50 protein-coding genes and 2 pseudogenes (1 of these 52 cut by a window edge) are annotated in these 57,082 nt (G+C 60.0%); 20 read left to right on the top strand and 32 right to left on the bottom strand.

Translation table 11 applies throughout. The features are described from left to right. The first annotated feature begins 534 nt into the window (after positions 1-534). The 3 genes from proV to proX are packed head-to-tail and all read left to right on the top strand — an operon-like array spanning position 535 to position 3,907. Positions 535-1,731, top strand: a complete 1,197-nt coding sequence (proV, locus tag CF137_RS15905; protein ID WP_139720231.1) for a glycine betaine/L-proline ABC transporter ATP-binding protein ProV — start codon at positions 535-537, stop codon at positions 1,729-1,731. Continuing rightward, entirely contained in the window at positions 1,728-2,876 is a 1,149-nt protein-coding gene (gene proW, locus CF137_RS15910; protein ID WP_139720234.1) for a glycine betaine/L-proline ABC transporter permease ProW, read from the top strand. Before proV ends, proW begins: the two co-directional genes overlap by 4 nt. After that, a complete protein-coding gene (proX, locus tag CF137_RS15915; RefSeq protein WP_139720236.1) occupies positions 2,873-3,907 on the top strand; it encodes a glycine betaine/L-proline ABC transporter substrate-binding protein ProX in 1,035 nt (344 codons plus the stop codon). Before proW ends, proX begins: the two co-directional genes overlap by 4 nt. A 109-nt stretch (positions 3,908-4,016) precedes the next feature. Here proX and CF137_RS15920 read toward each other — a convergent pair whose 3' ends face one another. The 3 genes from CF137_RS15920 to CF137_RS15930 are packed head-to-tail and all read right to left on the bottom strand — an operon-like array spanning position 4,017 to position 8,339. Further along, positions 4,017-4,835 (bottom strand): phosphoadenylyl-sulfate reductase, encoded by an 819-nt coding sequence (locus tag CF137_RS15920; protein WP_139720237.1) that lies wholly within the window; start codon positions 4,833-4,835, stop codon positions 4,017-4,019. Beyond that, complete coding sequence (gene cysI / locus CF137_RS15925; protein WP_139720238.1) at positions 4,825-6,549, bottom strand: assimilatory sulfite reductase (NADPH) hemoprotein subunit; 1,725 nt, start codon at positions 6,547-6,549, stop codon at positions 4,825-4,827. The genes CF137_RS15920 and cysI overlap by 11 nt, the downstream gene beginning before the upstream one ends. Further along, the gene (locus CF137_RS15930; RefSeq protein ID WP_162515962.1) at positions 6,549-8,339 is read right to left on the bottom strand and encodes an assimilatory sulfite reductase (NADPH) flavoprotein subunit; all 1,791 of its coding nucleotides are present in this window, start codon (positions 8,337-8,339) and stop codon (positions 6,549-6,551) included. Before CF137_RS15930 ends, cysI begins: the two co-directional genes overlap by 1 nt. Positions 8,340-8,528: 189 nt before the next feature. On the opposite strand from CF137_RS15930, the gene CF137_RS15935 reads away from it, so the two are divergent. Continuing rightward, positions 8,529-9,335 (top strand): PhzF family phenazine biosynthesis protein, encoded by an 807-nt coding sequence (locus tag CF137_RS15935; protein WP_139720243.1) that lies wholly within the window; start codon positions 8,529-8,531, stop codon positions 9,333-9,335. Positions 9,336-9,443: 108 nt separating this feature from the next. On the opposite strand, the gene lysS is transcribed toward CF137_RS15935, so the two are convergent. Beyond that, a complete protein-coding gene (gene lysS / locus CF137_RS15940) occupies positions 9,444-10,979 on the bottom strand; it encodes a lysine--tRNA ligase (protein WP_101320933.1) in 1,536 nt (511 codons plus the stop codon). Between the two features lie 16 nt (positions 10,980-10,995). Further along, a protein-coding gene (gene prfB / locus CF137_RS15945) for a peptide chain release factor 2 (RefSeq protein ID WP_098970334.1) occupies positions 10,996-12,094 on the bottom strand; the annotation gives its coding sequence in 2 pieces (ribosomal slippage) (positions 10,996-12,018 and positions 12,020-12,094; 1,098 coding nt in all). A gap of 255 nt (positions 12,095-12,349) precedes the next feature. Between prfB and CF137_RS15950 the strand changes: the two genes are divergently transcribed. Continuing rightward, on the top strand, positions 12,350-14,221 hold the full coding sequence (locus CF137_RS15950) for a methyl-accepting chemotaxis protein (protein WP_101320935.1): 1,872 nt from the start codon (positions 12,350-12,352) through the stop codon (positions 14,219-14,221). A 240-nt stretch (positions 14,222-14,461) separates the two neighbouring features. Here CF137_RS15950 and gltS read toward each other — a convergent pair whose 3' ends face one another. Beyond that, positions 14,462-15,661 carry a sodium/glutamate symporter gene (gene gltS / locus CF137_RS15955; RefSeq protein WP_042022793.1) on the bottom strand — a complete coding sequence of 400 codons (1,200 nt, stop codon included), beginning with the start codon at positions 15,659-15,661 and terminating at the stop codon, positions 14,462-14,464. Positions 15,662-16,104: 443 nt separating this feature from the next. On the opposite strand from gltS, the gene ansA reads away from it, so the two are divergent. Beyond that, a complete protein-coding gene (gene ansA, locus CF137_RS15960; protein WP_101325578.1) occupies positions 16,105-17,112 on the top strand; it encodes an asparaginase in 1,008 nt (335 codons plus the stop codon). Positions 17,113-17,423: 311 nt separating this feature from the next. Here the strand turns inward: ansA and CF137_RS15965 are convergent, their stop codons facing one another. Then, positions 17,424-17,732 carry a YeaC family protein gene (locus CF137_RS15965; protein WP_139720246.1) on the bottom strand — a complete coding sequence of 103 codons (309 nt, stop codon included), beginning with the start codon at positions 17,730-17,732 and terminating at the stop codon, positions 17,424-17,426. A 455-nt stretch (positions 17,733-18,187) separates the two neighbouring features. Between CF137_RS15965 and CF137_RS15970 the strand changes: the two genes are divergently transcribed. After that, a complete protein-coding gene (locus CF137_RS15970) occupies positions 18,188-18,988 on the top strand; it encodes a DUF2989 domain-containing protein (protein ID WP_139720248.1) in 801 nt (266 codons plus the stop codon). 4 nt (positions 18,989-18,992) lie between these two features. Next, positions 18,993-19,559, top strand: coding sequence for an NUDIX domain-containing protein (locus CF137_RS15975; protein WP_162515963.1), 567 nt, complete (start codon positions 18,993-18,995; stop codon positions 19,557-19,559). A 103-nt stretch (positions 19,560-19,662) separates the two neighbouring features. On the opposite strand, the gene lipA is transcribed toward CF137_RS15975, so the two are convergent. The 14 genes from lipA to leuS all read right to left on the bottom strand — a co-directional run bounded on the left by lipA (position 19,663) and on the right by leuS (position 34,414). Beyond that, positions 19,663-20,628, bottom strand: a complete 966-nt coding sequence (lipA, locus tag CF137_RS15980; RefSeq protein WP_101325574.1) for a lipoyl synthase — start codon at positions 20,626-20,628, stop codon at positions 19,663-19,665. 98 nt (positions 20,629-20,726) lie between these two features. Then, positions 20,727-21,404, bottom strand: coding sequence for a lipoyl(octanoyl) transferase LipB (gene lipB / locus CF137_RS15985; RefSeq protein WP_139720250.1), 678 nt, complete (start codon positions 21,402-21,404; stop codon positions 20,727-20,729). A 51-nt stretch (positions 21,405-21,455) separates the two neighbouring features. Continuing rightward, the gene (gene ybeD, locus CF137_RS15990) at positions 21,456-21,719 is read right to left on the bottom strand and encodes a DUF493 family protein YbeD (RefSeq protein ID WP_042022802.1); all 264 of its coding nucleotides are present in this window, start codon (positions 21,717-21,719) and stop codon (positions 21,456-21,458) included. A 294-nt stretch (positions 21,720-22,013) separates the two neighbouring features. Continuing rightward, positions 22,014-23,210: a D-alanyl-D-alanine carboxypeptidase family protein gene (locus CF137_RS15995; protein ID WP_042022803.1), complete on the bottom strand. Its 1,197-nt coding sequence runs from the start codon at positions 23,208-23,210 to the stop codon at positions 22,014-22,016. Positions 23,211-23,397: 187 nt separating this feature from the next. Beyond that, entirely contained in the window at positions 23,398-24,381 is a 984-nt protein-coding gene (locus CF137_RS16000) for a septal ring lytic transglycosylase RlpA family protein (RefSeq protein ID WP_139720253.1), read from the bottom strand. Next, positions 24,323-25,321, bottom strand: a complete 999-nt coding sequence (gene mltB, locus CF137_RS16005) for a lytic murein transglycosylase B (protein ID WP_101347828.1) — start codon at positions 25,319-25,321, stop codon at positions 24,323-24,325. Before mltB ends, CF137_RS16000 begins: the two co-directional genes overlap by 59 nt. Beyond that, positions 25,321-26,424 (bottom strand): rod shape-determining protein RodA, encoded by a 1,104-nt coding sequence (gene rodA / locus CF137_RS16010; protein ID WP_101325569.1) that lies wholly within the window; start codon positions 26,422-26,424, stop codon positions 25,321-25,323. Before rodA ends, mltB begins: the two co-directional genes overlap by 1 nt. 113 nt (positions 26,425-26,537) lie before the next feature. Then, the gene (mrdA, locus tag CF137_RS16015; RefSeq protein ID WP_101325568.1) at positions 26,538-28,460 is read right to left on the bottom strand and encodes a penicillin-binding protein 2; all 1,923 of its coding nucleotides are present in this window, start codon (positions 28,458-28,460) and stop codon (positions 26,538-26,540) included. Between the two features lie 55 nt (positions 28,461-28,515). Further along, positions 28,516-28,983, bottom strand: coding sequence for a 23S rRNA (pseudouridine(1915)-N(3))-methyltransferase RlmH (gene rlmH, locus CF137_RS16020; protein ID WP_042022810.1), 468 nt, complete (start codon positions 28,981-28,983; stop codon positions 28,516-28,518). 20 nt (positions 28,984-29,003) lie between these two features. Continuing rightward, positions 29,004-29,345, bottom strand: coding sequence for a ribosome silencing factor (gene rsfS / locus CF137_RS16025; protein ID WP_042022811.1), 342 nt, complete (start codon positions 29,343-29,345; stop codon positions 29,004-29,006). Between the two features lie 104 nt (positions 29,346-29,449). Then, positions 29,450-30,100, bottom strand: a complete 651-nt coding sequence (nadD, locus tag CF137_RS16030; protein WP_139690775.1) for a nicotinate-nucleotide adenylyltransferase — start codon at positions 30,098-30,100, stop codon at positions 29,450-29,452. Between the two features lie 14 nt (positions 30,101-30,114). Further along, positions 30,115-31,152 carry a DNA polymerase III subunit delta gene (holA, locus tag CF137_RS16035; protein WP_139720255.1) on the bottom strand — a complete coding sequence of 346 codons (1,038 nt, stop codon included), beginning with the start codon at positions 31,150-31,152 and terminating at the stop codon, positions 30,115-30,117. 88 nt (positions 31,153-31,240) lie between these two features. Continuing rightward, positions 31,241-31,723, bottom strand: coding sequence for an LPS-assembly lipoprotein LptE (locus CF137_RS16040; protein ID WP_042022816.1), 483 nt, complete (start codon positions 31,721-31,723; stop codon positions 31,241-31,243). 114 nt (positions 31,724-31,837) lie between these two features. Beyond that, positions 31,838-34,414, bottom strand: coding sequence for a leucine--tRNA ligase (gene leuS / locus CF137_RS16045; protein WP_139720257.1), 2,577 nt, complete (start codon positions 34,412-34,414; stop codon positions 31,838-31,840). A gap of 145 nt (positions 34,415-34,559) precedes the next feature. Between leuS and CF137_RS16050 the strand changes: the two genes are divergently transcribed. After that, a complete protein-coding gene (locus CF137_RS16050; RefSeq protein WP_101325565.1) occupies positions 34,560-35,066 on the top strand; it encodes a zinc ribbon-containing protein in 507 nt (168 codons plus the stop codon). Positions 35,067-35,213: 147 nt separating this feature from the next. On the opposite strand, the gene CF137_RS16055 is transcribed toward CF137_RS16050, so the two are convergent. The 3 genes from CF137_RS16055 to fldB all read right to left on the bottom strand — a co-directional run bounded on the left by CF137_RS16055 (position 35,214) and on the right by fldB (position 38,676). Then, a complete protein-coding gene (locus CF137_RS16055; RefSeq protein WP_139720260.1) occupies positions 35,214-36,554 on the bottom strand; it encodes a TldD/PmbA family protein in 1,341 nt (446 codons plus the stop codon). Continuing rightward, positions 36,554-37,954 (bottom strand): TldD/PmbA family protein, encoded by a 1,401-nt coding sequence (locus tag CF137_RS16060; protein ID WP_139720262.1) that lies wholly within the window; start codon positions 37,952-37,954, stop codon positions 36,554-36,556. Before CF137_RS16060 ends, CF137_RS16055 begins: the two co-directional genes overlap by 1 nt. Before the next feature lie 203 nt (positions 37,955-38,157). Beyond that, positions 38,158-38,676 carry a flavodoxin FldB gene (gene fldB / locus CF137_RS16065; RefSeq protein WP_139720265.1) on the bottom strand — a complete coding sequence of 173 codons (519 nt, stop codon included), beginning with the start codon at positions 38,674-38,676 and terminating at the stop codon, positions 38,158-38,160. A 249-nt stretch (positions 38,677-38,925) separates the two neighbouring features. Between fldB and xerD the strand changes: the two genes are divergently transcribed. Then, positions 38,926-39,825, top strand: coding sequence for a site-specific tyrosine recombinase XerD (xerD, locus tag CF137_RS16070; protein ID WP_139720267.1), 900 nt, complete (start codon positions 38,926-38,928; stop codon positions 39,823-39,825). A gap of 75 nt (positions 39,826-39,900) precedes the next feature. On the opposite strand, the gene mscL is transcribed toward xerD, so the two are convergent. Beyond that, a complete protein-coding gene (mscL, locus tag CF137_RS16075) occupies positions 39,901-40,308 on the bottom strand; it encodes a large-conductance mechanosensitive channel protein MscL (protein WP_042022829.1) in 408 nt (135 codons plus the stop codon). 317 nt (positions 40,309-40,625) lie between these two features. Here mscL and CF137_RS16080 point away from each other — a divergent pair, with 317 nt between their 5' ends. From CF137_RS16080 to nqrE, 5 genes are all read left to right on the top strand, one after another. Further along, complete coding sequence (locus CF137_RS16080; protein WP_101321126.1) at positions 40,626-41,276, top strand: disulfide isomerase DsbC N-terminal domain-containing protein; 651 nt, start codon at positions 40,626-40,628, stop codon at positions 41,274-41,276. Beyond that, entirely contained in the window at positions 41,236-42,972 is a 1,737-nt protein-coding gene (recJ, locus tag CF137_RS16085) for a single-stranded-DNA-specific exonuclease RecJ (RefSeq protein WP_139720270.1), read from the top strand. The genes CF137_RS16080 and recJ overlap by 41 nt, the downstream gene beginning before the upstream one ends. A 156-nt stretch (positions 42,973-43,128) precedes the next feature. Further along, positions 43,129-44,310, top strand: a complete 1,182-nt coding sequence (locus CF137_RS16090; protein WP_139720273.1) for a MerR family transcriptional regulator — start codon at positions 43,129-43,131, stop codon at positions 44,308-44,310. 261 nt (positions 44,311-44,571) lie between these two features. After that, a complete protein-coding gene (locus CF137_RS16095; RefSeq protein WP_162515961.1) occupies positions 44,572-44,964 on the top strand; it encodes a hypothetical protein in 393 nt (130 codons plus the stop codon). A 200-nt stretch (positions 44,965-45,164) separates the two neighbouring features. Continuing rightward, a complete protein-coding gene (nqrE, locus tag CF137_RS16100) occupies positions 45,165-45,764 on the top strand; it encodes an NADH:ubiquinone reductase (Na(+)-transporting) subunit E (RefSeq protein ID WP_139720275.1) in 600 nt (199 codons plus the stop codon). A gap of 67 nt (positions 45,765-45,831) precedes the next feature. Here nqrE and lnt read toward each other — a convergent pair whose 3' ends face one another. From lnt to miaB, 6 genes and pseudogenes are all read right to left on the bottom strand, one after another. Continuing rightward, the gene (gene lnt, locus CF137_RS16105; RefSeq protein WP_139720277.1) at positions 45,832-47,376 is read right to left on the bottom strand and encodes an apolipoprotein N-acyltransferase; all 1,545 of its coding nucleotides are present in this window, start codon (positions 47,374-47,376) and stop codon (positions 45,832-45,834) included. Positions 47,377-47,524: 148 nt separating this feature from the next. After that, complete coding sequence (gene corC, locus CF137_RS16110) at positions 47,525-48,409, bottom strand: CNNM family magnesium/cobalt transport protein CorC (RefSeq protein ID WP_042022837.1); 885 nt, start codon at positions 48,407-48,409, stop codon at positions 47,525-47,527. Between the two features lie 107 nt (positions 48,410-48,516). Then, positions 48,517-48,606 (bottom strand): annotated as a pseudogene (locus CF137_RS16115) (rRNA maturation RNase YbeY); the annotation flags it as partial. A gap of 9 nt (positions 48,607-48,615) precedes the next feature. Continuing rightward, entirely contained in the window at positions 48,616-49,086 is a 471-nt protein-coding gene (gene ybeY / locus CF137_RS16120) for an rRNA maturation RNase YbeY (protein ID WP_139720279.1), read from the bottom strand. Next, entirely contained in the window at positions 49,083-50,126 is a 1,044-nt protein-coding gene (locus CF137_RS16125; RefSeq protein ID WP_139720280.1) for a PhoH family protein, read from the bottom strand. The genes ybeY and CF137_RS16125 overlap by 4 nt, the downstream gene beginning before the upstream one ends. A 138-nt stretch (positions 50,127-50,264) precedes the next feature. Next, positions 50,265-51,692 (bottom strand): annotated as a pseudogene (miaB, locus tag CF137_RS16130) (tRNA (N6-isopentenyl adenosine(37)-C2)-methylthiotransferase MiaB); the annotation flags it as partial. Between the two features lie 265 nt (positions 51,693-51,957). On the opposite strand from miaB, the gene CF137_RS16135 reads away from it, so the two are divergent. From CF137_RS16135 to CF137_RS16145, 3 genes are all read left to right on the top strand, one after another. Beyond that, complete coding sequence (locus CF137_RS16135) at positions 51,958-53,121, top strand: FAD-dependent oxidoreductase (protein ID WP_139720282.1); 1,164 nt, start codon at positions 51,958-51,960, stop codon at positions 53,119-53,121. A 157-nt stretch (positions 53,122-53,278) separates the two neighbouring features. Beyond that, a complete protein-coding gene (locus CF137_RS16140) occupies positions 53,279-53,974 on the top strand; it encodes an excalibur calcium-binding domain-containing protein (protein ID WP_139720283.1) in 696 nt (231 codons plus the stop codon). Between the two features lie 199 nt (positions 53,975-54,173). Then, positions 54,174-55,112 (top strand): sensor domain-containing diguanylate cyclase, encoded by a 939-nt coding sequence (locus CF137_RS16145; protein WP_139720285.1) that lies wholly within the window; start codon positions 54,174-54,176, stop codon positions 55,110-55,112. An 86-nt stretch (positions 55,113-55,198) separates the two neighbouring features. Here the strand turns inward: CF137_RS16145 and CF137_RS16150 are convergent, their stop codons facing one another. After that, the gene (locus tag CF137_RS16150; RefSeq protein WP_139720287.1) at positions 55,199-56,107 is read right to left on the bottom strand and encodes a LysR family transcriptional regulator; all 909 of its coding nucleotides are present in this window, start codon (positions 56,105-56,107) and stop codon (positions 55,199-55,201) included. A gap of 116 nt (positions 56,108-56,223) precedes the next feature. Here CF137_RS16150 and CF137_RS16155 point away from each other — a divergent pair, with 116 nt between their 5' ends. Both CF137_RS16155 and CF137_RS16160 read left to right on the top strand, forming a co-directional pair. Further along, a complete protein-coding gene (locus CF137_RS16155) occupies positions 56,224-56,469 on the top strand; it encodes a hypothetical protein (RefSeq protein ID WP_139720289.1) in 246 nt (81 codons plus the stop codon). Positions 56,470-56,513: 44 nt separating this feature from the next. Next, positions 56,514-57,082, top strand: the 5' portion of a protein-coding gene (locus CF137_RS16160) for an HAD-IA family hydrolase (protein ID WP_139720291.1). 79 nt of this gene lie beyond the right edge of the window; 569 of the gene's 648 nt are visible here — the first part of the coding sequence; the start codon lies at positions 56,514-56,516; its stop codon lies off the right edge, out of view.

Genomic DNA, 57,082 nt, shown 5'->3' on the forward strand with positions numbered 1-57,082 from the left:
TGTCTGCATGAGGCGCTGGGGCACCCCATGCAACACGTAATTGGGACATAGCCTTTTTTCGCACTGGCGGTTTGCCAGAAGCAACCTGTCCAGCAGGTCGATTGTCCAAGGTGGCTGCTGGGATCTCGGCGAGGCGTTTGATCACTGCTTCAGCCTCTCTTCTTGTCTCCTAATTGCTCCCCATTCTGACAATTAGATGATTAGAGTTGTAATTATTTGTTGGTGAAAACTATCAGAGTGGAGTGCCTCTATCCAGCAGGCGCTTATCTGGCTGATTTAGCTGTTTTTTATTATTTTTAAATGATTTTTACAACATTTTCTCGCTAACTATTGCGGTCGTTATGGCTAAAACTCGACCATATCTGTTTTTAATTGCTTTAAATAACCGATTAAAATCAATTGTTTATCGGCACCCTTGTTTTGGGGGACTCTTGTGGTTCTTTTGTTTTGACTGTTAATTGCTTAGTGTAGAAAGTAATTGGTTCGCGTTCGGCAGGTTAATCACCAAGATGTCGACCATGAAAAAAGGACAGTATGACAGTCAAACTCGAAGTCAAATCACTCTATAAAATCTTCGGAGAACATCCGGAAAAGGTGTTCAAATTGCTGGCGAAAGGGCACGACCGCTCCAGCATTCTGCAGAAAACCGGACAGACTCTGGGTGTGCAAGGGGTCGATCTGGCCATCCATGAAGGGGAGATCTTCGTGGTGATGGGCTTGTCCGGTTCGGGCAAATCGACGCTGGTGCGGCTCTTCAACCGCCTTATCGAACCGACTCGTGGTCAGGTGCTGATCGACGGCGAAGATATCGCCGCCATATCGGAGAGCGAACTGCGTCAGGTGCGGCGCAAGAAGATCAGCATGGTGTTTCAATCCTTTGCTCTGATGCCGCACCTGAGCGTGCTGGAAAATACCGCCTTCGGGCTGGAGCTGGCCGGTGTGCCGCTGGCGGAGCGCCAGGAAAGTGCTCGTCAGGCACTCAATCAGGTGGGTCTGGGCCAGTGGATCTATGCCTTCCCCGATGCCCTCTCCGGTGGCATGAAGCAGCGGGTCGGATTGGCCCGTGCGCTCGCCAATGACCCCGATATCCTGCTGATGGACGAGGCCTTCTCCGCGCTGGATCCGCTGATCCGCACCGAGATGCAGGACGAGCTGCTCAAGCTGCAGGCCAGCCATCAGCGCACCATAGTGTTTATCTCCCACGATCTGGATGAGGCGATGCGCATCGGCGATCGCATCGCCATCATGCAGGATGGTCAGGTGGTGCAGGTCGGCACCCCGGACGAGATCCTGAGCCAGCCCGCCAACGACTATGTGCGCGCCTTTTTCCGCGGGGTGGATCTCGCCAACGTCTTCAGTGCCCGCGATATCGTCAGTCGCAAGCAGATGCCGCTTATCAAGAAACACACCACCGACGGGCCGGGCAACGCCCTGCGTCAGCTCAAGGAGCTGGAGCGGGAATTTGGCTATGTGGTGGATCGCAGTCGCCGTTTCATCGGCGTCGTCTCGGTCGAGTCGCTCAGCGAGGCCGTTCGTGGCAAGGGGAGTCTTGAGCAGGCGTTGCTGGCGGATATCCAGCCGATCCTGGCCGACACCTCCCTCAATGAACTGATCAGTCAGGTGGCCGCCGCACCCTGTCAGGTGCCCGTGGTCGAGGAGGATGGCACCTATCTGGGGCTTATCTCCAAGGCCAATCTGCTCAACACCCTGGACAGGAGTACCCCGGTATGAAGCCGAACAATCCCCACTCTTTACTGATCGGTTTGCTGGCGCTTCTGCTGCTGGCGAGCCCCTCCCTGCGGGCTGACGAAGCGGATGCTGATCCTTGGGGTGCTGCGGCCACCACGGTTGCCGCCGATCCCTGGGGCAGTACCGCCACCGAGGCGGCCGACTGGCAAAGCCAGATTGCTGCCGTGGATACCCCGGCCGCCGTCAACTGGCTGGATCCCTTCCAGCAGGCGCTGGTGCCGCTGGATGTCTGGGTGGAGAGCGGTATCGGCTGGCTGGTGGAGAACCTGCGCCCTCTATTCCAGCTGATCCGTGCGCCGGTGGAGGTGACCCTCAATGCCATGACCCATCTGCTGCAGACGGTGCCATCCACCCTGATGATGGGGCTGTTGACCCTGATTGCCTGGCAACTGGTCAACGGCCGGATGGCGCTTGGTACCCTAGCCGCACTGGTCGGGATCGGGCTGATCGGTGCCTGGTCTGATGCCATGGTGACCCTGTCGCTGGTGCTGACCTCCCTCGTCTTCTGCATCCTGATCGGTTTGCCGGTGGGCATTTTGCTGGCCCGCAGTGAACGGCTCTCCGACTGGACCCGGCCGCTGCTGGATGCGATGCAAACCACTCCGGCCTTCGTCTACCTCATACCCATCGTCATGCTGTTTGGCATCGGTAACGTGCCCGGCGTGGTGGTGACCGTGATCTTCGCCCTGCCGCCGATGATCCGCCTCACCATGCTGGGGATCAGACAGGTGCCTGCGGATCTGGTGGAGGCCGCTCACTCCTTTGGCGCCAGCCCCTCCCAGCTGTTGTTCAAGGTGCAGTTGCCACTCGCCATGCCCACCATCATGGCCGGGGTCAACCAGACCCTGATGCTGGCGCTCTCCATGGTGGTGATCGCCTCGATGATCGCGGTCGGTGGCTTGGGTCAGATGGTGCTGCGTGGCATCGGGCGTCTCGATATGGGGCTCGCCTCCATTGGTGGCCTCGGCATCGTACTGCTGGCCATCGTGCTCGACCGTCTGACCCAGGCGATGGGCCAACCGGATCGCAACCGGGTTGGCCACTGGTATCAGCGTGGCCCCGCTTCCTTGCTGCTGCGCCTCACTGGCCGCAGCAAATCCACCGATTACAAAGGAGTAAATGGATGAACCTCATCACCACAACGCGCACCCGTCATTGCTTGCTGTTGAGCGCCCTGTTGTTAAGTTCCTCGCTGCTGAGCCCACTTGCCATGGCCAGTATCGAGTTGCCGGGGGAGGGGATCCGCGTTCAACCCTTGCAGAGCTCCCTGCCGGAGGAGACCTTCCAGACCCTGCTGGTCAGCAAGCTGATGGGGCGTCTGGGTTATGACGTCCAGCCGGTGCAGGAGGTGGATTACAACGTGGCCTATGCCTCGGTGGCGCAGGGGGATGGCACCTTCCTCACCTTTAACTGGATCCCGCTGCAGGACAACAAGTACCAGCATGCGGGGGGAGACAAGGTGTTTTTCCGTCAGGGCACCTATGCATCGGGCGCCGCTCAGGGCTATCTCATCGACAAGCAGACCGCCACCCGATATGGCATCACCAATCTGGGTCAGCTCAAGGATCCCAAGTTGGCGGCGTTGTTTGACGGCGATGGGGATGGCAAGGCCGATCTGGTGGGCTGCAACCCGGGCTGGGGCTGCGAAGAGGCGATCAACCATCATCTGGATGAGTTCGGGCTGACCGCCACCATTACCCACAAGCAGGGCAACTATGCGGCGCTGATCGCCGATACCCGTGCCCGCCTCCAGAGCGGCAAGCCGGTGCTCTACTACACCTGGACCCCCTACTGGCTGAGCAGCGAGCTGGTACCGGGGCGGGATGTGGTGTGGCTTGAGGTGCCTGCTGGCGCCAAAGATGCCGACAGCACCCGCCTGCCCAACGGTAAGAACTACGGCTTTGCCGTCAACACCATACATATCGTGGCCAACAAGGCCTTCACGGATGCCAACCCGGCGGCTGCCACGTTGTTTTCCATCGTCAAGCTGCCGCTGAATGACATCAACATCCAGAACGGGCTGATGAACAAGGGCCAGAACACCCAGGCGGATATCGAGCGCCATGTGATGGCCTGGCTCAAAGGGCACGAAGCTCAGGTCAACGACTGGTTGACTCAGGCGCGGGTTGCCGCCGAGCGGGCTAAAGCGGCAGGTTAAGCCTCTTTGCCCATTGGTCACGTTGGAAGGACTGCAAAGCAGCCCAAGCAAAACGCCCGGCAGTTGCCGGGCGTTTTTTTATGGTCAGGATCCGGCCTTGCCAGCGGGCTCAGATGCCGGAGCCGCTCTGCTCGCCAGGCTCTTTGCCACCCTCCTCGTGCAGGCCGCACTCGCGCTTGAGGCCGAAGAAGCGGGTCTGCTCCTCGCTCATGCCCGGCTCCCACTTGGTGGTGGTGTGGACATCGCCGACCGACAGATAACCCTGCTCCCACAACGGGTGATAGGGGAGGTCGAACTCCTTGAAGTAGTAGAAGACGTCCTTGTTGCTCCAGTCGATCACCGGCAGGAACTTGAAGCGGCCGCGCTGGATGCCGAGCACCGGCAGCTTGCCACGGCTACCGGATTGCTCGCGGCGCAGGCCGGAGAACCAGGTCTGGGCGCCGAGCTCGCGCAGGGCTCTGTCCATCGGCTCCACCTTGTTGAGCTGGTTGTAGCGGGTGATCCCCTCCACGCCCTGCTCCCATAAGAGACCAAATCGCGCCTCCTGCCAGGCTGGTGACAACTCGGCCCTGTATATCTTCAGGTTGAGGGCGAGGCGCTCGGTCAGCTCATCGATAAAACGGTAGGTTTCGGGGAAGAGATAGCCGGTATCGGTCAGCACCACCGGCACGTCGGCCCGCTCGCGGCTCACCAGATGGAGCATCAGCGCAGCCTGAATGCCGAAGCTCGACGACAGCAGATGCTCCCCCGGCAGATTGGCCAGTGCCCAGCACACCCGCTCGGGGGCGATCATGGTATCCAGCTCCCGGTTGAGGGGCGCCAGCGCCTCGGTCTGCTCTTCACGGCTCAGGGAGAGCAGGGTGGAGAGGTCGAGCCTGCCATCGGCGGTCAGTGTCAGCCGTCCGCCATCAGTCAGTTCAGGCTGCATAGAAATCCCTCGCAGAATCGATAACGGGGGCAATCACCCCAACCCTGACCACGAAGTCGCCAAAGCATTCGCTCTGATTGCGCTCGTTGGCCCAGCGGCCGATCAGCGCGTCGAGCTCGGCCAGGATCTGCGGTTCTGTGATGTTCTCCTGATAGAGGCGCGGAATGCGGGTGCCCTCCAGGTTGCCCCCCAGATGGAGGTTGTAGCGGCCTGGCGCCTTGCCCACCAGCCCCACTTCCGCCAGCATGGCGCGGCCGCAGCCGTTGGGGCAGCCGGTGACTCGGAAGACGATGGCGTCATTCGCCAGTGCGTGCTTGGCCAACAGCCCTTCGAGGTCGGTGACAAAGGCGGGCAGCATGCGCTCCGCTTCAGCCATCGCCAGCGGGCAGGTGGGCAGGGCCACACAGGCCATCGACTGCTTGCGTTGCTCGCTCACGCCATCATCCAGCAGGCCGTATTGGCGCGCGAGTGCTTCGATGCGGGCCTTCTCGCTGGCTGGCACCCCGGCGATGATCAGGTTCTGGTTGGCTGTCAGGCGAAAATCCCCCTGATGCACTTTGGCAATTTCCAGCATGCCGCTCTTGAGCGGCTTTCCCGGGAAGTCCAGCAGGCGGCCATTCTCGATAAACAGGGTGAGGTGGTGCTTGCCGTCTATCCCTTCCACCCAGCCGAAGCGATCGCCACGGCTGGTAAATTCATAGGGGCGCACTTCGCCAAACTGGATGCCAGCGCGGCTCTCCACCTCGGTCTTGAAGGCCTCGACGCCAACGCGCTCGAGGGTGTACTTGGTCTTGGCGTTCTTGCGGTTGACCCGGTTGCCCCAGTCGCGTTGGGTGCTGACCACGGCGGCCGCCACCTCCAGCACGTGGGAGAGCGGAATAAAGCCAAAATCGCTCGCCTTGCGCGGGTAGGTGCTGGTGTCGCCGTGGGTCATGGCAAGCCCGCCACCCACCAGCACGTTGAAGCCCACCAGCTTGCCATGCTCGGCAATGGCCACGAAGTTGAGATCGTTGGCGTGGATATCCACGTCGTTGTGAGGCGGGATCACCACAGTGGTCTTGAATTTGCGCGGCAGGTAGTTGGAACCCAGGATCGGCTCCTCGTCCTGTCCCAGTTTTTCACCGTCCAGCCAGATCTCCACGTAGGCGCGGGTCTTGGGCAGCAGGTGTTCGGAGATCTTCTTGGCCCACTCGTAGGCCTCCTGATGCAGCTCGGACTCCACCGGATTGCTGGTGCACAGCACGTTGCGGTTCACATCGCCCGCGGTGGCGATGGAATCGATGCCGGTGCTGTTGAGGGTCTGGTGCATCAGCTTGATGTCGCGCTTGAGCACCCCGTGGAATTGGAAGGTCTGGCGGGTGGTCAGGCGGATGCTGCCGTAGAGGCTGTGCTCCTCGGCGAACTTGTCGATGATCTGCCACTGGGCCGGGGTGATGATCCCCCCCGGCAAGCGGGCGCGCAGCATGACGTTGTGCAGCGGCTCCAGCTTCTGGGCGGCGCGCTCCGGGCGGATGTCGCGGTCATCCTGCTGATACATGCCGTGAAAGCGGATCAGCTGGAAGTTGTCGCCGTTGAAGCCGCCGGTGAGCGGGTCCTGCAGATCCTGTTCTATGGTGCCGCGCAGGAAATTGCTCTCGCGCTTGAGGCGCTCGTTGTCGGCCAGCGGCCCTTCGACCGGTCCCGCTTTTTGGTGAGAGAGAGGTTGTTTGCTCATCAATAGACATCCCTTTGATAACGTTTGGCACGACGCAATTCGCTCAAATACTCTTCTGCTTCCTCACGGCTCTTGTGGCCGTGTTCGGCAATCACATCCAGCAGGGCCTCCTGCACATCCTTGGCCATCTTGTTGGCGTCACCACACACATAGAAGTGAGCACCTGCTTCCAACCACTGATAGAGCTCCTGACCCGCTTCGCGCAGGCGGTCCTGCACATAAATCTTGTTGGCCTGATCCCGGCTGAAGGCCAGCGAGATCTTCGACAGCAGCCCCGATTTTACATAACGCTGCCACTCCACCTGATAGAGGAAATCCTGGGTAAAGTGGGGGTTGCCGAAGAAGAGCCAGTTGTTGCCCTCGGCACCCTGATCTTCCCGCTCCTGCATAAAGGCGCGGAACGGGGCTATGCCGGTGCCCGGGCCCACCATGATGACGGGGGTGTCGGGATTGGCGGGCAGGCGGAAGTTGTCGTTGTGCTCGACAAACACCCGCACCTCGCCATCCTCAATCAGCCGGTCCGCCAGATAGGAAGAAGCGGCGCCAGAGCGTACTGTGCCGTCTTCTTGCTGGTAGCGCACTACCCCTACGGTCAGGTGCACCTCCTCTTCCACCTCGCTCTGGGCAGAGGCGATGGAGTAGAGGCGCGGAGTGAGGGGGCGTAGCAGGCCAACTAGCTGCTCGGCTTTGAGTACTGTCGGGAAGCGTTTGAGCACATCCACTATCTGGGCTGAGGCCACCAGCCCATTGACCTGGACCTTGTCGCCCGCCAGATCTTTCAGCGCTGCGTTGTCCGATATGTCAGCGAGTCCTGTGATAAAGCCGCCGTGCAGCCGGGTCAGTTCGAAGTGACCGGAGAGTGCGGCGCGCAAGGTGCCGTGGGCAGTGGCTTCATCGCCAGAGAGGCCGGTCAGGGCCAGCACTTCGCCCACCAGTTCGGCATCGTTGTCGAACCAGACGCCGAGGGCATCCCCCGGTTGATAGGTGATGCCGGAGTCGGCCAGATTGATCTCGATATGGCGGATATCCTTGGTGGAATCCCGGCCGGTGATCTTCTGATTGACCGACAGACGGGCAGGGAAGGGGTTCTCCTTGCTGTACTGGCTGTGGCCAACCGCCTGCTGCACCGCGCTTGCCACATTGTTGCTGGCTGCGCCGGTGGTGAGGGTGGCGGCAATGGCGTTGAGGGCCTGCTCGCCCCAGCTCTTGGCGGCATCCTGATAATCCACATCGAGGCTGGCGGGCTCATAAATCCGCTCGGCCCCAGCGGTGGCGAGGAAGTTGTCAAAATCCTTGCCGGTCTGGCAGAAAAATTCGTAGGAGCTGTCACCCAGCCCCAGCACCGCGAACTTGAGCCCGTCCAGCTTGCCAATCTTGCCTTTTTTAAGCTGCTCGAACAGATCGACGGCGCTCTCCGGCGGTTCACCCTCCCCGTAAGTGCTCACTACCACCAGCAGGTGGTTCTCTTTCTTGAGCTGCTTGGGTTTGTAGTCGGCCATCGACGCGAGGGTGACGGGTAGGCCACGGGCCTCGGCCTGCGCCTTGATGGCGCTGGCGACACCCTTGGCGTTGCCGGTCTGGGAGCCGTAGAGAATGGTCAGGCTGCTACTGGGCGCAGCCACGGCAGCGCTGGCGGCAACGCTCTGCTGACCGCTCTGGGAGAGGCCGTAGAGATAGCCGCTCACCCAGGCCAGTTGCTGGGTATTGAGGGTCGAGAGTACCTGACCCAGCTGACGTTGCTGTTCGTCAGAGAGGGGGGAGAGGTTGAATGGGGAATCCTTCAATTGCATCACACGCGTCTTCCATGGTCTGATTTTTGGCCAGATTAAAGGGCGTGTTGGCTAACAACAAAGAATAAAAATGTCTTCTTTATTCTATTAATGCATTAAAGGAGCTGAGATACGCCTGCTCCCGCAGCAAAAGAGGAGCGTGGTATAAAGGGCGTTAAATGAGAGCCACTTGATAACACAGGAAGTGCCATGTCGAATATCCGATTGTTTCATGTCAATGCGTTCAGCCAGCAGCCCTTTGGTGGCAATCCCGCGGTGGTCGTACTGGGACCCGCCCTGCCGGATGCCAGCCAGCTGGCGATGGCGGCCGAGTTCAACCTCTCCGAGACGGCCTTTCTGGTACAACTTGGCAGGGCCCATTACCAGTTGCGCTGGTTCACGCCGACAGTCGAGGTTGATCTCTGCGGTCATGGCACCTTGGCAGCTGCCCATGTGTTGTGGCAGACAGGGGCGGTAGCCGCACACGAGACGATCCGCTTCGAGACCCGCAGTGGTGAGCTGTTGGCCCGTCGCGAAGGGGAGTTGATTTGGCTTGATTTTCCACGTATCGCGTTGACGCCACTGAAGCTGGATCCCGCCTATGCTGCCGCGATCGGTTGCCAGCCACGACAGACCCTGGCGGCTGGCGCCAAGTTCTTGCTGGAGCTGGCAAGTGAAGAGGAGATCCGCGCGCTTTCGCCTGATTTCCATGCCCTGCGCGCCCTGCCGGGACGGGGGCTGATCGTCACCGCCCCGTCGAGCCGGGCGGATGATGATTTCGTCTCCCGCTATTTTGCCCCCTGGGTGGGCGTCGATGAGGATCCGGTCACCGGCTCCAACCACAGTGCTCTCATGCCCTTCTGGGCTGAACGGCTCGGCAGGCAGCAGTTGCGGGCCCGTCAGGTTTCATCCAGAGGGGGTGAGCTCAGGTTGGAGCTGCGGGGCGAGCGGGTATTGATGGCGGGTCAGGGGTTGACCCTGTGGCAGGGGGAGTGGTTGCTGCCCCTCGCCAAATAACACGGCACGTGACACATGCCATAAAAAAACGCCCTGCAGTTGCGGGGCGTTTTTATTGACTATCACGCTCGGGATTGACCGAGGGGATACGGCTTACTTCTGCGGATCTTACTTTTGTGGACGTAAGGCCGGGAACAGAATGACGTCGCGGATGGTGTGGCTGTTGGTGAACAGCATCACCAGACGGTCGATACCGATACCCTGACCGGCAGTCGGCGGCAGGCCGTGTTCCAGCGCGGTGACGAAGTCGGCGTCGTAGAACATGGCTTCGTCGTCGCCCGCTTCTTTCTGATCAACCTGATCCTGGAAGCGCTTGGCCTGGTCTTCTGCATCGTTCAGCTCGGAGAAGCCGTTGGCCAGCTCGCGGCCACCGATGAAGAATTCGAAGCGGTCAGTCACGTCCGGGTTCACGTCGTTGCGGCGAGCCAGCGGAGAAACGGCTGCCGGGTACTCGGTGATGAAGGTCGGTTGCAGCAGCATGTGCTCCACGGTCTCTTCAAAGATCGCGGTGATCACGTGGCCCAGTTCCCAGCCTTTCATCAGTTCGATGTGCAGACGCTTGGCAACGGCCTTGGCGCTCTCCAGGGTAGTGAGGTCTTCCCGGGTCACGCCGTCGGCGTACTTCAGGATGGAGTCAACCATGGTGAGGCGCTGGAACGGCTGACCGAAATCGATGGTCAGACCCTCTTCGCCCTCTTTGGCGTAACGGATCTGGGTGTCGCCCAGAATATCTTGCGCCAGGGTGCGCAGCAGATCTTCGGTCAGGTCCATCAGATCGATGTAGTCGGCGTACGCCATGTAGAACTCGATCATGGTGAACTCGGGGTTGTGACGCACCGAGATACCTTCGTTACGGAAGTTACGGTTGATCTCGTACACGCGCTCGAAACCACCGACCACCAGACGCTTCAGGTAGAGTTCCGGTGCGATACGCAGGTACATGTCGATGTCCAGCGCATTGTGGTGAGTGACGAACGGACGCGCGGAGGCACCACCCGGAATGACTTGCATCATCGGGGTTTCCACTTCCATGAACTGCTTGTCGTTGAAGAACTTGCGGATCCCGGCAACCACTTTGGTGCGGATCACGAAGGTCTTGCGGGACTCTTCGTTGGCAATCAGATCCAGGTAACGCTGACGGCAGCGTGCTTCCTGGTCGGTCAGGCCTTTGTGCTTTTCGGGCAGCGGACGCAGCGCTTTGGTCAGCAGGCGGATATCGGAAACGTGAACGGAGAGCTCACCGGTCTGGGTCTTGAACAGGGTGCCTTCGACACCGACGATGTCCCCCAGATCCCACTTCTTGAACTGCTCGTTGTAGAAACCTTCCGGCAGGTCGTCACGGGTGACGTAGACCTGGATCTTGCCGGCCATGTCCTGCAGGGTGGCGAAAGAAGCCTTGCCCATGATCCGGCGGGTCATGATGCGACCGGCAATCTTCACCCGTTTACCCAGGCTCGTCAGCTCCTCGGCGTTTTTGTCGTCAAACTCGGCATGGAGTTCGCCAGAGAGGCTGTCACGACGAAAATCGTTGGGGAAAGGATTACCCTGGGCGCGCAGGGCGGCCAGTTTGGAACGACGCTCGGTCATCTCGTTGTTGAATTCGAGTGCTTGGTCGACTACCGGAGTAATGGTTTGTTCAGACATGGTGATTCCTGCTTGTTTACAGACCTGATTTCAGGCTGGCTTCGATAAACTTGTCCAAGTCACCGTCGAGTACCGCTTGGGTATTACGGGTTTCGACGCCGGTGCGCAAATCCTTGATACGGGAGTCATCCAGCACATATGAACGGATTTGGCTGCCCCAACCGATATCAGACTTGGTCTCTTCCAGGGCTTGTTTCTCAGCGTTCTGTTTCTGAATTTCCAGCTCGTAGAGCTTGGCTTTCAGCTGCTTCATACACTGGTCTTTGTTTTTGTGCTGGGAACGGTCGTTCTGGCACTGCACGACGGTATTGGTCGGCACGTGGGTAATACGCACGGCAGACTCGGTACGGTTAACGTGCTGACCACCGGCACCGGAGGCGCGATAAACGTCAATGCGCAGGTCTGCCGGGTTGATCTCGATATCGATATCATCATCGATCTCGGGATAGACGAACACGGAGCAGAACGAGGTGTGACGACGGCCGCCAGAATCGAACGGAGACTTGCGAACCAGACGGTGCACGCCGGTTTCAGTGCGCAGCCAGCCGAACGCATATTCGCCGGTGAACTTGATGGTGGCGGACTTGATGCCGGCCACGTCGCCGTCTGACAGTTCGATCAGCTCCGGCTTGTAACCGTGGGCATCGCCCCAGCGCAGGAACATGCGCAGTACCATGTTGGCCCAATCCTGAGCTTCGGTACCACCGGATCCAGACTGGATATCGATATAGCAATCAGAGCCGTCGTGCTGGCCGGAGAACATGCGGCGGAACTCGAGATCTACCAGCTTGGTTTCCAGCTGTTCGGCTTCGGCGATGGCTTCGTTGAAGGTATCTTCATCTTCCCCTTCGACGGCCAGGCTCACCAGCATCTCGACATCATCGACGCCCTGGGTCAGGGTGTCGATGGTGCTGACCACGTTTTCCAGGGTGACGCGCTCTTTGCCCAGTGCCTGTGCACGCTCGGGCTCATTCCAGACGTCCGGCTGTTCCAGCTCGGCGTTGACCTCTTCTAGACGCTCTTTCTTGGCATCATAGTCAAAGGTACCCCCTAAGAAGCTCGGTCCGTTCAGACAGCTCCTTAAGTTTATTTAATACGGGATTAACTTCGAACATCGTGAAAACTCTCAGGGTCGATGTGACTTAAAAACAGGATATTCTAGCCAATTGTGGAAGGAATAAACAGGGTTGCCTGAGCTTGTGCGGTTTGCGCTGTCAATTTCTGGTGCATTTTTCTGCAGCTCGACAGAAAATATTGCCCGCAGACCCATTCTCAGGTTCAGTTTTTACCTGCCGGGTCGCTAATGACTACGTAGTGTTGTGCACCTTTAGGGATAAACCCGCTCCTCATCTATATAAGAAGAAATTATGATGAACAATCTCTCACTCAAGCAGAAGATACTGTTGTCAGTGGTGATCGCCCTGTCGTTGGTGATCTCGTTACTCTCCTGGCAGAGCTATAGCAGCCAGAAAGCACTGCTGCTGCAAGGCAGCCAGGAGCAAGTCCAGCGCTTGGGCAGCCAGCAGGCAGCCAGTGTCAGTGACTGGCTCTCTGCCCGTCGTGACGTCATTCAGGCGCTCGGCAACAAGACCAGTGGCGAGCCCCTCAATGCCCTGCAACAGGCCCAGGTTTCTGGCCGCTTCCAGCTCACCTACTTCGGTGAGGGCAGTGGCAAGATGAATGACTCCGATCCCTCCATCAATCGCGATGGTTACGACCCGCGCTCCCGTGGCTGGTATCAGGAGGCGATGGGCAAGGGTGGTCTGATCGTCACCAAACCCTATCTCGACGTGGCCTACAACATCATGGTGGTGACTCTTGCCCAGCCCGCTCAGGGCGGGGTGGTCGGTGGTGACCTCTCCATTGCGTCTCTGGTGGATGACGTGACCAAGATGAAGCTGCCTGCCGATGGTTTTGCCATCATGATGCACAAGGATGGCACCGTCATCGCCTATAAAGATGCGGCCAAGGCGATGAAACCGGCAACCGAGATCGACAACGATCTGACCAATGCGCTGATCGAGCAGAGCAAGTCGAGCAAGGATCTGGTTCCGGCCTACTTCGACAGCGAAGGGCGCGACAAGCTGCTGTGGGCGGTCGATATTCCGGACACTGACTGGGAGCTGTTGCTGGTGCTGGACAAGGCCGTGCTCGAAGCGCCGCTCTCTTCCCTGCTGATGACCCAGCTGGGGATGGCGTTGCTGGCACTGGTGGGCAGCATTCTTGCCATCTCCTGGCTGGTCAGCATGCTGCTTGGCCCGCTGAGCAAGGTTTCCCAGGCGCTGGCGCGCATCGCTGACGGTAACGGCGATCTGACCCAGCGCATCAAGACCGAAGCCAACGATGAAGTGGGCCAGCTGGCCAACAGTTTCAACCGTTTCGTCGGCAGTCAGCACCAGCTGATCGGCAATATCCGCAAGCTGGCCAACGAGCTGAACGCCGATGCCGAGCGCAGTCTGGTGACCAACCAGGCTGCGGTGGATGAGCTGCAACGTCAGCAGCAGGAGGTGACCATGGTCGCGACCGCGGTCACCGAGATGGCGAGCGCCACCATGGAGATCGCCGGCAACGCCGAGAACACCGCCGCTGCCGCCCAGCAATCAGCCCAGAGCAGTGAGCAGGGCAAGATGCTGGTCAACAAGACCCGTCAGTCCATCAATGGCCTGGCTGCAGAGGTGGGACAGGCGACCGAAGTGATCGGCGAGCTGAGCCGCCACGCACAGGCCATCACCAGCATCCTCTCTACCATTCAGGGGATTGCCGAGCAGACCAACCTGCTGGCGTTGAACGCCGCCATTGAAGCGGCCCGTGCCGGTGAGCAGGGTCGTGGTTTTGCTGTGGTGGCGGACGAGGTGCGGGTGTTGTCGCGCCGTACTCAGGACTCCACCCAGCAGATCCAGTCCACCATCGAGACCCTGCAACAGACCACCGCCCGTGCGGTGAGCCTGATGCAGACCAGTCAGGGGCTGGCGGACAACAGCGTGCAGGATGCGGATCAGGCCGTACGGGCGCTGGAAGAGATCACCAGCGCCATCTCTCTCATCTCCGACATGGCGGGCCAGATCGCCACGGCCGCCGAGGAGCAGACCCAGGTGACCGGCGAGATCACTCAGAACACCACCGCCATCAAGGATGTGAGTGACGAGATCACCGCCGCCGCCATGCGCGACCTGGATCAGGCCCACAGCCTTAAAGGCCGTGCCACCGATCTGAACCAGCAGGTGTCGACCTTTATCCTGTAAGGCGCCACCCTCGGCCTTTTCTGGCTGCATAAACAAGCCCCGCCCTCTTTCGAGTGCGGGGCTTTTTGTTATCCGGGGGAATGTGGGCATTGGGGGGGCGCGCAGTCTGGTTTGCTCGCCGGTCATCTTGGTGCCGGATAAGTGACTCAGCCTTGCCAACGTCGGCAGGCGAGAAGAGCGCCCAAACAAAGAGCCCACCGCAAGGTGGGCTCTGATCATATACGTCTGACCGGAAGGGGATTACAGGAACGGCATCGCCATAAACAGCTTGATCACCATGGCGTTGATGATGTCGATGAAGAAGGCGCCAACCATGGGCACCACCAGGAACGCCAGATGGGAGGGGCCAAAGCGCTGGGTGATGGCCTGCATGTTGGCAATGGCGGTTGGCGTTGCGCCAAGACCAAAGCCGCAGTGGCCCGCTGCCAGCACGGCGGCATCGTAGTTGCTGCCCATCACCCGGAAGGTGACGAAGATGGCGTAGAGCGCCATCGCCACTGTCTGGGCGGCTAGCAAGATAAAAATGGGCAGGGCCAGACTGGCCAGATCCCACAGTTTCAGGCTCATCAGCGCCATGGCGAGGAATAGCGACAGGCTGACGTTGCCAAGCAGAGAAACCTCGCGGTCACTTACTTCATGCCAGTTGAACAGGGTCAGCAGGTTGCGCAGCAGCACGCCGACAAACAGCACACAGACGAAGATCGGCAGCTCCAGCATCCCGCCCTTGAGGGAGGCGGAGAGCAGTTCACCCCCCTTGAGGCTGATGGCGATCAGCGCCAGGGTCTCGATCAGGCTGAAAGTGGTGAGGGGACGCTCCATATCGGGCATCTCGAAGCCCTTGGGGGCTTCATCCTTGTTGTGCTCTTCACCGGGCACTTGCACCTTTTTCACCAGGTGGCGGGCTACCGGGCCACCGATCAAACCGCCCAACACCAGACCGAAGGTGGCACAGGCGATGGCGAGCTCCGCCGCGGATTGCACTCCGTACTTTTCGGAGAAGGTAGCGCTCCAGGCTGCGCCGGTACCGTGACCGCCGGAGAGGGTGATAGACCCAGCCAGCAGTCCCATGTGGGGATCCAGCCCGAGCAGAGTCGCCAGACCCACACCCAGACTGTTCTGTACGATCAGCAGACCGGTGACCACCAGCAGGAAGGTTGCGACCGCTTTGCCACCGCGTTTCAGGCTGGCGAGATCGGCGGAGAGACCGATAGAGGCGAAAAATGCCAGCATCAGCGGGGTTTGCAGGCTGGTATCAAATTGCAGCTCCATCTGCAGGGTGGAGCGCAGCAACAACAGCACCAGCGCGACCACCAGGCCGCCGGCAACCGGTTTGGGGATGTTAAAGGTACGCAGCAGCCCGACCCGGGTGACCAGCACCCGGCCAAGCAGCAATACCAGAGTGGCAGCGACCAGCGTCGCGTAGGAATCAAGTTGTAACATTAAGTACTCCCATGTTGATTGGCTGTGCCTTTCGTTGATGAAGACTCACAGATTCAGCCGGGATAAATAGTGTGGCTCAAGCGCCAACAAAGAGGGGGAGAGTTCTCCCTGCCCCATGAAGATAGGGCCTGTGCGGGCCTGAAATACTCAGGCATCCAGATGAGATTTATGAAAAATCGAGCGGATAGTAGCAAAAAGCATCGTTTAATTCCATCTTTGTCGTATTAATGCTCGTTTTAGTGGTTTATTGTGACATTTAACACTATGGGGGTAGAGGGCAGAAAAGCCGAAAAGGGTGCATGGAACGGCTGTCATTTGGGGCATCAGTCTCTATAATCCGCCAGTTTCCGCGGCACGCAGAGGATATGACGGGAGGTGACATGGTTGTTCACCCCGACATGGCTCATGTGCCAGCGGTGTTCACTTCATCAAGAGGAGAGGGTGTGAAGAAGTCTATCTACATTGCCTACACAGGCGGCACCATTGGGATGCAGCGCTCCGATCACGGCTACGTGCCGATGGCGGGCTTTATGGAAGACTGTCTGGCGCGGATGCCCGAGTTCCACCGCCCCGAGATGCCGGATTACCATATCCACGAATATGCGCCCCTCATCGACTCCTCCGACATGACCCCGGCGGACTGGCAGCGTATCGCCGAGGACATCAAGCGCAACTACGACAAATACGACGGTTTTGTGATCCTGCACGGCACCGACACCATGTCGTTCACCGCCTCGGCGCTCTCCTTCATGCTCGAAGACCTGCACAAGCCGGTCATCATCACCGGTTCCCAGATCCCGCTGGCCGAGCTGCGCTCCGACGGTCAGCAGAACCTGCTTAACGCCCTCTACATCGCGGCTAACTACCCGATCCACGAGGTGACGCTGTTCTTCAACAACCAGCTCTATCGCGGCAACCGCAGCAAGAAGGTGCATGCCGACGGCTTCCACGCCTTCGACTCCCCCAACTATCCGCCGCTGCTCAATGCCGGGATCGCCATCTCGCTGGAAGCGGGTGAGCTGGGCGTGCCGTCCGAGCGGCCGCTGGTGCTGCACGACATCACCCCCCAGCCTATCGGCGTGGTGACCCTCTATCCGGGCATCTCCAGCGAGGTGATCGCCAACATCCTGCAACAGCCGGTGAAAGCGCTGATCCTGCTGTCGTTCGGGGTGGGCAATGCGCCGCAGAACCCGGCCATGCTGGCGCTGCTCTCCGAGGCGTCGGCCCGCGGCGTCATCATCGTCAACCTGAGCCAGTGCCTGCACGGCAAGGTCAACATGGGCGGCTATGCCACCGGCAACGCGCTCTCCCGTGCCGGGGTTATCTCGGGCTTTGACATGACTGCCGAAGCGGCGCTTACCAAGCTGCACTTCCTGCTGAGCCAGGACTTGCCCTCCCACCAGATTCGCGAGCTGATGCAGCAGTCCCTGCGCGGGGAGCTGACCCCCTGACTGGTTTCCCCCTCACCCTAACCCTCTCCCGGCGGGAGAGGGGATAGATCGAGGTGCTGTTGGCAGCGAGGCTTGTCATGGAGATCGCCGACCGGTGACCCGCTTACTGTCCGCAGGCTGCGAGCCTGCTCCCTTCTCCCCTGGAGGGAGAAGGGCTGGGGATGAGGGGGATGAGTCACCCAGCAGCGAGAGGAAAAAAAGAGGGGAGCCATTATGGCTCCCCTCTTTGCTATTTATCGTGCTCTTTATCGAACTATGTATCGCACTATCGCTGTTCGACTGGCCGCCGCGAGACGGGATGGCGAGTGGTCTCAGTGATTGAGATTGACCCGCACTATCTCCTCTTCAACCGGCTGGGGTTCATCACGAAACAGCCGTTTTAGCTCGCTCTTGCTCTTCATCACTATCTCGCCGTCGCGACCGATGTTCATGTGCTCGGGGTTGTCGAGGTGCATCGCCTGCCAGGCCATCACAGCTTGCAGGGAGGTGGCCTTCTGCTCGTCGGTGAGGGGCTTGCCATCGGGCCACTTGCCCAGCTCGACCGCGGTCTTGAGCCGCTTGTACACCTCTTGTGGCATCTGCCTGATCGCTTGTTGAAACTCACTCTGTTGCAATGACATCCGGCCTCTCCTTTATCATTGTTCCTTGAACCCGGGTCTGGCTGGCTGAGCATCAGCCATCTGTGCCATCAGCGGTCCTCAAACTCGTGGTCATTCCCTGTCTGTCTTGGTGCCGAATCTTGTGGTGATGCAGGCGAACCGAGGTTGTACGAAACGGCTATCCCGTTGGTCGAAACAAACCGGCTCAGGGTTGTAGACAGCATGGTGGCAGCCTGCACCCGGGGTTCTTGCCATGTCGGCAAGTGATGATGGCGGGCTACCCGGAGACCTTTTATGCAATCTTGTCGCCGTAAACACAAATTCGTCGAATGCAGATCAGTGTCGGGGTGTATATTTCGTTATATTATTCTGCAATAGCGACGTGATATAGCGCGCTAATTGTAATGAATCTGTAATCAGCTTGCTAGCTTTCGACGGTCTCACCAGACGCTGACTCTACCTACAAGATGTGACCCATGGCCCATTTCTCTCTGCGACAGACGCTCATCATGATATCAGTCGGTCTTGCCGTGACGGGCTGCAATGACGACCGCATCCACAATATTTGTGGTAACAACCCCGAGCTTTGTCAGGATCTGGTGGACGATGGTTGGTGCCGCTATGAGCGTACCGATGTCATTCGTAGCCGCTTCTACCTGAAAGAGGAGGGCACGGATCGACGCAAGTATGAGCTGATGCGCGGCCTTGAGCGCTATCTCAAGTGTGCCGAACGCTCCACCAATATCGAGTACAAGGCGGCGAAGGAGCAAAAGAGCCCCCGGGTGGAGGGCATGCTGGCCGCAGGTGATCAGCTGGCCCAGCTCGATGCGGCGACTCGTAATTCGCAAGATCCTTATCTGCTGCTCTGGCACTGGACCAACAACACCAACGCGTTGGCTCACCAGCAGTTTATGGCGCTGGAAGGTACCAAGGTCGTTGATGAGCCTGAGCTGCAACTGGCGCTCGCGGGGTCTTATGCCAAGAGCGATGCCACCAAAGCCATTGCCATCCTGCATTACGGTCTCTCTCTTTATCGCGAGGGCGATAAGGTCAACAGCCGCCTGCTCACCTCCCTCAGTACCCTCTATATGGGGCAAAAGCAGTATGGGCTGGCCTATCTGTGGGGCAAGGTGAGCGAGTCGTTTCAGGATGCGCCCGAGGTGTCAGCCAAGCGCTTTGCTATTTATCACTCACTGAGCAAAACGGAGCAGGATGGTTACGACGTGCGGGCTGCCGAGATCGTCGAGCAGCTCAAGCGTGGCAGCTATCGACCCTGAGGCAATGATGACCACACTCTCTTCGGCCAGTTGTTGGCCTGACCCTTTCTCTCTCTCTTTTATGCATGGTGAGGTGCTTACTGATGGTCGCACCCTGGAGCGCCTGACTGTGCGTGCCGTGGTGCGGCGTGATGACGAGTTGCTGCTGGTTCACTCCCGGGTTAATGGCGATTTGATGTTCCCGGGCGGTGGTATCGAGCAGGGCGAAAGCCATGCCGCCGCGCTGGCCCGCGAGCTGCTGGAAGAGTGCGGTGCCGAGTTGCTGGAAGTTGGCGCGCTGCTTGGCGAGACCCGCGAGTATCGCGCTGCTCGCGAGCCGGGCTTCGATGCCTACTGTATCCGCTCGCTCTACTATTTGTGCCGGATTGGCGAGCAGCTGGTAGCTCCCCAGCCACAGCCCTACGAGATCCGCCTCGGCTTTGTGCCAGGCTGGTTTGTGCTCGACGAAGCGTTGCAGACCAACAAGACCCAGCTGGCGGGGCCCTGTCCCCAGTGGACCGCCCGTGAGACCCGGGTGTTGGCCCAACTGCAACGCTGGCATCAGCAGGGGATCTTCGACAACGGCAGCTGACTGCATCAAGCTGCAACAGTCAGAGATACCAACAAAAAGAGCGCCAATAGGCGCTCTTTTTGTTGCTGTCGAGGAGGTTACTTGACCTCTCTTTTATGCGAGGTTATTTGACCTCTTCACCCTTGGCTTGCAGATCCGCATGGTAGGAGGAGCGCACAAAGGGGCCGCAGGCTGCGTGGGTAAAGCCCAGCGCCATGGCGACATCTTTCAGCTCGTCAAACTCTGCGGGCGGCACGTAGCGCTTGACCGGCAGGTGGTGGCGGCTCGGCTGCAGATACTGGCCCAGGGTCAGCATGTTGACGCCGTGCTCGCGCAGATCGGTGAGTACCTGAACGATCTCTTCGTTGGTCTCGCCCAGACCCATCATGACACCGGATTTGGTCGGCACATGGGGGTGCATCTCTTTGATGCGACGCAGCAGCTCCAGCGACCACTTGTAGTCGGCACCCGGACGGGCGACGCGATACATGCGCGGGGCGGTTTCCAGGTTGTGGTTGAACACATCCGGTGGCGTTTCGCGGAACACTTCCAGCGCCTGCTCCATCCGGCCACGGAAGTCCGGGGTGAGGATCTCGATGCGGGTCTGCGGGCTGTGCTCGCGGATCTGCTTGATGCAGTCGGCAAAGTGCTGGGCACCGCCATCGCGCAGGTCGTCGCGGTCTACCGAGGTGATCACCACATATTTCAGCCCCATCTCCTTGATGGTGAGCGCCAGCTTCTGTGGCTCGTCCGGATCAAGGGCCAGCGGGCGCCCGTGGGCCACGTCGCAGAAGGGACAACGACGGGTGCAGATAGCGCCCATGATCATGAAGGTGGCCGTGCCATGATTGAAGCACTCCGCCAGATTGGGGCAGGAGGCCTCTTCACATACCGAGTGCAGCTTGTTTTTGCGCAGGGTGCTCTTGATGTGCTCGATCTTCTGGCTGGAGGGGGGCAGCTTGATCCGCATCCAGTCCGGCTTGCGCAGAATTTCTTCGCTTGGATCCGGCATGAATTTCACCGGGATCAGGGCCATCTTGTCGCCATCGCGCAGCTTGACGCCCGGCTCCATACGAACGGGTTTGCTCATGATTCACTCTCGGTGTTTGTTATTGTTTGATTGATAGCTGTCGGGTCACTTGCATATCCCCATCGCTGCGCGACATCGCCGGGCAGCAGCGGGTTTGCTTATGATGCCGCTTCGGTATTGGTTATTGCGTCATAGCCAATCAGCTTGGCCAGTTCGGCTACCAGAATGGCTTGTGCCTCGGCCACGCTTTGGGGGCCGCCCAGGGCGCTGGTCTGGGTCATGGCCATGCCCGCATAGCCGCACGGGTTGATGTGCAGGAAGGGGGTCATGTCCATGTTGATGTTGAGAGCCAGCCCGTGGAACGAGCAGCCCTTGCGGATCCGCAGCCCGAGCGAGGCCAGTTTGGCCTCCATGCCGTGTTCCTGCTTCACATAGACCCCGGGGGCGTCTGCCTTGGCATATGCCTTGATATGGCTGTTGGCAAGGGTGCTGATAATGGCGGTTTCCAGTGCTGTCACCAGCTCGCGGACCGAGAATTTACAGCGACGCACATCCACCAGTACGTAGAGCACCAGCTGGCCCGGGCCATGATAGGTAATTTGACCGCCGCGATCGCTCTGCACCACCGGAATGTTGCCCGGATTGAGCAGGTGTTCGGCCTTACCAGCCTGACCCTGGGTGTAGACGGGATCGTGCTCGACCACCCAGAACTCGTCCGGGGTATCGCTGGTGCGGTGGTCGGTGAAGTCTTTCATGGCGTCCCATACCGGTTGGTAGGGGCGGCGGCCCAGATGTCTGACGATCAGTTGGGACTGGACGGGGATCCGGGATGGCATGGCTTCCTCAGCACAAAAACAGTCGCCCCGCAAAACGGGGCGAGAGAGAAGTTACAGTACGTATTTGACCAGCTCGATATCGCCGAGCGCTTTGTACATGGCTTCGATATGTTCTTTGTTCTGGGCCGTTACCGTCACGCGTACCGAGTGGTAAGTACCTTTGGCACTGGGCTGAACGGTCGGGCTATAGGTGCCGGGAGCGTGCTGTTGCAGCACTTCTACCACTCTATGGGGCAGCGCAGGGTCGGCAATGCCGAGCACCTTGAACGGGAATTTGCAGGGAAACTCCAGCAGTTCATCAAATTTGGTATTCATTTACTCACCTTTTTCGTCATCAACGGGATGACTTCATCTTGGATAGCTAGTGGCCTATGACTCGCAAAAGCCGCCATTTCAAGTCTGTATGGACACGGCTCATCTCTATATGGGCACTGCCCGGACCGGGATCAAGGCCAGCATCAGTCAGACCAGAAATGGAAGTGCTGCTTTTTACCACAAATCAGGGGAGGGCGGAACCGGCAGTTTGCAGGGTTATTCACAGTGCAGGTATGACAAAGGCAGCAGCGGCGCCTGTTGGCGCCGCTGCTAGGTGACAATATTGCGCCGTGATTACTTGAACCAGCTGGTGACCAGCAGTACCAGGTAATCCCACAGACGGCTCACCAGACCACCTTCCTGCACCTCTTCCAGGGCAACCAGCGGAACCTGTTTGATCTCTTTGTCACCCTGCTTCAGGAACACGGTACCGACGCGCTGCCCCTTGGCCAGCGGCGCTTTCAGCTCGCTATCGAGCTGGAAGTCCGCTTTCAGGTTGTTGCCCTGACCACGGGTAACCAGTACGGACACATCCTGATCAACCCCCAGTTTCACCTCAGACTTGTCGCCCATCCAGATCTTCTGGGTGACCAGCTCGGTACCGGCTTTGTACGGGGTCAGGCTTTGGAAGAAGCGGAAACCGTAGGTGAGCAGCTTCTTGCTCTCGGCCGCACGGGACCCTTCACTGCTGGCCCCGAATACCACGGCGATCAGGCGCATGCCTTCGTTATTGGTGGCAGAAGAGACCAGGTTGTAGCCGACCTGGCTGACGTGGCCGGTCTTGATGCCATCCACTTGCAGGGATTGATCCCACAGCAGGCGGTTGCGGTTGTGCTGGGTGATGCCGTTGAACACGAAGGATTTCTGGGAGTAGACCTTGTACTCCTCCGGCAGGTCGCGGATCAGCGCCTGACCCAGACGGGCCATATCGTGAGCGGTACTGTAGTGGCCTTCCGCATCCAGACCGTGCGGGTTCATGAAGTGGCTGTCGTTCATGCCGAGCTTGGCGGCCCAGCTGTTCATCAGGCTGGCGAAGGAGTCGGTGCTGCCCGCCAGGAATTCTGCCATGGCGACGCAGGCGTCGTTGCCGGACTGGATGATGATGCCCTTGTTGAGGTCATCGACGGAGACCTGCTTGCCCACCTCGATAAACATCTTGGAGGAGTCGGAGTAGTTCTTGGACCAGGCGTTCTGGCTGATGGTCACCATGTCGGTGCGCTTGATGTTCCCCTTCAGCAGCTCCTGGCCGATGATGTAGGAGGTCATCATCTTGGTCAGACTGGCGGGCGGCAGACGCTCTTCTGCGTTCTGCTCGGCCAGTACCTGACCCGAGTAGTAGTCGATCAGAATATGAGCCTTGGCGGAGATCTCCGGCGCGGCGGGTACCACCATAGGCATGGCATTCGGGGTCGGTGTCGGCACCGGCGTATTGGCCTGGGCGGTAACGCTGACCAGCGAGGCCAGAAGAACTGAACGGGCAAATTTGGACATCTTGAAATTCCTGCGAGCCAGATGGGGATAAAATGCGGGCCTAACTATACCAGATGCGCCCGCAGGTTATAGCCCGACATGGCGATTAGAACTGGTTTTTTATCCATCACTCCCTGTCATCACGCCACAAAACGACGTGATGACAGTGAGTAAGTGGTTAGTCACCCTCGCTGCAAAAGGGGGATGATCAGGGAACGATAAAGGCCTGTTCCAGCCCGCCCTGACGTACTTTTTCCAGCACACTGGCCTGCTGGTCGGCGGCGACCGGGCCAATCAGTACCCGGAAAATGGCGCCATGGGCATCGACCCGATAGGGCACGCCGTAGCGCTGGGTCATCACCTTGCCCATCGCCTCGGCCCGTTCCTGTGAGCCGCTGGCCAGCACCTGGATCATCTTGCCATCGCCGTTGCTGGTGGGCGCTGCGGCCTTGGCTGCCGCTGGTTTGACAGGCGCCGCTTTGGCAGGCTTGGCAGCTGGCGCCTTGACGGGGGCCGGGTCGGCGGCGGGAGTGGCCATCGCCAGCGCGGTCGGTTCACCCAGGAAGCCATCTTGCGACATAGTGTTGGGCGCCGCAGCGGCCGGAGTGGTCGGGGTCATCTCGATGGGCTTCATCGGCTCCATGATCACCATCTGATCCGGGGTGTCGTTGATCAGCTCCAGCCGGACTCGCGCTTCACCGCTATCGACCATCTCCAGCTGCTTGGCGGCAGCGTAGGAGAGATCGATCAGGCGAGGGCTGTTGAACGGGCCGCGATCGTTGACCCGCACGATCGTCTCCAGCCCGTTGTCCAGATTGGTGACCCGCACATAGCTCGGGATGGGCAGGTTGCGGTGGGCGGCGCTGAACAGCTTGCTGTCCAGCACATCGCCGTTGGCGGTATTCTGGCCGTCCAGATCCGGCGACAGCCAGCTGGCGGTGCCCTCTTCGCTGTAGTGCTTGATATCGCGCCACACCTCGTTTTTCTGCTTGCCGATCCAGTAGTCCCGGTTGCCGCTGGCACTCAGGGGCTCGGGGCGCGGAATGGCACCGGTGGCTTGCGGGATCTCGATGACGGGCGGCTTGCTGACCGGTGCTTGCGGTTCGACGGGGGCGGTCTGTTCCGGCTGGCTGCTACAGGCGGCCAGCAACAAGCTCAGGCTGAGCGGGAGGAGTTTGTGACGAAGATGCATACGCTTCCTGAATGGCTTGGCTAAGTTGATACACCGCCATCGCATAGAGTGGGCTGCGATTGTAGCGGGTGATCACATAAAAGTTATGCCGTGCGACCCAGTATTCCGGTCCATCGGCTTGGGCAAACGCCAGTAACTTGACCGGCGTCTGTGGGGCCAGCGGCGTGGCGAGCTCAATCCCTGCCGCCGCCAGTTCTGACCACTGTTGTGTGAGCTCAGGCTCGGATCTCAGTAGCGGTTCTACTGCCATCAGCCCGATCTGGGCCGGTTCCACCACGGATTCCCCCCAGCGCCACTGGTGGCTGGCAAAATAGTTGGCCACGCTGCCGATGGCATCGACCGGGTTGGCAAACAGATCCCGCTTGCCATTGCCATCGAAATCAACGGCGTAGTGGCGATAACTGGATGGCATGAACTGGCCCATCCCCATGGCCCCGGCATAGGAGCCCTTGAGGCGATCCAGCGCCCATCCCTCCTCTTTTGCCAGCAGCACCAGTTGGGCAAACTCCTTGGCAAAGAAGTCGCTGCGCTCTGGGTAGTGAAACCCCAGGGTGTAGAGGCTATCGAGTACCGGATGACGGCCCATCTGACGACCATAGAAGGTCTCTACCCCGATGATGGCCACTATGATTGACGCCGGTACCTGATAGGTCTGCTCGGCCCGCGTCAGGGTGGCAGCATGCTGCCGCCAGAACTGCAACCCATCCCGGATGCGATCCGGGGTGACGAACAGCGGCCGGTAGCGATGCCAGGGTTTGGCTTCCCACGGCTTGCTGATGGTGTCGAGCACCTCCTGGCGCAGCTGGGCGCGGGCGACTGCGGCTTGCAACTCGGCCAGTGGCACCTGTTGCTGCTCAGCGAGCAGCGCCAGCCGATCCGGCGCCACGGCGGCGGTTGCCAGCGAGGCAAACAGGGCGAGCGACAATCCGACCCGTCTCATCAGGCCAGCAGCCTTCTGTGGGTCTGAATGGACATCAGGATACCGAAGCCGGCCATCAGGGTCACCATGGAGGTGCCACCATAGCTCACCAGCGGCAGGGGCACCCCTACCACTGGCAGAATGCCACTCACCATCCCCATGTTGACGAACACATAGACGAAGAAGGTGAGGGTGATGGCACCCCCCAGCAGCCGCTCGAAGCTGCTCTGGGCCTGCATCGAGATATAGAGGCAGCGGCTGATGACGTAGAGATAAAGCACCAGCAACAGGGCGACCCCCACCAGACCAAACTCCTCGCTAAATACCGCGAAGATAAAGTCGGTGTGGCGTTCGGGCAGGAACTCCAGTTGGGACTGGGTGCCTTGCAGCCACCCCTTGCCGAACACGCCGCCGGAGCCGATGGCGATTTTGGATTGAATGATGTGATAGCCACGGCCAAGCGGGTCTTTCTCCGGGTCGATCAACATCATCACCCGCTGGCGCTGGTAGTCGTGCATCAGGAAGAACCAGAGTACCGGCATAAAGGCCAGGATCAGCATGACCGCAAGCCCGATCAGCCACCAGCTGAGCCCCGCCAGGAAGATGACGAAGAAGCCGGAGGCGGCCACCAGAATGGAGGTGCCGAGATCGGGCTGGGCGGCGATCAGCAGGGTGGGCAGCAGCACCATGATGAGGGCGATCACCACATGGCTGAACTTGGGGGGCAGCGAGTGGCGGCTGAGCCAGGCGGCCACCATGATCGGCATGGAGAGCTTCATTACCTCGGAGGGCTGGAACTTCATAAAGCCGAGATCGAGCCAGCGCTGGGCCCCCTTGCCGATATGGCCGAACACATCCACCGCAATCAGCATCAGCACTACCACCGCGAACAGTGGCACCGACCAGCGGGCATACAGCGACGGTGGCAACTGGGCCATGGCAATCATCAGGGCAAAGGCGATGCCGCCCCGTACCAGCTGGCGCACGATGGAGTCGAGATCCTGACCGGAGGCGGAGTAGAGCACCACCATGGAGAGCGTCATCACGGCCAGCAGGCCGAGAAACAGCGGCAGATCGATATGCATCTTGTACCAGATGCTTTGCTGCCGAGCGGAATTACTCATGGGAAATAACCTTGTGCTGAATTGACGGCACCCCTTGGTGACGCAAAATCGGGTCAGCCTGCTGCGGCCGATGGACATCTGATTGATGTCCGCAGCCTTGCTGGCGGGCGGCGTTACTCACTGGGGCTGACCTCGCTCGGCTGGGACGGCGTGGTCGGCGTCGGTGCCGGTGGCAGTTGCGGATCCGGGGGGAGCAAGTAGGCATCCAGCATGGCGCGCGCCACCGGCGCTGCATTTTTACTGCCGCCGCCGGCGTTTTCGAGTACCAGTGCGATCACCGCTTTAGGCGCATCAAAGGGAGCAAAGGCGACGAACAGGGCGTTGTCACGGTGCTCTACCTTCATGTTCTTGGCGTTGTAGACCTGATTCTCTTTCATGTTGACCACCTGCGCAGTGCCCGACTTGCCACCCGAGGCATAGGGGGTGTTGGCAAAGGCGTGGCGGCCACTCCCTTCCTTGCCCTGGTTCACCCGCCACATCCCCTCTTTGGCAACCTGCCAATAGCTGTCGCTTTTGGCTTTGAGGGCGATATTGGGGTTGATAGGGGCATTCACTACCTCCGCCAGTGAGGCAGTGCTCTTGAGCAGGTGGGGCGTCACATCGTGACCGTTCTGAGTCAGGATGCTGATCGCCTTGGCCAGCTGGATCGGCGTCGCGCTCCAGTAGCCCTGACCGATACCGATGGAGATGGTGTCCCCCTGATACCAGGGCTGGCGCCAGCGGGCCATTTTCCAGTCACGGGACGGCATCACCCCCTTGGTCTCTTCATAGAGGTCGACCCCACTGTACTGACCAAAACCGAACTTGGTCATGTAGCTGTGGATCTTGTCGATGCCGACCCGATAGGCGAGATCGTAGAAGTAGGTATCCGCCGAGACCTCGATGGCGCGATAGACATCAAGCCAGCCGTGGCCCCAGCGGCGCCAGTCGCGGAACTTCTTGGTGGTGCCGGGAATGGAGAAGCTCGGGCCACCGAAGTAACGATAGTTGGGGGTGATGGCCCCCTCGTTGAGCCCCATCACCGACATCATGGGTTTGACGGTGGAAGCGGGGGCATAGATGCCCTGCGTGGTGCGGTTCACCAAGGGACGAGCCGGATCGTTGAGCAGTCCCGAGTAGTTGACACTGGAGATACCGGTGACGAACAGGTTGGGGTCGTAGCTCGGGCTCGACTCCATGGCGATGATGGCGCCGGTTTGCGGGTTCATCATCACGATGGCACCGCGCTGGCCCGCCAGCATTTGCTGGGCTTTCAGCTGCATCCGGATGTCGATATTGAGGTAGATATCCTTGCCGGGAGTGGGCGGCTGGAACTTGAGGGTGCGGACCACCCGGCCGCGGTTGTTCACCTCGACCTCCTGATAGCCAGCGACCCCGTGTAGCTGCTCCTCGTAAAACTTCTCGACCCCCTGTTTGCCGATATCCTTGGTGGCAGCGTAGTTGGCCAGCTTCTCCTCTTTGTCGAGGCGCTCCACATCCCGGGTGTTGATCTTGGCCACATAGCCCAGCGCGTGGGTGAGGGTGTCACCAAAGGGATAGTAGCGCTTGAGGTTGGCCTCGATGCTGGCGCCCGGATAGTTGTGCTGGTTGACCGAAAAGAGGGCCACCTGATACTCGGTCAGTTTCTCGAACAAGGGGACTGGCTTGAAGCGGCGCTGACGCTTCACTTCGGCCAGAAATTTCTCTTTGGTCCCCTCCGGCAGCCCCAGCAGGGTGATCAGCTGGTCGGCGGTGAGCTCGAGATCTTTGGTCTCTTCCGGCACAATTTCCAGACTGTAGACCGGACGGTTTTCTGCCAATAGCACGCCGTTGGCGTCATAGATGAGCCCGCGAGGGGGCGCCACCGGCACTACCCGGATGCGGTTGGAGTTGGAACGGGTCTGGTAGGTGTCAAAAGATTCAACCTGCAGATAATAGAGATTACCCAGCAGCACCAGCATCAGCACGACGATGCCGATGTAGGCTACCAGGGTGCGCCGGAAGAACAGATTGCCCTCGGCACTGTGATCGCGCATCTCGATGCGATTCTTCAACATGCCGTTACCTTCTGGTTGACGAGATCATGAGCAGTGAGACTCTGGCGATTCATGCTCACTCTCTGTGATACGGATGATTGGTGGTGATACTCCATGCCCGATAGAGGCTCTCGGCCACCAGCACCCGCACCAGCGGATGGGGCAGGGTGAGTGGCGACAGCGACCAGCTCTGCTCGGCGGCAGCCTTGCAGTCGGGGGACAAGCCCTCCGGCCCGCCGACCAGCAGGGCGACATCACGGCCATCCAGCTTCCAGGCTTCCAGTTGGGCGGCCAGCTGCTCGGTAGTCCAGGGTTTACCCGGAATATCCAGGGTCACGATACGCGAGCGCCCCGCGGCTGCCAGCATGGCTTCCCCTTCCTTCTGCAGGATGCGGGGAATGTCGGCATTTTTGCCCCGTTTGCCGGCGCCGATCTCGACGAGTTCAAATGGCATGTCTTTCGGGAAGCGGCGGCGATACTCTTGGAAGCCATGCTCTACCCAGGCAGGCATCTTGGTGCCCACCGCAATCAACTGGATCTTCATCGTCGTTACACTTGTGCTCTTTATTGCATGTTCACGTGAGCGGCACCGCTCCACAATTTTTCCAGCTGGTAGAAGTCACGAGGTTCATCCTGCATCACATGCACGATCACCGACCCCATATCTACCAATGCCCATTCACCGCTCACTTGTCCCTCTACGCTCAGCAGATCCAGACCCGCGTGGCGGGCCTCGCTGGCCAGATGGTGGGCAATGGCGCTGACGTGACGACTGGAGTTGCCGGAACAGACGATCATGGCATCAGTAATGGTGGATGTGCCGCGTACATCGAGGGTGATGATGTCGCGGCCTTTCATGTCATCGATCTTGTCGATGATAAAGGCATGCAGTTCTTGGCCTTGCAATGAGTCTCTCCTCTATTCCGGCGCGCTGTTACTTACGTCAGGGCGGCGGATTATATCATGGTCACTCCCGTTTCCCATCGGCTGGGGCGGGATTACGGCAGGGGCTAGCGGCGATTGGCGCGGTAGAGCCCCTGTTGATCAATATAGTGCGCAACCGACTCGGGCAAGAGGTAGCGGGTGTCTTGCCCCGCCTCCAGCAGAGCCCGCAGCCGGGTGGCCGACAGTTCGACGGGCTGGTTATCCGCCAGCCAGATATGGCCAGCCAGCTGCCGGTGCAGCGCGCGGGCATCACTGGTGTGATGGCGCGCCAGCAGCTGCGCTACTTCGGCCGGATAATCGGGCTGCCAGCCCGGCCGCACACTCACCACCAGATGGCCATAGTCGAGCAGCTCCTGCCAGCGGTGCCAGCTTGGCAGGCTCAGCAGTGAATCCATCCCCATCAGAAAGCAGAGCGGGGTATCGGGCAGTTCATGACGCAGCTCGATCAGGGTATCTATGGTGTAAGAGGGTTTATCCCGCTGCAGCTCCCGCTCATCCACCACAAAATGGCGGTTCTCCGCTGCCGCCAGCCTGACCATGGCGAGCCGCTGCTCGCTGGAGCAAAACGGGTTGGCGCGGTGAGGCGGGATATGGTTCGGGATCAGCCGCATCTCGGCCAGCTCAAGGGTGTCGCGGGCTTCGATGGCCGGGCGCAGATGGCCAATGTGGATGGGGTCGAAGGTGCCACCCAGCAAACCGACAGGAGCCTTCAGCAGGCTGACAGGAGCCTTCAGCACGGGCTGCTCTCCATCCCCAGTGGCAACGGGGTGCTATCACGAAAACCGAGGGCAATGGTCTGCAGCATCAGCCAGGCCTGTTCGGTATTGAAACTGCGCTGGGCATCGTCCAGCTGGGCCATCAGTTGCCACAACTGCTGCAACTTGGCGAAGGGGAGGCGGGTCAGCGCCTGCTGGATCAGCTGCTGGCGGCTCTGCCAGATACGCAGACGGCTGAAATGCTCCCCCAGCGGCTGGCCACTGCGCATCGCCAGTGACAGTTCGGTGAGCTGCTCCAGCTCGCGGCAGAGGGTCCAGGCCAGCATGCCCGGCTCGGTGCCTTCGGCTCGCAGGGCGGCCAGAATGCGCTGGGCCCGGTTCACCTTGCCCTCCAGCAGGGTATCGACCAGCTGGAACGGGGTGAAGTGGGCGTGACGGATAATGGTCTCTTGCAAATAAGCGACGCTGATGGGCTGGGGCGGCGAGAGCAGGGTCAACTTTTCGATCTCCTGACTGGCGGCCAGCAGGTTGCCCTCATAGGCGTGGCACATGAAGTTGATGGCATCCGGCAGCGCCTTGAGGCCGAAACGCTGGAAGCGCGCGCTCATCCAGCGCGGGAAGAACTTGGGCTCCGGATGGTTGACCGGCACATAGGTGCCGATCTGGTAGAGCTTGTCGAACCAGGCGGCTTTCATCTGGGTTTGATTAAGACGACCGCCACTGAGTATCAGCAGCAGGTCGGGATGAAGCTGCTTGCCGATTTCGCTGATGCGGGCGGCCAGATCCTTGTCCACCTTGGCGGGCAGTTCCAGCTCGATGATCTGGCGGGCAGAGAAGAGGCTCATGGCCTGACAGGCATCGTAGACCTGATTCCAGTCCAGCCCCTGTTCCACCACGAAGGTGTGGCGTTCATCGAAACCCTGTTTGCGGGCGATCTGACGGATGGCGTCGATGGCCTCCAGTCGCAACAGGGGCTCGTCGCCAAAAACGAGATAGCAGGGCCTGAGCCCTGCTTTGAGGTGGTCACCAAATTGCTCGGGATAAATGCGCATCAGAAGCTTGCCTGACTGAAATGAAGGGCTGCCTGCTTTGGCTGCTTGAACTGCGATTCGTCAGCAAATTGCTCAGGGTAGATCCGCATCAGAAGCTGACCTGACTCAACTGCCGGATCACCTGATTAGCCGCCTGCTCCTGCATCTCGCGGTTGAGCTGCTCCTGCTCACGAGAAGAGGCGAGCGCTGCATCCGGCTTGTTGAGGAAGCTGCGGTTGAAGTTGATGGGGAAGACCTGGGTCGGCTTGCCCGGCACCGAGACGGTGAACTGGGTACTGAAGCCCAGCACATATTCAGTGTCGACGCCCTGAGCGTTGACCGAAGCGACCTGACTGGTACCGCCAATGCCGCCCAGAGTGAGCACCGGAATGCCCTCCTTGTCGGCCAGGGTCACCCCGGAGGCCTTGAGGCGGGTGGTGACCAATCGGTAGAAGTCGCTCTTGTTGTCGCCCACGACCTTCATGGTCATCAGCTCGCTCGGAATGCCGTTGCCGCGCATCTGAAAGCCGCAGCCTTGCAGCAGCAGCGCTGCCAGCATGACGGCCATCAAGCGGGTGAAGATGGTGCCCATAGAAAATCCTCTTTGCATGAAGGGAAGAGCGGCGGGCGCAGGGCCCGCCGTTATCATCCGTTTGCTGTCACAGATTGGCAATGATCAGTTGGTAACCAATCAGTTGGCAACTGATCAGTTAGCGACAATGTTGAGCAGCTTGCCTGGCACATAGATCACCTTGCGTACGGTCAGACCGTCGGTGAACTTCTGCACGGAAGCATCGGCCATCGCCAGCTTCTCGACATCAGCCTGGCTGATCTCGGCCGGCACGGTCAGTTTGCCGCGCATCTTGCCGTTGATCTGCACCACCACCAGCTTCTCGGTCTCGACCATGGCCGCTTCATCGGCCACCGGCCAGACGGCGTGATCCACGTCATCGCCCTTGCCAAGCATTTTCCACAGCTCGAAGCCGATGTGCGGGGTGATGGGGGTGAGCATCACGACGATGGCCTCCAGCGCTTCCTGCATCAGGGCGCGATCCTGAGGCTCGGTATCGAGCTTGGTCAGGCTGTTCATCAGCTCCATGATGGCGGCGATGGCGGTGTTGAAGGTCTGACGACGACCCACGTCATCACTCACCTTGGCGATGGTCTTGTGCAGCTCGCGGCGCAGGGTTTTCTGCTCGCCGGAGAGGGCTGCCACATCCAGTGCCGCAACGGCACCGGCAGAGACGTGCTCGAAGGTCAGACGCCACAGGCGGCGCAGGAAGCGCTGGGCACCCTCTACGCCAGAGTCTGACCACTCCAGGGTCATCTCGGCTGGCGAGGCGAACATCATGAACAGACGGACGGTGTCGGCGCCGTAACGCTCGACCATCAGCTGCGGGTCGATGCCGTTGTTCTTGGACTTGGACATCTTGGTCATGCCGGAGTGAATCACCTCACGACCTTCGTTGTCGATGGACTTGGTGATGCGACCCTTCTCGTCACGCTCTACCTTGACGTCGGTCGGGCTGACCCAGACGTTGCCGCCTTTTTCGTCTTTGTAGTAGAAGGCATCGGCCAGCACCATGCCCTGGCAGAGCAGGCGCTTGAACGGCTCGTCGCTGTTGACCAGCCCTGCGTCACGCAGCAGCTTGTGGAAGAAGCGGGCGTAGAGCAGGTGCATACAGGCGTGCTCGATGCCGCCGATATACTGATCCACCGGCAGCCAGTGGTTGGCAGCAGCCGGGTCCAGCATGCCCTTGTCGTAGTCCGGAGAGCAGTAGCGCGCGTAGTACCAGGAGGACTCCATGAAGGTGTCGAAGGTATCGGTCTCGCGGAACGCTTCCTGACCGTTGTAGGTGGTCTTGGCCCACTCAGCATCGGCCTTGATCGGGCTCTGGATACCGTCCATCACCACATCTTCCGGCAGCAGCACCGGTAGTTGATCTTCCGGGGTCGGCACTACGGTGCCATCAGCCAGAGTCAGCATCGGGATGGGGGCACCCCAGTAACGCTGACGGGAGACGCCCCAGTCACGCAGACGGAAGTTGACGGTGCGCTTGCCCTTGCCGAGGGCTTCCAGCTTGCTGGCGATGGCATCGAAAGCCGCCTGGAACTCGAGACCGTCGAACTCGCCGGAGTTGAACAGCACGCCCTTCTCGGTGTAAGCGGCTTCGCTCACGTCCACCTCGCCATCGGCAGGCTTGATCACCGCCTTGATGTCGAGGCCATATTTGGTGGCGAACTCATAGTCACGCTGGTCGTGACCCGGAACCGCCATCACGGCGCCGGTGCCGTAGTTCATCAGTACGAAGTTGGCGACCCAGACAGGTACCTTGCGGCCATCCAGCGGGTGAATGGCATAGAGGCCAGTGGCCATGCCCTTCTTCTCCATGGTGGCCAGTTCGGCTTCGGCGACCTTGGTGTTCTTGCACTCTTCGATAAAGGCGGCCAGCTCCGGATTGGTCGCAGCAGCTTGCAGCGCCAGCGGGTGACCGGCGGCGATACCGACATAGGTGACGCCCATGAAGGTGTCCGGACGGGTGGTGTAGACCTCCAGCTGCTCAGTCTGACCCTCGATGGCGAAGCTGATGTTGACCCCTTCGGAGCGGCCAATCCAGTTGCGCTGCATGGTCTTGACCATCTCTGGCCAGCCTTCCAGATTGTCGATGTCGTTCAACAGCTCTTCGGCGTAGTCGGTGATCTTGATGAACCACTGGGGGATCTCTTTTTGCTCCACCGGGGTGTCACAGCGCCAGCAGCAGTTGTCGATAACCTGCTCGTTGGCCAGCACTGTCATGTCGTTCGGGCACCAGTTGACGGAAGAGGTCTTCTTGTAGACCAGACCCTTCTCGTAGAGCTTGGTGAAGAACCACTGCTCCCAGCGGTAGTAATCGGGCTTGCAGGTGGCCAGCTCGCGATCCCAGTCATAACCCAGCCCCAGCATCTTCAGCTGGTTCTTCATGTATTCGATGTTTTCGTAGGTCCAGGGTGCCGGCGCTGTGCTGTTTTTGACTGCGGCGTTCTCCGCTGGCAGGCCGAATGCGTCCCAACCTATGGGTTGCAGCACGTTCTTGCCATTAAGCCGTTGATAACGGGAGATCACATCACCTATGGTGTAGTTACGAACGTGCCCCATGTGTAGTCGACCAGACGGATAGGGGAACATGGACAGGCAGTAGAACTTCTCCTTGTCTACTTTCTCCACGGCCTTGAAGGTTTTCTTGGCATCCCAGTGCTTTTGCACTGCTGGTTCGATTGATTGGGGAACGTATTGCTCTTGCATTGGTGACATCCGGATCTGTGAAATGAATAGATAAATCAGCTGGGAAATCGCAATAGAATACCCATATCCTGCGGCGGCAACAACCGCCAGCGTCCCTTGGGCCTTAAGCCGGGCCAGATCAGGGTTTAGTAGAGGAGTAACAGCCATGGACAAACGTCAAAAAGGGTACGAAGCCTTCATTGCCGAGCTGCAAAAACAGTGGCAAGAGACTGAAGAGTTCCAGGGGGAACGCCTCAACCGGATGATTGCCAAGGTGCAGGCCTATCTGGAGGCCGCCAGCGATCTGACCCAGGACGAGCTGGCGCTGATCGCCGAGTACGTGAAGCGGGATCTGGGCAACTATGACGAGGGGCGCCATGACGAGAACGAGGGTGGCAACGAGCAGATTGAAGAGTCCGCCTTTATGCTGGCCCTCAAAGACACCGCCTGGTCCTGGCTGGCAGATGTGACCGACCGCGCTCAGGTGGAGTGGCGGGAGCTGGCCGACGAGCTGGAGCACAAGGGGGTCTATGAGGCGGGTGACTGGGTGGGGCTCGGGGTCATGGTGTGCGACCAGTGTGGCTGGCGTCATACCGTGCTGCATCCCCAGCAGCTCGATACCTGCCCCGAGTGTGGCTGCGCCGAGTATCACCGCGAGCCGCTCTCGCCCTGAGTGGCCGCATCATCAGGTTCATATACCGACCGGTAGGGACGATTAGCGCAGCGTAATCGTCCATTTCTCCAGTGGCATCGACACCCTAATCTAATTGCTAATAAGAGAGAGGCGCCATCAGGCGCCTCTCTTTATTGATGGACGGGATTACTTGCCCGCGACACTGAGACCGCCAAAACGGATAAGCGGGGCGTAGAAACCCTTGCCATCGTTGCTGTGCAGGGTGTCACCTACAGCTTCCAGCTCGCCGATCAGGCGGTAGAAGTTGCCTGCGACCGTGATGCCGCGCACCGGCTGCAGCCGCACGCCATTGCGACAGAGGAACCCTGACGCGCCAAAGGAGAAGTCACCGCTTACCGCATCGGCACCCGAATGCAGGCCATCGAGCTTGACCAGCTCCAGATAATCGCCGCTCTGTACCTCCGCTTCGCTGTGGGGGCCGGCGCCAAATACCAGATGGCGAGCGGTCACATCGAGGGCGCTGCGCGCACCGCGGGCGGCCGAGCCGTTGCTGGCGACGCCAAAGTGGCGGGCGGTGGCACTGTTGTGGAGCAGGGTTTTCAGCTCCCCCTCGCCAATCAGCAGCAGATCCGAGGTGGCAGCGCCTTCGCCATCAAATGCCTTGATGTTCATGCCGCCCGGCATGTAGACCCGGCTCTCCAGGGTGAGCCAGCGGGAGGCGACATTCCGCCCCACTTTCTCTCGCCAGGGGTTGATCCCCTGCTGGGCCCACTTGCCTGACAACACCCCCTGAAAGCAGCCAAACAGGCTGGCGAAGCAGTTGGTGCTGAAGATGACGCTGTAGCGACCGCTTGGCACCGCTTCACCGGGCAGCAGATCATCGGCGATGGCATGGATCTGCCCGATAAGGGCCTGGCTATCGAGCTCGTCGAAGCGGCGGCCATACTGCCCTTGCGAGTGCATCGACTGGCGGCAATCCCGCTCCACCAGCGCCGAGGTGTAGCAGCCAACGCTGAATTCGCTGTGCTGGCAGAGGCTGCCCAGGCTGTTGGCGAGCCAGAGGCGACTCTCCCCCTCAAAAAAGCTGTTGTAGGGGGCACCGGTGACATCTGGCATGGCCAGCATGTCTGATTCGAGGCGCAGGGCCAGGGCGATCTTCTCCTCTACCGGCGTGGTGTCGGGTCGGTTGATCTCGGCGCAGTCGGTGGTGATCCGGCTGCCCGCCACCGAGATGCGCTGATCCGCATCCACCTTGGCAAAGCGGCTGGCATCCAGCGCGTCTTGCAGCATGGCATCGAGCGCCAGCTCATCGAGGGATTCCGAGTAGGCGATGCCGACCCGGCCCTCTTTTATCAGGCGAATGCCGAGTTGCTGGCTGCTGGTGACCTTGTATTCCCCGAGCTCGCCCTTGTCAGCCTTGAGGGAGAAGGCTTTCTCCTGATTGGCGATGATGTCTGCTTCGGCGTTGATATCGGCCACTTTATCCAGCAGGCGGGTGAGCAGTTGATTCATGTCGATGGCGCTCATCAGGCGTTCCCTCCTACCAGAATGTTGTCTACTTTAAGGGCGGGTTGGCCGACTGAGGTCGGCACCGAGCCCGAGACCGAGCCGCACATGCCGGCGGCCAGCGCCAGATTACGCCCCACCATGGAGATCTCTTTCAGTACCTGTGGGCCGGTGCCGATCAGGGTGGCCGACTTGAGTGGTTTGGTTACCTTGCCATGCTCAATGAGGTAGGCCTCCTGCACGTTGAAGTTGAACTCGCCGGTGCCCGGCTGTACCGAGCCGCCGCCCATCTTTTTGGCGTAGATGCCGTGCTCCACTGTGGCCAGCATCTCGTCGAGGCTGTGGTTGCCCGGTTCGATATAGGTGTTGCGCATGCGCGAGGTGGGGGCGTACTTATACGATTCGCGCCGACCCGAGCCGGTGCGGGCATAACCTGTCTTGAGGGCGCCCATTCTGTCCACCAGAAAGCCGGTCAGCACCCCATCCTTGATGAGCTGGGTGTGCTGGGTCGCCATCCCCTCGTCATCGACGTTGATGGAGCCCCAGGCGTTGCCCTGCAAGCCTTCATCCACCGCGCTGACCGCCGGATTGGCGATGAGCTGGCCCATCTTGTCGTGGAAGACCGAGGCCTTCTTGGCCACTGAGGTGGTCTCCAGCAGGTGGCCGCACGCCTCGTGGAAGATGACGCCGCCAAAGCCGTTCTCCATGATGACTGGCAGGGTGCCGCTCGGGCAGGGAGCGGCACCCAGCTTCACCAGCGCCTGACGGGTGGCGGTGAGGGCCAGCTCGCGGGGATCGATGCGCTCGGTATGTTCCCAGCCCATCAGGGCGCCGGGGGCCTCGTAGCCGACGCTCTGCTCGCTCCCTGCCATGGCGATGGTCTGGGCCATGATACGGTTGTAGTGGCGGCGATCGCTCACCTGCAGCCCTTCGCTGTTGAAGATCTCCACCTCTTGCTCCCAGCCCAGCACGTTGCCGGAGAACTGGCTCACCTTGCCGCTCTCGGCGCGAGCCACTGCATCCATGGCGTGCAGGTAGGCAATTTTCTGCTCCAGCAGCTTGTCGGCCGACAGCGGCAGCGCCACCGGGTTGCGATCGCTCAGGCGGGTGAAATCGAAGGCGGTGGCGGTGACTACCGGGTCGCGCCTGTCTTTGGCCGCCAGCAGGGTGACAATGCGCAGCAGCTCGTCGCGGCTGGCCAGATTGGTGTAGCCATAGAGCACCTTGTAGCCGTAGCAGAGGCGCACGCCGATGCCGAAATCGAGGCCGCCGCTGATGTTCTCTATCTGGCTGGAGAGCAGGCTGAGCTGGCTGCGGCGCTTGCGCTCCACAAACAGCTCGGCGAAATCGGCACCCAGTGCCAGTGCGTGATCGAGCACGTCACGGGCGATGGCGGGGGCCAACAGGGAGAATGGAGTCATAGAATATCCTTTTCTGGTCTGTCCGTTTGCTTCCGACATCCGGCGCTGATTGTTATGGGATGTCGAGCCCATTGTTGCAGACCAGCACAAAAAAGTCGCTATAGGGTCACGCGATGATACCGATTGAGAAAATCGGTGCGATAACTGCGCCCGGGCGGCCATAGCACAGGGCAAGTGGCCACCCGGGCAGGAGGAAGAAGGTGTCAGAGCAGGGCGTGGATTTCGCTCAGGATCTGCTCGACCCACTGTTCGATGCGCGGATCGGTCTGGTCATATTGATTGGCATCGTCCAGCGCTAGCCCGACGAAGTGACGGCCATCGTCGATCAGTGCCTTGGAGGCATCGAATTCGTACCCTTCGTTGGGCCAGTAACCCACCAGCTTGACCCCTTTTGGCACCAGTTGATCGTGCAGCAGGCCGAGGGCATCCTGGAACCATTCGCCATAACCGAGCTGATCACCGAGGCCAAACAGGGCGACGATGCGTCCCTCTAGATGGAGATCAACGATATCTTCCCAGCGGGACTCCCAGTCCTCCTGCAGCTCGCCGAAATCCCAGGTGGAGATGCCGAGGATCAGGATCTCGTAATCCTCCATCCGGCGCAGGGAGACATCCTTGATATTGTGAATATCCACCAGCTCGGGGCCGATGAGGGCGCGGATCTTCTCGGCAGCCATCTCGGTGTAACAGGTGGTGGAACCGTAAAACAGACCAATCTTCATCGCTCTTCTCTCTGTTGGCGCTTTCTCGCTTGCTTTTGGCGCCTTCTCGCTTGCTCGTGTGGACGACGCCATGTGGGCAACACTAGGGGTGACGTAAGGGAAGGGGTCAGTCTAGCAGATTGCCATTCGACCTTCACCGCCCGGCAAGGGGCTTGCCAACAGGGCCTTATCTTTCCAATGAAAGTGCCTTGTCTTTGCAAGGAGTTGGCGCGTTACAATGGGCCATCGACCCCCTGATTACAGCGCACCATGAGCAAGCCTTTGCCCCATCCCCTGATTGAACCCTTCCTCGACGCCCTCTGGCTTGAGCGCGGATTGTCTGACAACACGGTCAGCTCCTATCGCAGCGATCTGGAAAAATTTTCGTTCTGGCTCGACGAGCACGGCAGCTCTCTGTTGTTGGCGGGGATGGACGAGATCCAGCACTACCTCGCCTGGCGGGTCGATCACCTGTTTGCGGCCAGCAGCACCGCCCGCTTCCTGTCGGCTTTGCGACGTTTTTATCAGTATCTCAACCGCGAGAAGCTGCGCAGCGATGACCCCACCGTGCTGCTGGAGGGGCCCAAGCTGCCGAAAAAATTGCCCTCCGATCTCAGCGAAGCCGAGGTGAACGCGCTGCTGACTGCGCCGCTGGTGGATGACCCGCTGGAGCTGCGGGACAAGGCGATGCTCGAATTGCTCTACGCCACCGGGCTGCGGGTCTCCGAGCTGGTGGGGCTCACTGCCGAGCATGTCAGCCTGCGTCAGGGGCTGGTGCGGGTGGTGGGCAAGGGCAACAAGGAGCGGCTGGTACCTATGGGGGAGGAGGCGATGCACTGGCTGGAGCGTTACTACCGGGAGGCCCGCACCCTGCTGCTGGGGGGCGCCAGCTCGGATGTGGTGTTCCCGTCAAAGCGGGCGCAGATGATGACCCGCCAGACCTTCTGGCACCGCATCAAGATTTATGCCCTGCGGGCGGGCATCCATGGTGAGTTGTCACCTCATACCCTGCGTCACGCCTTTGCCACCCATCTGCTCAACCACGGCGCCGACTTGCGGGTGGTGCAGATGCTGCTGGGCCACGCGGATCTCTCCACCACCCAGATCTACACCCATGTGGCCAACGAGCGACTCAAGGCGCTGCACGGTGAACATCATCCCAGAGCCTGAGCCGGTGTGCGGGTTTGCCGAAATAAAAAACCGCCAGCAGGCGGTTTTTTGGCATTACACGACAGGAAATTGCGCTTATTTCCCCTGCTGGGATTTGAGCAAATCGCGGATCTCGCTCAGCAGCTCCTGATCCTTGGTCGGGCCTGCCGGCGCTGCCGCCTCTTCTTGCTTCTTCTTGAGGGTATTGATCCCCTTCAGCCCCATGAAGATGGCGAAGGAGATGATCAAAAAGTCGATGATGGTCTGGATGAATTTGCCGTAGGCGATGACCACTGCGGGTGTGCTTCCTTCTGCAGCCTTGAGGGTGACCGCCAGGTCGCTGAAGTCCACGCCACCCAGGATCAGACCGATAGGTGGCATGATCACGTCACCGACAAAAGAGGAGACAATCTTGCCGAAGGCGGCACCGATGATGATACCCACCGCCATGTCGATCACGTTGCCGCGGGCGGCAAAGGCTTTGAACTCTTGAATCAAACTCATAATATCCTCCGAAATTAAACAAAATAGCGCATGGGTTGCCCCTGAACAGGAGACGCTGCCTTTATCAGGAAAACGGAGGCGAGGCCGCGTTATTCCTGTCGTCGTGACTAGCTTGCTGGGGTTGGCTTTGATTGGCAATCAGCGGGCCATTATTTTTTGGTACAGCCGAGTATTAATTTTTTGGTGATTAGCAGATTGAATAACAAACTATGCTGCTGTACTTTGCGGGGTCAATTCATTCATACCATGTGAGTAATCCAGTGAAGTATTTACTACTGGGAATGATGCTACTGTTCACATTTTGTGCCAGGGCCGGGATGGATCCCCACGCCTTGAAAGAGGTCATCTCAACCCGGTTGGGGATAGCTGTCTATCTGGTGGAGCAGACACCGATTAGCGGGTTATACATGCTGGGCACTTCCCAGGGGGTACTCTACAGCGATGCCAAAGGGGACTACGTTGTTCAGGGCATCATGCTGGATATGGCCCATGACATGAAAAATCTGACCGTTTCAGGCCTGCGCGAGCAGCGTCGACTGGGTTTGTCTCAGGTGAGTTATGCGCCCATTGTGCTTAAGGCTCCGGACGAGCGTCATCGAGTCGCGCTGTTTCTCGGTGAACATGAGGCGAGAAGACGGCAGTTGGCTCCGACGTTACAACATCTGCAGGCATTAGGGATCAGTGTCGAGCTGTATCCTGTGATTGAGCATGCGGCACAGGCTGCCGACTGGTGCAGCGACCCCTTGTTGCAACATGCGCCTTTCAAAGCTTATTTGCCTCAACAGGAATGTAGTGAGACCCTTATTCAAAATATTGGCCTGAGCAAATGGTTGGGGGTCAAGGTATTGCCTGCCTGGGTCTCCTCTGACGGGAATCTGGTTCGCGGTTACCAAAGCCCTGAGCAATTGCTAAAAATACTGGATAACTATGCCGAAGCCCCTGCAAGTTCGTCGTCGTCCGAAAGTTGATGATTCCCATCTGCCTGCCACCCTGCATCCCCTGCTTCGTCAAATCTTCGCCAGCCGTGGCGTAGACGATCCCGCCCTGCTGGAGCGCAGCGCCAGCCAGCTGTTGCCGCCCCAGCGCCTCTATGGCATGGAGCAGGCGGTGCCGCTGTTGGCGGATGCCCTGACAGCCCAGAAACGGATCCTGATCGTCGGTGATTTTGACTGCGATGGCGCTACCAGTTCAGCTCTGTGCGTGCTGGCCCTGCGCGCCATGGGCGGTCATCATATCGATTTTCTGGTGCCCAACCGCTTCGAGTTCGGCTACGGCCTCACCCCCGAGATCGTCGAGCTGGCGGTGGCCCGCGGTGCCGAGTTTCTGATCACGGTGGACAACGGCATCTCCAGCATCGCCGGGGTGGCGGCGGCCAAGGCGGCTGGCATGCAGGTACTGGTTACCGATCACCATTTGCCGGGTCAAGAGCTGCCTGACGCCGATGCCATCGTCAACCCCAACCAGCATGGCTGCGATTTCCCCTCCAAGTCGCTGGCCGGGGTGGGGGTAGCCTTCTATTTGATGGCGGCCCTCAACACCCACCTGCGCCAGCTCGGCTGGTACGAACGGCAAGGGCTGCGCGCCCCCAATGTGGCGGATTACCTCGATCTGGTGGCCCTCGGTACCGTGGCCGACGTGGTGGCGCTCGACGGCAACAACCGCATTCTGGTCCATCAGGGGTTGCAGCGGATCCGGGCCGGGCGCTGCCGTCCCGGTATTCAGGCGCTGGTGGATGTGTCGGGCCGCGATGGGCGCCGCCTCACCGCCGCCGACCTCGGCTTTGCGCTGGGGCCGCGCCTCAACGCGGTGGGCCGCCTCGATGACATGTCCCTCGGGGTCGCCTGCCTGCTGAGCGATGATCTCAATCTGGCGCGCCAGCTTGCCTCCGAGATGGACAGCCTCAATCAGGAGCGCAAGGAGATCGAGCAGGGGATGCAGCAGGAGGCGCTTGCCACGCTGGAACAGATCCGTTTTCGCGATGGTGAGGTGCCGTCGGGCATAGTGCTGCACCGTAACGAGTGGCATCAGGGAGTGGTGGGGCTGGTGGCCTCCAAGGTGAAGGAGCAGTACTACCGCCCGGTCATCGCCTTTGCCGAGAGTAGCGAGAGCGAGCTCAAGGGCTCCGGCCGCTCCATCCCCGGGGTGCACCTGCGCGATGCGCTGGAGCTGCTCGACACCCGCCATCCCGGGCTGATGGGCAAGTTTGGCGGCCACGCCATGGCGGCGGGGCTGACCCTGGCCAAGGCCAATATCGAGGCCTTCGGCCGCGCCTTCGAGGCGGTCATCAGCGAGCTGGTGACGCCGGAGCTGCTGACCGGGGTGTTGCTTACCGACGGCGAACTGCTGCCAGATGAGCTCAACCTCGAGCTGGCGGAGCTGATCCGCGCCTCCGGCCCCTGGGGTCAGGCCTTTCCCGAGCCACTGTTTGACGGCGAATTTGTGCTGGTGCAGCAGCGGCTGGTGGGGGAGAAGCACCTCAAGCTGATGCTGACCACAGATTCTGGCTATGCGGTGGATGCCATCGCCTTTGGCGTCGATCTCAAGCGCTGGCCCGATGCCTCGGTGAAACGGGTGCGGCTGGTCTACCGGCTCGATGTCAACGAGTGGCGCGGCAACCGCAGCGTGCAGCTGCTGGTGGAGCATCTGGAGGCTGCCGGTCTCTAGTCTGACGACCACACTGTTCTGCTGATCATGACGGCCACCCTCGGGTGGCCGTTTTTGTTGGCGGATGTCTGGAAAGGGCGTTGACCCGTCTATAGCTTCACAGTTTAAGCTCGTCTCTATCGGGTCACCTGAGGGCCCGCACCGTGAGTGATTGTCATGAAAATATCCGAATTGGCCCGCCGCTGCGGCCTCGCCCGCTCCACCTTGCTCTATTACGAGAAGCTGGGGGTGATTGCCGGCACCCGGGCCGCCAACGGCTATCGCCACTATGACGAGGGGGATCTGCAGCGGCTGCAGATGGTGCAGGCCCTGCAGGCAGGTGGTCTCAGCCTCAGGCAGTGCCTCGCCTGTCTGGCTGGCGAGATAGATCAGGCGGCATTGCAGGCCCGAGTCAGGGAGCTAGATGATGAGCTTGCGCAAATGCAGCGCGCCCGGGATCTGCTGGCGGATCTGGCAGGGCTGCGCCCGAGCTCCGGCGACGCATTTAAGGCGTGGCAGTTGCAACTGCAGCGCGAGGCGCCAGAGGCCTACTTCGCGTGGGTGATGAAACAGGGTTTTAGCGAGAAAGATCGCTACCACTTGCAATGGTTGAGCAAAGACATGAATGAACACGAGCGTTACATCAAAGATTTTATCCAGCTGCTGGATGGCATGAGTTACTGGGGGCCGGGGGATCGCGCCTTCACCCAACAGCAGTTTGCTGCGCTGCCCATCCGGCCTCGCCGGATCCTCGACATGGGCTGCGGGCGCGGGGCCTCGACCATGGCGCTGGCTCAGGTGACCGATGCCGCCATTGTGGCCATCGATCTGGAAGAGGAGGCACTGGCCGCCGTGGCGCACTCCACCCGTGCGGCGGGCTTTGAGCATGTCTCCACCCTCTGCGCCAACATGGCGGCACTGCCGGACGATCTGGCGCCAGCCGACCTCATCTGGGCGGAGGGGAGTGCCTACGTGATGGGCGTTGCCAATGCGCTGAAGGCGTGGCGTCCGCTGCTTGCAAGCCCGCAGGCTTGCATCGTGCTGAGTGATGCGGTCTGGCTGACCGATAACCCGCCCGAGGAGGCATTGGCATTCTGGCAGCAGGATTATCCCGCCATGCAGACGCTGGCAGGCCTGCTTGAGACGGTGCAAGGGGCCGGCTACCGCTGCTTGTCACACACCCCATTGCCGATGAGCGCATGGAACAACTATCTGGCCCCCATCGAGGTCAATCTGGCGCGCTATCGCGCCGAGCTGGGGGATAGCCCCGCCTGGCAGGACTTGAGCCGGGAAGTGGCCATCCACCGCCAATATCTGGGCAGTTACGGCTATGTGATCTGCTGCCTGCAGGCAGTGTGAAGAGGATGGCTGCCGCCATTGAGGGTGAACCAGTGACCAGATGGGGGAGTAGATGCTCCCCCGTTTTTGTTTGGGTTTTTAAATGCCGAATTCAGTGATAATTAAGTGTTTGGTGCTGATTTGGTTGAAGAGGTAAATCTCAAAATCCAATAAAGCGAGGGTCTGTGATATATTTACCCCCGCATTCCTGTCATCTCTTGAAGGAGCCGGTCCTTGCCTCTCACCAGTCGCTTACCCCCAAGCCGCATACAGCAGGGTGCGATGGCATTCGTCATCGCCTGCATCCTGTGGCTCGCTGCCTTTGCCGCGGCGGGGCTGAGCGTATCTGCGCAGGGACCATCTGCTGCGTCGATGGCGGGGATGGCACTGCAAGACCCGCTCGACCTGCGTCTGGTCGATACGGTCGGCTTGCTGCCGGGCAATCAGTGGCGACTCAACTTCGAGCAAGGGCGGCGGCTGGAAGGAGCCACCCATTCCGAGCGCTATCAGATGGTGCTGGCCTGGTTCCAGCACGACATCCTCGGCCTGCTCTGCGGTCTGCTGTTCTTTGTGCCGCTGATCTATGTCAGGCAGGCCTGCGGCCACTTTGGCTATCTGCCCAAGCGGCAACTGTTCGGCCACCATCTGCAATTTCGCTTCTGTCACGGCGACTAGCTCACCCTGCTGGCGGGCGCCCATCCACGTTTTCACACGGTTTTTAACGTTCCTGATTGACTGACGGGGCAGGCTGACACCTGCTGCTTGCGGTCTATCGTCCGGTGCTGCGTCCGCGCTTCCTGTTGCTTTGTCCATGCTGCTGGCCATCGGCCAGAGGCAGACTTTCTCTTTGCGCAAACACCTGGTGAGCACACCCTATGGACTACTACCTCAACCTGTTTATTCACTCGATCTTTGTCGAGAACCTCGCCCTGGCCTTCTTTCTGGGGATGTGTACCTTTCTGGCAGTCTCGAAGAACATCAACACCGCCTTTGGCCTTGGCATGACGATCCTGGTGGTGATGGTGATCGCCATTCCTCTTAACAATTTGATCTTCCGTCATATCTTGCGGGCAGGCAGTACTTTTTTCGGCGAATTCGATCTGGGATTTCTCGATTACATCATCTACATCGGGGTGCTGGCGGCGCTGGTGCAGGTGATGGAGATGGTGCTCGACAAGTACTTCCCAAGCCTCTATCAGGCGCTCGGCATCTACCTGCCGCTGCTGACGGTGCACTGCGCAATCTTCGGCGGGGTGATGTTTATGGCGCAGCGGGATTACGATTTCGTCGAGGCGCTGGTCTACAGCGCAGGCTCCGGGCTCGGTTGGCTGCTGGCCATTGTCGCCATGGCCGGTTTGCGCCAGAAGCTGAAGTACGCCGATGTCCCCGAGGGGCTGCGGGGCATTGGCATCACCTTTATTGTGGCGGGGCTGATGTCCCTCGGCTTTATGTCCTTTTCCGGCATATCTCTGTGAGGGGATGACAGAAAAAAGCGAGGCGCCTGCGGGCGCCTCGTTTGTTATCAGAGATTGCGGGTGGCCATTACAGCTCGCGGGCCCAGGGGTGGGCCTTGGGGCGTAGCGCCAGTGCCAGACCCAGCAGCAGCACGGTCAGGCCGTAGAGGGGCCAGCTGCCAAAGCGCATATAGGGGGTCTCGCCGTGGGCGGGACGCACCTCGCTACGCAGCACACCCGCTTCAAACTGCGGGATCTGGCCGATGATGCTGCCATCAATCTCGGTGACTATGGTGATGCCGGTGTTGGTGTCGCGCAGCAGCGGACGAGCCAGCTCCAGCGCACGCATCCGGGCGATCTCCATATGCTGCCAGGGGCCTATGCTGGTGCCGAACCAGGCGTCGTTGGAGACGGTCAGCAGGAAGTCGGTATCGGCATTGACGTTGCGGCGCAGCTCTTCCGGGAAGATGATCTCGTAGCAGATGGCGGCGGCGAACTTAAGCCCCTTGGCGATCAGGTTGGGCTGCACTTCGTCACCCCGGCTGAAGGAGGACATCGGCAGGTTGAAGAAGGGGGCGATGGGGCGCAGCAGATCTTCAAACGGCACGAACTCGCCGATGGGCAGCAGGTGGTACTTGTTGTAGCGGTTGGGGTGGCTGTAGAAGTAGGACTCCTTGCCATCCGCATCCTGCACCCCCATGCCGAGCACGGTATTGTAGAAGCGCTGTTGCTGCTCGTCGTAGTGGATGATCCCCGCCAGCAGGCCGGTATCGTTCACCTTCATCGCCTTGTCCAGATTCTCCAGATAGGGGCCCATCGCCTTCTCGATGGCCGGGATCGCCGACTCCGGCCAGACGATGATGTCGGCATCCTGATTCTCGCGGCTCAAATCCTGATAGGTGCGCACCGTGGGGGCCAGCGCCTCCGGATCCCATTTGAGGGACTGGGCGATATTGCCCTGCACCAGTGCTACCTTGACCGGCTCGCCACGGGTGACCCAGTTGAGCTGCATCAGGCCGTGGGCACTGGCTACCAGCAGGGCGGGTACCGCCAGCCAGAGCGGGGAGCGGGACTTCCACACCAGCCAGATGGCGGAGGCGGACAACAACAGCGCCAGCGTGATGCCCTGCACCCCGAGAATGGGGGCGAAGCCCTTGAGGGGGCCATCGATCTGGCTGTAGCCAAACCAAAGCCAGGGGAAGCCGGTCATCACCCAGCCGCGCAGCCAGTCAGCCACCAACCACAGGGCCGGGAAGGCGAGCAGCCAGCGGCTCCAGTGACGGCTGCCAAAGAAGCGGGCGAAGGCCCAGCAAGCCAGCGTCGGGTAGAGCGCCAGATAGGCGGAGAGCCCGGCCAGCAGCACGAAGGCGACCGGCAGCGGAATACCGCCAAATTCGGTCATGCTGACGTGGATCCACCACAGGCCAGGCAAAAAGAGTCCCATGGCGTAGCCAAAGCCGCGCCAGGCGGCCTGTTTCGGCGTGGCTTTGTCCAGCAGGGCGTAGAGGCCAAGCAGGGAGGGGATCACCAGCGGCCAGTAGCCGAAGGGGGAGAAGGCCAGCACGGCGATGGCGCCACAGGCCAGTGCACTGAGGCTTAACAGGAGTCTTGATGTAACGGGCGATGATTTCACGGGCGATTGTGCTCGTCTTGGTGTGCAACTGGGGTCGAATGGCCGGTATCTTAACCTGTAAGCGGGGCAACGGCGAGCCTCGATGCCGGTTGCAGATAGCACAACGCCCCGAGGTCGGGGCGTTGTTTCACACATCGAGCATATTTGCTTACTGCGGCTCGGATTGCGCCGCCGCGTGGTGCTCGGGGATCTTCACCTGCAGCTGCTGCAGACGGCGTCGGTCGGCATGCATCACCTTGAACAGGTAGCCGTCCAGCTCGATCTCCTCGCCCTTCTTGGGCAGGTGGCTGAAGGCGTGCATCACCAGACCGCCGACGGTATCCACCTCTTCATCGCTGAATTTGGTGCCGAAGAAGTCGTTGAAATCCTCGATCTCGGTCAGCGCGCTGATGGAGAAGACTCGCTTGCTGAGGCGACGGATCTCGTCCGGTTCATCCTCGATATCATCAAACTCGTCGTCGATCTCACCGACGATCAGTTCGAGTATGTCTTCGATAGTCACCAGACCTGAGACGCCACCAAATTCGTCGACCACGATGGCCATGTGGTAGCGCTCTTCACGAAACTCCTTGAGCAGACGGTCAACCCGTTTGCTTTCGGGGACAATCACCGTGGGGCGCAAGATTTTTTCGAGCTGCAGCGGCTCGCTGGCGTGATGGCCGCCAAACCCGAACGGGAGCAGATCCTTGGCGAGCAGAATGCCCTCCACATGGTCCTTGTCCTCGTTGATCACCGGGAAGCGGGAGTGACCGGACTCGATGATCACCGGCAGGATCTCGTCCACCGGTTGGGATTTCTCGATGGTCACCATCTGGGAGCGGGGGATCATGATGTCGCGCACGCGCAGCTCGGCGATCTCCAGCACCCCCTCGATCATGTCTTTGGTGTCTTGATCGATGAGGTCTCGCTCTTCGGCATCGGCTATCACGTCTACCAAATCATTGCGGTCTTTTGGCTCGCCCTGGAAGAGTTGGCTGAGTTTGTCGAGCCAGGTTTTCTTCGGCGAGCCGGTACTAGGGTGATCGTCGGTCATTTTTTCTCTTGGTTACTCGCTTCAACACATTTGGAATTGTTTTTGCTATATGAGGATAGCCATCTGCTGTTTCAAGGCGATGACTGTCCCCCCCTTAACGCTGCGTTTTACTCTTCGTCGTTCAGATAAGGATCGGCAAAACCGAGCTCCTGCATGATGTCGCGCTCAAGGTGTGGCACCATCTCTTCGGCTTTGTCCCTCTATATCTACTCTGCTACTTCATCGTCCTGATAAGGATTGGCAAAGCCCAGTTCCTGCATGATGTCGCGTTCCAGCTGCTCCATCTCTTCGGCTTCCTCATCCTCGATATGGTCATAACCTAGCAGATGCAGACTGCCGTGCACAACCATGTGGGCCCAGTGGGCCATGAGGGGCTTGTTCTGCTCTTTTGCTTCCTGTTCTACCACCTGACGGCAGATCACCAGATCGCCGAGCAGCGGCAGCTCCAGACCGGGCGGTGCCTCGAACGGGAAGGAGAGCACGTTGGTGGGCTTATCCTTGCCGCGATAGGTAAGGTTGAGCTCGTTGCTCTCCGCCTCGTCGACGATACGCACCGTCACTTCAGCCTCTTGCTGGAAGCCGAGGATGGTGCCATCGAGCCAGCCTTGCAGCTGGGCTTCGGTGGGCAGGCCGTCAGTGCTGGCGCTGGCCAGCTGCAGATCCAGGGTCACACTCATTGGGCACTCTCTTTATGGGATTTTTTGGCCGCCAGCACGTCTGCCTGCTGGGCATCGAACGCCTCGTAGGCTTGTACTATGCGAGCCACTACCGGATGGCGTACCACGTCCTTTGATTCAAAGAAGTTGAACGACAACCCTTCGACACCCTGCAGCACGTCCAGCGCATGGCGCAGGCCGGATGTCTGGTGGCGGGGCAGGTCAGTCTGGGTGATGTCGCCGGTGACCACCGCCTTGGCGTTGAAGCCGATGCGGGTCAGGAACATCTTCATCTGCTCGGTGGTGGTGTTCTGGGCCTCATCGAGAATGATGAATGCGTCATTGAGGGTGCGGCCGCGCATATAGGCCAGCGGCGCCACTTCGATGATGTTGCGCTCCATCAGTTTTTCGACCCGCTCAAAACCCAGCATCTCGAACAGAGCGTCGTAGAGCGGTCGCAGATAGGGATCCACCTTCTGGGAGAGATCGCCGGGCAAGAAGCCAAGCTTCTCGCCCGCTTCCACCGCCGGGCGAGTCAGCAAGATACGACGGACCTCCTGACGTTCCAGCGCATCTACCGCCGCCGCGACCGCCAGATAGGTTTTGCCTGTTCCTGCCGGGCCTATGCCAAAGCTGACATCGTGACGGACGATATTGGCGATGTACTGTGCCTGATTGGGGCTGCGCGGCTTGATGAGACCGCGCTTGGTCTTGACCGTCACCTCCTTGCCATAGGGGGTGCTTGGTGCCGGTTCATCATCTTGTTCCAGCACCCGTGACTCCGAAATGGCCAGATGAACCATGTCGGGGGTGATATCGGTCACCTTGCCACCCTTGAGGGGCTGGGTTTCCACATAGAGGTGCTTGAGGATGACGGCGGCCGCATCCAGTTGGGCCTGTTTACCTGCCAGCTGGAAGTGGCTGTCACGGTAGCTGATCTCGACGCCGAGGCGGCGCTCCAGCTGCTTGATATTGTCATCGAAGGGTCCGCACAGGCTGGCAAGGCGCTGATTGTCGGCGGGCTCCAGATGCAGATTCAGGGTCGCGGTATGTCGGCTCACAATATCCTCGTCTCAAGGCACTCCCCATTCGCCGGGCGAATGGGGAGGAGGGGATTAATGGGGGGTGAAGGTGGCCACGCCCAGCTCATCCGGCACGTTATCTGGGCGGTTGGATTTAACCGGGATTTCGCTCTGGGCGGGGGTAAACGCGGCTACTCCGAGTTCGTCCGGTACGTTATCCGGGCGGCGGGCCAGGATTTCGCTCGGAGCGGTGGCGATGCGCAGGTTCATCTCGCTCTCGCCGCGGATGAACTTGCCGCGCAGGGAGTTGGGACGCACCTCGGTGATCTCCACGTCGGCAAAGCCGCCGATCAGGGTGTGCTGCCCTTCGAAGTTGACCACCCGGTTGTTCTCGGTGCGGCCACACAGCTGCATCGGGTCGAGTTTGGAGGGCCCTTCCACCAGGATGCGCTGGGTCGAGCCCAGCATGGCGCGGCCAATCTGCATCGACTGATTGTTGATGACGTGCTGCAGGCGGGCCAGTCGGGCTTTCTTCACTTCCATGTCGACATCGTCGGGCATGTCGGCGGCCGGGGTGCCCGGGCGCGGGCTGAAGACGAAGCTGTAGCTCATGTCAAAGTTGATCTCTTCGATCAGCTTCATGGTCGCTTCAAAGTCTTCATCCGTCTCGTTCGGGAAGCCGACGATGAAGTCGGAGCTGATGGTAATATCGGGACGGACGGCGCGCAGGCGACGGATCTTCGACTTGTATTCGAGGATGGTGTGCGGGCGCTTCATCATGGTCAGGATGCGGTCAGAGCCGCTCTGCACCGGCAAGTGCAGGAAGCTGACCACTTCCGGGGTGTCCTTGTAAACCTCGATGATGTCGTCGGTGAACTCGATCGGGTGGCTGGTGGTGTAGCGAATGCGATCGATACCGTCGATGGCGGCCACCAGACGCAGCAGCTCGGCGAAGGTGCAGATGCCGTCATCAAAGGTCGGGCCACGCCAGGCGTTGACGTTCTGACCGAGCAGGTTCACTTCGCGCACCCCTTGCTGGGCGAGCTGGGCAATTTCGTAGAGCACGTCGTCGAGCGGTCGGCTCACCTCTTCACCGCGGGTGTAGGGCACCACGCAGTAAGTACAGTATTTGGAGCAGCCTTCCATGATGGAGACAAAGGCGGTGGCCCCTTCGGCGCGCGGTTCCGGCAGATTGTCGAATTTTTCAATTTCGGGAAACGCAATATCAACCTGGGCGCCACGGCCCTCTTGCACTTGCTTGATCATGGCGGGCAGGCGATGCAGGGTCTGCGGGCCGAACACGATATCCACATAGGGAGCGCGTTGACGAATGGCGTCGCCCTCTTGAGAGGCAACGCAGCCACCTACTCCGATCACCAGACCGGGCTTGTTGGCCTTGAGCTTTTTCCAGCGACCCAGCTGATGGAACACCTTCTCCTGTGCTTTTTCGCGGATGGAGCAGGTATTCAGCAGCAGGACATCTGCTTCTGCGGGCTCTTCGGTAAGCGTGTAGCCATTGCTGGCATCCAGCAGGTCGGCCATCTTGGACGAGTCGTACTCGTTCATCTGGCAACCCCAGGTTTTAATGTGAAGTTTCTTGCTCATTGCTTCTCTTGACTTGTGTTGAAATCGGCATGGTCAAAGGACCGCGTATTTTACTCCGCAATCTGGATACTGCCTAGCTAATATCCAGCTGGCAATGGTGCTCAGCCGATAGCTGTTGCCCGCCAGCTCAATAAGCTTTCTCCTTGATTTGACGCAGCAATTCCCCATTTGCCTCACTGTTTATCAGGCGTCCTTGCGCTATCATGCAGCCATCCGGTTCACGTCCGGGCGTTGTCGCCGGACGCACCCTTTCAGGAATAAATGTATGGAACAGTGTGATATCGCCATCGTCGGCGCCGGCATGGTGGGCGCCGCCACCGCCTGTCTGCTGGCAGCTCAGGGCCTCTCGGTGCGGGTCATCGAGACGCAACTGCCGGAGCATTACGCCCCGGAGCAACCGCTGGATCTGCGGGTCTCCGCCATCAGTCAGGCCTCGGTGGCGCTGCTGGAGCAGGCCGGTGCCTGGCACCATCTGCAGCAGATGCGACTCTGCCCCTACCGCCGGTTGGAGACCTGGGAGCTGGACGGCTTTGCCACCCGCTTCAACGCCGCCGATCTCGGCCTGCCCCAGCTTGGCTACATCATCGAGAACCGGCTGGTGCAGCTCGCCCTGCTCAAACGGATGGAGGATTTCCCCAATATCCAGACCCACACCCCGGCGGCGGTGACCAGCCTGCGCCAGAGCGCCGATGAAGCGGTACTGACCCTGGATGACGGCACCGAGTTGGCTGCCCGCTGGGTGCTGGCCTGCGACGGCGCCGAATCCCACACCCGCAAGCTGGCCGGTATTGGCGTATCGCGCTTTGAGTACCGCCAGCACTGCATGCTGATCAATATCGACACCGACTTTGCGCAAGAAGATATCACCTGGCAGCAGTTCACCCCGAGCGGCCCGCGCGCTTTCCTGCCGCTGCCCGGCCAGCACGGATCCCTGGTGTGGTATGACAGTCCGGCCCGGATCCGGGCGCTGGCCGCCATGAGCAACGAGGCGCTCGCCACCGAGGTGCACCGCCACTTCCCGAGCCGCCTCGGCGGGTTCACTGTCACTGGCAAGGGGAGCTTCCCGCTGGTGCGCCGCCATGCCAACGACTATCACGCCGGTCGGGTGGTGCTGCTTGGCGATGCCGCACACACCATCAATCCGCTGGCGGGGCAGGGGGTCAACCTTGGCTTCAAGGATGTGGCCTGCTGGGCTGATCTGCTGCAAGGGGCTGGCGCCGACTGGCATCAGCTGGCGCTGGCTGAGCGCTACGAGCGCCGTCGTCGCCCCGACAACCTGCTGATGCAGTCGGGGATGGATCTCTTCTACGGGGTGTTCAGCAACGAGATTGGCCCCCTCAAACTGGCCCGCAATCTGGCGCTCAATCTGGCGGACAAGGCGGGCCCGATCAAGGAGATGGCGCTGCGCTATGCGCTGGGGTTGGTCTAGTAGCGAGGCGGGGCATGAGGCCATGACGCAGCGATGGCCAACTTGATGCCCCTCGTATTTTTTATCTTGCCCCCTCGAGTTGATCTCTGTCAGCGGTTGCGTGGGTGCTTTTTTAGGGCAATGTGGTGCCCGGATGGATAGTCACAAGGATGGACAGATGCGTTATCAAGGACGGATCGCGAGCTGGAACGAGGCGCGCGGCTTTGGGTTTATTACGCCGGAGCAACATGACGCCGAGCAGGCAACCGCAGGAGAGCGTGGTACAGGGTTGTTTGTGCATGTTACGGCATTGCAATCAGATGGTCGCTTGCCCGAGCAGTGGGAGCGCGTCACTTATCTGATCGGCAGTGGTCAGGATGGCAAACCGAGGGCGCTACAGGTGTTTTTCCCCGATCGGCCGCTCACCCTGGCTGATGCCGGGAGGTCGGCGGCGCGAGCTGCCACATCATCTGTCTCATCATTATCATCAGCGGCGCCATCATTTCGGGCGGCAAGTCAGCCGCCACAGCCCACCGCGACCAGAGTGCGAATTAATCCCTACCGGCGCCGCAAGAGCAGCTGGCGCGGCAAACTCATTCCCCTGCTGGTGCTCGCCGGTCTCTTTTCCATCTATTCGCGCTTCTCGGCCGAGTCGCTGGCGCCTTTGCCGACCTCCTCCTTTAGCGGCAGTGGCAGCAGTCTCGGAGAGGTCTCATCGCAACCGGCCCAACGCTACCAATGCGATGGCCGACAGCATTGCTCTCAGATGACCTCCTGCGAAGAGGCGACCTGGTTTTTGCAACACTGCCCCAATACCAAGATGGATGGGGAGGGGGATGGTATTCCCTGTGAAAACCAGTGGTGTGGTCATTAGCGCCCACTTATTGGGTTGATAAATAACAGGTATTTTATTTAATTTCCGGCATGGAATTGTGGGTTGGGATCTTGCCGGATCGTCTTGCATCACAAACTGTGGTCTCAGTTGGCTAAGTGGCATTTGGGTGCTTTACTCAATCTGCTGATTCAATTGTTAATAGGTGGCAGTTCGCCACTTTTGCCACAGGATGGCCACCATGGTGGATGAGAGACAGGGGTTGCCGACTCGCTTCGCCGAACGGGCCCACTATCTGGCAGCATTGCTGGATTCGCTGGAAGACCAGATCTCGGTGATCGACCGAAATGGGGTGATCCACTACACCAACCTGGCCTGGGACAGATTTGCGGAACAAAACGGCATGCCCAAGGGCTATAACTGGCTTGGCGTCAACTACATGGGGGTGTGTGACGGTTCCGATGAACCTCTGGCCCGGAGTGCGGTGGAGGGGATCCGGCGGGTGCTTGGCCGCGATCAGGAGACCTTCTATCTGGAGTATCCATGTCACAGCCCTGACGCCCAGCGCTGGTTTATGATGCGGGTGGCGAAGGTGATCGGCGTTGAAGCCGAGTTTTATGCCATCGCGCACATCAATATCACCGAGCGCAAGTTGCTGGAGCAGGAGGTCGAAAAACTCTCCTTGCATGATCCCCTGACTGGACTGGCCAACCGGCGCCTGTTCAACAGCTTTTTGCACAGCGAGTGGCGGCGCAGTGTGCGTGAGCAGACCCCGCTCTCCCTCATCATGGTTGATCTGGATAACTTCAAGGCATGCAACGATCATCTGGGCCACCAGATGGGGGATGGCTCCCTGCAACTGGTTGGTCATTTGTTGCAATCTTTTTGCAAGCGTCCGGCCGATCTGCCTTGCCGCTTTGGCGGCGACGAGTTTGCCCTGATCCTTGGCAATACCGACAGGGCTGCAGCCTTGCAACTGGGTGAGGAGATCCGCCAGGCCATCAACGATCTCGATATCGTGGTGGCGGATAATATTCAAGTCAGCGCCAGTATTGGCATTGCCACCTATACGGCAGAGCATCCGCTGGATTGCGAAAGCGCGCTGCTGGCCGCCGCTGATGCGGCGCTCTATAGCGCCAAAGGGGCAGGGAAAAACCGCAGCCACAGCGTCAGTTGTTGAGTGCCTCCTGTTATTTATGCTGCGCCCCCGTTATGGGGGCGCACTGTTTTAAGGGGGATCACTGTTTTAAAGAAGAGCTACGAGCCTCAACGTTCGGGCAGTGCCGCGATCGGGGTGGGCTGGCTCGCAATGGCCAACTGGATGAAGTGATCCCGGATGGGATCGGCAAAAGCGGGGTTCCAGACCATGCTGATCTCCCACTCTGAGCAGGGGCCCGAGAGGGGATAGAGGGTGACATCGGGGCCGGCGATAAAGCTGACACTGCGGGGCAGGATGGCGTTGCCGATGCCAGCCGCCACCAGCGCCACCAGAGTCTGGATATCCTCGGCTTCCTGGATCATGCCGGTCAGCCTGTTGGCGCCGAGAAAACCGGCGATCTGCTGGCTGAGACCGGGACAACGGTGGCCGACCATCTGCAGCAGCGGTTGGCTTGCCAAGGCTTGCTGGAGATCGAATGCGGCCGGGTCAGGCGTGGTCATTCGGGTCGGCACCGCCAGTACCAGCCGATCGGTCAGTAGCCGGTGTTCCCGCAGCTGAGGGGTGTCAGGTCGGCGCATAAAACCCAGTTGCAACTGGCCGGAGAGCAGCTGCTCCTGCTGGATGGCGGAGGGCATGTCCTGCAGATGGACCATGACGTTGGCAACCTGTTGCTTGAAGCGGGCCACCAGCGAGGGAGCCAGCGCGAAACTCGACAAGCCGAAACCAATTTTGAGCCGCCCGGCCACGCCGCTGGCGAGTGCCAGCGCATGGCGCTCAAATCCCTTGCCATGCTCGACCAGCGCACTCGCCTGGGTAAGCAGCTGGGCGCCGATGGCCGTCAGCTCGGCGCCGTGGCGACCGCGATTGAACAGGGTACTGCCGAGCGCCTGCTCCAGCCCCTGGATCTGCTTGGTGAGGGCCGGTTGGGTGATGAACAGGCGGTTGGCCGCTTCCCGATAGTTGGCGGTGTCGGCCAGCGTCACAAACGCCTGTAGTTGCCTTAAGTCGAATTTCATTCCATATGGTTATCTAAAGTGGCGATTTATTGATTATAAATTATCTAATCGACTTGTTCTAATGGCTCGGCAAGGGGGGCATCGTCCTCCTCTGAGCCGGAACAAGGAGCCATATCATGTCCACTCAACGTTATCTTTTTTTGGTCAAGGGCACGCTGGTACTGGCCCAGCCATTGGCGGCCCCGGAGACGGGGGAGCTGCTCGCCAGCCTGTTGCAACAGGGGTTTGTGGTCGGCCCCTTGCAGGTGTGGGCTGGCAGTGCCGAACAGGCGCTGTCCTGTTACGAGCGGGCCGCCCAGCAACAGGCCTTTGCCGATGCGCTTTCTGGCGTTGCGTCCGAGCTGGCCGGGGTGATTGCATGAGTGCCTGCATGAGTACCGATATGAGGACAGAAAGGAGTGCTGACATGCGCAACATCACCTTGTCGGTATCCGCCCTGCTGCTCGATATGGATGGCACCCTGGTCTGCTCGACCGATGATGTAGAGAAGGTGTGGCGGCTCTGGTGCCAACATCATCAGCTTGCCCCCGAGCCGGTGCTGGCGATGTGCCACGGCATGCGCTCGCGGGAGGTGATCCGGGCGCTGGCCCCGCAACTGGATGTGGAGCGGGAAGCCACGCGGCTCGACGAGCTGGAGATGCTGCATACCGGCGGCGATGCCATCGCCGGAGCTGGTGAGCAGCTGCGCCGCTTGCCGCCACAGCACTGGGCCATCGTGACTTCCGCCAGTGAGCGGGTTGCCCGCCATCGCCTGAATTGTGCCGGTTTGCTGCTGCCCGCCGTGCTGGTGGGTGCTGAAGCGGTGACCAATGGCAAACCCGATCCCGAACCCTATCTGCTGGGTGCCAAACGGCTTGGCGTGCCGCCCGCTCGCTGTCTGGTATTCGAGGATGCGCCGGCCGGTATTGAAAGCGCCCTGCGCGCTGGTTGCTCCGTGGTGCAGGTGGGGGGCGATCAGCCGCTCAATCCGGCGGT

The organism is Aeromonas sobria, assembly GCF_006243315.1.
GTDB lineage: Bacteria > Pseudomonadota > Gammaproteobacteria > Enterobacterales > Aeromonadaceae > Aeromonas > Aeromonas sobria_A.

Coding starts and splice junctions, on each gene's coding strand:
- proV (WP_139720231.1), top strand. CDS start 535: ATGACAGTCAAACTCGAAGTCAAATCACTCTATAAAATCTTCGGAGAA.
- proW (WP_139720234.1), top strand. CDS start 1,728: ATGAAGCCGAACAATCCCCACTCTTTACTGATCGGTTTGCTGGCGCTT.
- proX (WP_139720236.1), top strand. CDS start 2,873: ATGAACCTCATCACCACAACGCGCACCCGTCATTGCTTGCTGTTGAGC.
- CF137_RS15920 (WP_139720237.1), bottom strand. CDS start 4,835: ATGCAGCCTGAACTGACTGATGGCGGACGGCTGACACTGACCGCCGAT.
- cysI (WP_139720238.1), bottom strand. CDS start 6,549: ATGAGCAAACAACCTCTCTCTCACCAAAAAGCGGGACCGGTCGAAGGG.
- CF137_RS15930 (WP_162515962.1), bottom strand. CDS start 8,339: ATGCAATTGAAGGATTCCCCATTCAACCTCTCCCCCCTCTCTGACGAA.
- CF137_RS15935 (WP_139720243.1), top strand. CDS start 8,529: ATGTCGAATATCCGATTGTTTCATGTCAATGCGTTCAGCCAGCAGCCC.
- lysS (WP_101320933.1), bottom strand. CDS start 10,979: ATGTCTGAACAAACCATTACTCCGGTAGTCGACCAAGCACTCGAATTC.
- CF137_RS15950 (WP_101320935.1), top strand. CDS start 12,350: ATGAACAATCTCTCACTCAAGCAGAAGATACTGTTGTCAGTGGTGATC.
- gltS (WP_042022793.1), bottom strand. CDS start 15,661: ATGTTACAACTTGATTCCTACGCGACGCTGGTCGCTGCCACTCTGGTA.
- CF137_RS15965 (WP_139720246.1), bottom strand. CDS start 17,732: ATGTCATTGCAACAGAGTGAGTTTCAACAAGCGATCAGGCAGATGCCA.
- CF137_RS15970 (WP_139720248.1), top strand. CDS start 18,188: ATGGCCCATTTCTCTCTGCGACAGACGCTCATCATGATATCAGTCGGT.
- CF137_RS15975 (WP_162515963.1), top strand. CDS start 18,993: ATGATGACCACACTCTCTTCGGCCAGTTGTTGGCCTGACCCTTTCTCT.
- lipA (WP_101325574.1), bottom strand. CDS start 20,628: ATGAGCAAACCCGTTCGTATGGAGCCGGGCGTCAAGCTGCGCGATGGC.
- lipB (WP_139720250.1), bottom strand. CDS start 21,404: ATGCCATCCCGGATCCCCGTCCAGTCCCAACTGATCGTCAGACATCTG.
- ybeD (WP_042022802.1), bottom strand. CDS start 21,719: ATGAATACCAAATTTGATGAACTGCTGGAGTTTCCCTGCAAATTCCCG.
- CF137_RS15995 (WP_042022803.1), bottom strand. CDS start 23,210: ATGTCCAAATTTGCCCGTTCAGTTCTTCTGGCCTCGCTGGTCAGCGTT.
- CF137_RS16000 (WP_139720253.1), bottom strand. CDS start 24,381: ATGCATCTTCGTCACAAACTCCTCCCGCTCAGCCTGAGCTTGTTGCTG.
- mltB (WP_101347828.1), bottom strand. CDS start 25,321: ATGAGACGGGTCGGATTGTCGCTCGCCCTGTTTGCCTCGCTGGCAACC.
- rodA (WP_101325569.1), bottom strand. CDS start 26,424: ATGAGTAATTCCGCTCGGCAGCAAAGCATCTGGTACAAGATGCATATC.
- mrdA (WP_101325568.1), bottom strand. CDS start 28,460: ATGTTGAAGAATCGCATCGAGATGCGCGATCACAGTGCCGAGGGCAAT.
- rlmH (WP_042022810.1), bottom strand. CDS start 28,983: ATGAAGATCCAGTTGATTGCGGTGGGCACCAAGATGCCTGCCTGGGTA.
- holA (WP_139720255.1), bottom strand. CDS start 31,152: ATGCGCATTTATCCCGAGCAATTTGGTGACCACCTCAAAGCAGGGCTC.
- CF137_RS16040 (WP_042022816.1), bottom strand. CDS start 31,723: ATGGGCACCATCTTCACCCGCTTGATGGCCGTCATGCTGGCAGCGCTG.
- leuS (WP_139720257.1), bottom strand. CDS start 34,414: ATGCAAGAGCAATACGTTCCCCAATCAATCGAACCAGCAGTGCAAAAG.
- CF137_RS16050 (WP_101325565.1), top strand. CDS start 34,560: ATGGACAAACGTCAAAAAGGGTACGAAGCCTTCATTGCCGAGCTGCAA.
- CF137_RS16055 (WP_139720260.1), bottom strand. CDS start 36,554: ATGAGCGCCATCGACATGAATCAACTGCTCACCCGCCTGCTGGATAAA.
- CF137_RS16060 (WP_139720262.1), bottom strand. CDS start 37,954: ATGACTCCATTCTCCCTGTTGGCCCCCGCCATCGCCCGTGACGTGCTC.
- fldB (WP_139720265.1), bottom strand. CDS start 38,676: ATGAAGATTGGTCTGTTTTACGGTTCCACCACCTGTTACACCGAGATG.
- xerD (WP_139720267.1), top strand. CDS start 38,926: ATGAGCAAGCCTTTGCCCCATCCCCTGATTGAACCCTTCCTCGACGCC.
- mscL (WP_042022829.1), bottom strand. CDS start 40,308: ATGAGTTTGATTCAAGAGTTCAAAGCCTTTGCCGCCCGCGGCAACGTG.
- CF137_RS16080 (WP_101321126.1), top strand. CDS start 40,626: ATGGATCCCCACGCCTTGAAAGAGGTCATCTCAACCCGGTTGGGGATA.
- recJ (WP_139720270.1), top strand. CDS start 41,236: ATGCCGAAGCCCCTGCAAGTTCGTCGTCGTCCGAAAGTTGATGATTCC.
- CF137_RS16090 (WP_139720273.1), top strand. CDS start 43,129: ATGAAAATATCCGAATTGGCCCGCCGCTGCGGCCTCGCCCGCTCCACC.
- CF137_RS16095 (WP_162515961.1), top strand. CDS start 44,572: ATGGCATTCGTCATCGCCTGCATCCTGTGGCTCGCTGCCTTTGCCGCG.
- nqrE (WP_139720275.1), top strand. CDS start 45,165: ATGGACTACTACCTCAACCTGTTTATTCACTCGATCTTTGTCGAGAAC.
- corC (WP_042022837.1), bottom strand. CDS start 48,409: ATGACCGACGATCACCCTAGTACCGGCTCGCCGAAGAAAACCTGGCTC.
- ybeY (WP_139720279.1), bottom strand. CDS start 49,086: ATGAGTGTGACCCTGGATCTGCAGCTGGCCAGCGCCAGCACTGACGGC.
- CF137_RS16135 (WP_139720282.1), top strand. CDS start 51,958: ATGGAACAGTGTGATATCGCCATCGTCGGCGCCGGCATGGTGGGCGCC.
- CF137_RS16140 (WP_139720283.1), top strand. CDS start 53,279: ATGCGTTATCAAGGACGGATCGCGAGCTGGAACGAGGCGCGCGGCTTT.
- CF137_RS16145 (WP_139720285.1), top strand. CDS start 54,174: ATGGTGGATGAGAGACAGGGGTTGCCGACTCGCTTCGCCGAACGGGCC.
- CF137_RS16150 (WP_139720287.1), bottom strand. CDS start 56,107: ATGAAATTCGACTTAAGGCAACTACAGGCGTTTGTGACGCTGGCCGAC.
- CF137_RS16155 (WP_139720289.1), top strand. CDS start 56,224: ATGTCCACTCAACGTTATCTTTTTTTGGTCAAGGGCACGCTGGTACTG.